Genomic DNA, 57,671 nt, shown 5'->3' on the forward strand with positions numbered 1-57,671 from the left:
GCTATAGCATCAAGGGCACCCTACCTTGGATCAGCCACATCGCACCAGATCAATACTGCGGCGCGGTGGCACAGATTGAAGGCACAGACGATGAAGTGTTCTTTTTCTTACAATTTGACAAAGAACGCGCGGGCAAGTGGGAGCTACACGCATGCCCAACTTTCTCAGGCATGGAAGGCTCTAGCACTTGGCGCATTGAATTACAAAACTACCCAATCAGCACAGATGACATCATCGCCCTGCCTTGTAAGGACTTCATCAAGCGCATTCGCGGTGCATTCGTCCTGATGCAGATGGGCATTGGCGCTGGCATCATCATGGGCGCGATTGACGACGTCAAAGAAGGTACTGCGGTGAGTAACGCTTTCTTGGAAGACCAAGCAGGCACCCTGCAAGACGAACTGGATCGTCTGGTTGCACGTACCGCCGAGCTTGCCAAGACGCCATTTGAGACGCATACGGAGTTTTTCTTGGATGTGCTGGATGTGCGCACCCAAGGCGGTATGCTTAGCCTAAAAGCCACCCAAGCCGCCATGCTCCATCAAGGTGCCAAGGGCTATCTCATGAGCGCAGCGCCGCAGCGTCGTCTGCGTGAAGCGCAGTTCGTCGCCATCGTTACGCCTGCCATCAAGCATTTGCGCTATCTGTCGCATCAGCTGATGAGTGAGCCGAACGTGCGCCGTGAGATTGAGTTTCACATCTGATTATATTTCAAATTAAACATTCAAATAACAATCAAATAACAATCAAAACGACTGGTCGATGATCACATCAAAATCGACCAGTCGCCCAAAATTCAAACAATCAAAAAGGGCAACCCATGACTACACCCACTGACGGACGCGGCGCTTGGCGTAAATTCATCTGCCTAGCATGTGGCTATATTTATGACGAAGAATTTGGCGATCCAGAAGATGGCTTGCCCGCTGGCACACGCTTTGAGGACATTCCTGACGATTGGCAATGCCCATTATGTGGTGTCAAAAAAAGCGATTTTGAACCCTATGACGACACCGAAGGGGCTCTAAACATCACCACGCCGATTTTTAATAGCCATAAAAAAGGCATCGTCATCATCGGTGCTGGTTTGGCTGGCTGGAGTGTGGTTGACGCTGTTCGCGCCTTGGATAAAGACATTCCTGTCACGCTTATCTGTGGCGACTCAGGTGATCGCTACCATAAGCCCATGCTATCAGTGGCCATCTCACAAGGCAAGACGCCTGCTGATCTGGTGCGCACCAGCGCCGTGCAATCTGCCACAGACAACCACATTCGTCTTCTGGCGAACACTTTCGTCACTCACATTGACACCGAGACACAAACCCTGCACACCACGCGCGGCGATGTCGGCTATGATGATTTGGTGCTTGCGATCGGAGCGGCGCCTGCTTATCCGCCAACCATCGCCAAAGACGTCGCTCATCATGTCAATAACCTTCATCGCTTTGACGCACTACAAAAAGCCTTAGCGCGCGACAATAAGCCCAAAAACATCGCCATCATCGGGGCGGGCATGGTTGGCACTGAATTGGCCGAGGATCTGGTCAACGCCGGACATCAGGTTAGCTTAATTGATGTCAGCCCACGTCCATTATCAGCATTTTTACCAAAAGTAGCAGGTGAGCGCATCCTAAACGCCATCATCGCCAAAGGCATCACCTGGCTGGGCTTTAGCATGGTCAATGATGTGGCAGTCACGCCATCAGGCTATGAGATCGCACTGCTAGACTGCAACGATAATAGCACTCGCACATTATCATTTGATGAGGTGATTGTCGCGACAGGCTTGGCGGTGGATGAACGTCTGCCAACACGTGCAGGTGTTGACTTCAACAAGCGCACAGGCATTGCCGTGCATCAGCACACCCTACAGACCAGCGTGCCGCACATTTATGCTCTAGGCGACTGCATTAGCATCGATGGCGTGCCTTGTCGTTATGTTGCGCCGCATCGCGCCCAAGCAACTGCCATCGCTCACGAAATCCTAGGCGTGGCACATTCAGGCTACGAACACAAAGCGCCAATGATTCGCCTAAAAAACAAAAACATCAACGTCACCGCCAATGGCAATCCTAGAGCTGATGGCGACTGGCGCATCATCAAGGATGATCCTGCCGAGCTGTCGCTTGAGATGGTGGACGATGCTGGTGAAGTGATTGCAAAAGCTCTACTAAAATCACCTCAAAGCTAAATCATCATAACCATATGACAATTTGGCATATATTGTCAGCCGTTATTCTTTATTATAATAGCGGCTGATTTTATTTTCCGATTTTAGAATATTATTAAAGTTAACATGAGCAATATCTTTCGTCCTTATGATCCTAATTCGCATCTTGGCTGCACATGCGGGCAGCACAGCACCCAAGCTGACTGCGACCGTGCCAGTGCGTTTGGACAATTAAACCGAAACGTACAACCAAACTCCCAAACCGAGCAAGCTGCTGCCGATTTTGTTGAAGCTGCCGCCATGCGAGCACTACTCCCTCATGAGCCGACTCGCCGAGCCTTCCTAAAGACAGTGGGCGCTGGCACTGCAATGGCAGCCATGGGTAGCCTTCTGCCATTATCTGCCTTACAGGAAGCTGCCGCAGCCAATCGACTGAATCCCGAGAAGAAAGACTTAACCATCGGCTTTATCCCGATCATCTGCTCAACGCCGCTCATCATGGCAGACCCGCTGGGCTACTATGCCGAGCAAGGCATCAATGCCAAGCTGGTCAAGCGTGCTGGCTGGGCGCTCGTGCGCGATCAGATGATGAATCGCGAGCTGGACGCTACGCATTTTCTGGCGCCGATGCCGCTTGCCATCACGCTGGGTTTAGGCTCTGCCAAGCAAGACATGAAAGTCGCCTGTATCCAAAACGTGAACGGTCAAGCCCTCGTGATGTCTCTAAAACACAAAGACAATCGCGACCCACGAAACTGGAAAGGCATGACCTTCGCCATTCCATTTGAGCACTCAATTCACAACTATCTGCTGCGTTATTTTCTGGCGGAGCACGGACTTGACCCAGATAAGGACGTGAAACTGCGCTTAACCACACCGCCCGACATGATCGCCAACCTAAAAGCCGGCAACATTGATGGCTTCTTTGGGCCTGAGCCTTTCAACCAACGCGCCGTCTGGGATAAGGCAGGCTACATTCACACATTGAGCCGTGATATTTGGAACGGTCATCCTTGTTGCAGTTTTGGCACATCCCAAAGCTTTATCGATGACAATCCGCAATCATTCCTAGCGATGTATCGCGCGATTCTAAAAGCCAACGTCATGGCGAATAAGCCTGAAATGAAAAAAGAGCTGTCCAAGATCTTATCGCCTGCCAACTATCTAAACCAGCCAGAGCTTGTGATTCGCCAAAGCTTAACAGGTCGCTTCGCTGACGGCATTGGCAAAGTCCAAGACGTGCCAGATCGCACAGGCTTTGACGCCATGCCTTGGGAGTCTTTGGCGGTATGGATGCTCACGCAAATGAAGCGCTGGGGCTATCTAAAAGGCGATGTCGATTACCAAAAACTCGCCCAAGAAGTATTCTTATTAACCGATGCCAAAAAACAAATGCAAGCAATGGGCTATGAATTTAGCGACGAAAAATCCATCACCGTCATGGGCAAGCCTTTTGACCCAAGTCGCCCTAATGAATACATCTCAAGCTTTCCCATTCGCGCACAATAACATAATAAGTAAAAACAATGAGTTTATTTAATAAATTAACCACCCAAACCAAGGCGTATCTCATCACCGCCTTTATCGTGCTCGCCATGCTTGGTATCTGGCAGGCGGCGACTCTGCCCACACAAGTCACCGCACCCACCGACCCGATCGCCTTAGAATACGAAGTGCTGATGGGCAACATTCCTGAGCACACACCCGCAGGTGCCGTCGTCGCCAGTACCGAGAGCGAATTTCCCAGCCCAAAACGCTTCGCTGCCACTGCAATTGAGCATCTGTCTGATCCATTTTATGACAAAGGCTTGAACGACAAAGGCATCGGCATTCAGCTTGGTTATTCAATTGGCAGGGTACTGCTGGGGTTCTTATTGGCCGCATTGGTTGCCATTCCACTGGGTTATGTGCTTGGCATGAGTAAGGTTCTAGATAAAGCCATCTCGCCTTTTGTGCAGCTGTTAAAGCCCATCTCGCCCCTAGCGTGGATGCCGATCGCCCTTTATACGATCAAAGACTCAAATCTATCAAGCATTTTTGTGATTTTTATTTGTTCGGTATGGCCGATGCTGACCAATACCGCCTTTGGCGTGGCAAGTGTTCGCCGAGAATGGCTGAACGTCGCCAAGACGCTTGAAGTTGATCCACTCACCACCGCCAAAAAAATCGTCCTACCTGCTGCTGCACCCACCATCGTCACCGGCATGCGCATCTCTATGGGCATTGCATGGCTTGTGATTGTTGCTGCTGAAATGCTCGTAGGCGGTACAGGCATTGGTTATTTTGTATGGAACCAATGGAACAACTTATCCATCGTGAATGTCATCTTTGCCGTGCTGCTCATTGGCGTGGTCGGCATGGTGCTCGATTGGTTATTTGCATTATTACAAAAAAAGGTAAGCTATGTCGAATGATGTTAACAACACGACTGACAACGTGTTAATCAGTGTACAAAATCTTTCTAAACGCTACGCTAAAGATGCGCCGAATGTCTTTGAAAAGGTCAATTTCGACATCAAGAAGAACGAATTCATCTGTCTCATCGGACACTCTGGCTGCGGTAAATCCACCATCTTAAATGCCTTAGCAGGACTTGAACATCAAACAGGCGGTCAAATCCTAATGGAGGGTGTCGAGGTGGTCGGACCCAGCCTTGAGCGCGGCGTAGTGTTTCAGTCGCACGCTCTACTGCCGTGGCTGACAGTTGCCGATAATATTGGCTTTGCCATTGATGCGCGCTACAAAGGCATCTCAAAGAGCGAAAAAGAACAAAAAATCCGCCACTACTTGTCTTTGGTGGGACTAGAAAACGCCATGCACAAGATGCCATCAGAGCTGTCAGGCGGCATGAAGCAACGCGTCGGTATCGCGCGCGCCTTCGCCACCGAGCCTAAGATGCTGCTGATGGATGAGCCATTTGGGGCGCTTGATGCCCTAACGCGCGGCAATATCCAAGATGAACTGGTGAGCATCATCGAGAAAACCCAGCAGACGGTATTCATGATCACCCATGACATCGATGAGGCGATTTTGCTTGCCGACCGCATTTTCTTAATGAGTAACGGCCCACAAGCAAAACTGGCAGAAATCGTGGTCAATACCCTGCCGCATCCGCGCACTCGTGAACACATCCACCACGACCAAGGCTATTATCGCATCCGCAATCACTTGCTTGATTTTTTGGTGAATCGCAGCAAGAAGCTCCAAGCCCAACAAGAAGAATTCACCGCCCCAAAAGTGGTGTATCCTGCCAGAGACAACTGGGATTTATTATAATTTTAATTGTCTTAAAACACCGTCAATTGGCGGTGTTTTATTTTTGTAATATTTGATGGCAATCATTTCCACCCCATCCCAAAATCCACTATAATATTAGCGCCAATAAAAAGCATCCGTGATATTGGTTTTGTTAGGGTAATTTTGCCATTTTTATAGATTTTTTGATACTAAGGAACAATATATGTGCGGTATCGTTGGGGCTATTCGTAGCCAAGCTAATGTGGTGGATTTTTTGACCGACGGTCTAAAACGCCTAGAATATCGTGGCTATGACTCGTCTGGCATCGCTGTATTTAGCGAAGAAGAGAATAAAATCAAACGCGTGCGCCGCGTGGGTCGTGTGGCACTCATGGAGGAGGCTGCCAAAGCCAAAAGATTATTCGGTCATATCGGCATCGGTCACACGCGCTGGGCCACGCATGGTGGCGTAACTGAGCCTAATGCGCATCCGCACATCTCAGGCGGCACGATTGCTGTGGTACATAATGGCATCATTGAGAACTTTGAAGCGGAGCGCGTGCGCCTAGAGGCTTTGGGCTTTGAATTTGAATCACAGACTGACACCGAGGTCATCGCTCACAGCATTCATCACGAATACACCCAAAATGATGGCAATCTCTACCGCGCTGTACAGACCGCTTGCTCGCGTTTTCACGGGGCGTACGCCATCGCCGTCATCACTCCAGACGATCCCACTAAGATGGTTGTGGCACGCATGGGCTGTCCTCTGTTGATTGGCTTTGGTGAAGGCGAAGTGTTCATTGCATCTGATGTATCAGCGGTAGTGTCATTTACTCGTCAAGTCACCTACCTAGAAGATGGCGACATTGCAATCTTAACCGCAGATGGCGTTGACACCCTACTAGATAAAAATGGCAACACGCCTGAACGCCAAGTTAAGACCTCTCAGCTATCTTTAGCAAGCCTTGAGCTTGGTCCATACAGTCACTTCATGCAAAAAGAAATCAACGAGCAACCAAAAGCTGTCGCTGACACCGCAGAGATCTTCTTAGATGGCGGCTTTATTCCTGAGAACTTCGGCGAGAATGCACCTGCCATCTTCAACGAAATCAACAGCATTAAGATTCTGGCGTGTGGCACATCTTACTATGCCGCTCTGACAGGTAAATACTGGTTAGAATCGATCGCCAAGATCCGCTGTGATGTTGAGATCGCCAGTGAATATCGCTATCGTGACGTCATCGCCGACCCCAAGGAGCTGATCATTACCATCAGTCAATCAGGCGAGACACTCGATACGATGGAGGCGTTGAAATACGCTCAAGCTCAAGGTCATGTACACAGTCTATCCATCTGCAACGTCCTAGAATCTGCCTTACCACGTAACAGCTCTCTTGCCATCTATACTCGTGCTGGTGCGGAGATTGGCGTGGCAAGCACCAAGGCATTCACCACGCAGCTTGTGATATTATTCGGCCTGGCTGTGACATTGGGCAAGCTTCGCGGTCACATTAGCGAAGCTGACGTTATGAAATTCTCTGAAGAGCTACGCCTGCTGCCAGGCAGTATTCAGCATGCCATTAACCTAGAACCTCAGTTATCAGCATGGGCACAAAAATTCGCCACCAAGCCATCTGCTCTGTTCTTAGGTCGCGGCGTTCATTATCCGATTGCCCTAGAAGGTGCTCTCAAGCTAAAAGAGCTAACCTACATTCATGCCGAGGCTTATCCTGCGGGCGAGCTTAAGCATGGACCATTGGCGCTGGTTGATGAAAATATGCCTGTGGTGGTCATCGCCCCCAATGACAAGCTGCTTGACAAGGTCAAAGCCAATATGCAAGAAGTCGGCGCACGTGGTGGCGAATTGTTCGTCTTGACTGACCTTGACAGCGACTTCACCGAGACTGATGATGTACGCGTCATTCGCACCCCGCGCCATGTGGGCGTGCTATCTCCGATCGTGCACACCATCGCAGTTCAACTACTATCCTATCATGTCGCACTGGTGCGCGGCACAGACGTGGATAAGCCAAGAAACCTTGCAAAATCGGTCACAGTCGAATAAACCACAAAAACCGCTCAAATTTTTGAGCGGTTTTTAATTTAAAGAGACAGTACTGCACTGATTGGCAAATGGTCGGACAGATTCGACCACGGTATGCCTGCATGAACAGTTGCGCGGTGGATTTGTAAATTACGCACATAGATTCTGTCTAGGCTCAGTACTGGTAGCTTGGCAGGATAAGTGGCAGGATACATCCCGTGCAAATGATGAAAAACCTCAGTCATGCCAAGCGATTCCAACACTTGAGTGGATTTTTTACTCCAATCGTTAAAATCACCAGCCAAGATTAACGGCACATCCTTACCAATCACGCCATCGATATAATCAATGATCGCCTGATATTGCTTGATGCGATCACGGTGCAATAGATTTAGATGCGCGCACAACACCACCACAGGTCTCTCCCAGCCCTCAGGATGGATCTCACAGTGCAGTACGCCACGCTTCTCAAGACGGCTAACTGTGATATTTACATTATGCTTAGGGTCGAGTGGGTGACGAGACAGCACTGCATTGCCATGATGCCCATGCTCATATTCCACATTCTTGCCATAGCTGTCTTTTAGAGCTAAATATTCACCAAACCATTCGTGCTGAGACTGCTTGGGGTATTCATTAAATGACATAGCGCGTTTTAAGTTCTGTCCTTGGACTTCTTGCAAGCACAGTACATCAGGGTCAATGGAGGCGAGCGCGTTCGCCATGCCATTTAGCTTGACCAGACGATTCATCGGCGACATGCCTTTGTGGATATTATAACTAATAACGGTAATCAGATTCATATAATTAAAAATGACGCAATCAATATTGCGTCATTTTAGCATGGTTTGTGAGTTTGGCAATTTTTATCTGGGCTTGTTAAACCTTAGTCATTGCCAGCTCTTTGGTTTAGTAACGCGTCACCAGTGCGATGTCAGTATCTGCGATGATCTCTTTTGGTAAGAACACCACTTCACCGCCATGTGCGCTGACCAGCTCAATGATCTCGCCCACCACATCATCGGTGACACCGTCAGCAGCTGCATCATCACTTAGCGTGATGCTCTGGTTCGCCTCATCAACCACCGCAGGCTGAATGTAGCCGATACGTACATATAGACGCTCGCCGATGCCCTGGAAAGCCGCTTGGTAGATCGCTTGCAAATCGGTGCGTAGCAGATTGTTGCCGCGGGCAGCTTCCATCTCGCCTAGGCTAGATTCATGGCGAGAAGCGCGATAAGATTCGACTGATTCGTTCAGGCTGTCAATAATGTGCTGAGCCGAGCCATCTTCTAGGTCAGTGACGTTATCCGCTGAACCTGCGATGATGTCAGGGCGGTCGCATACGTCTTTATAGAAGCTGATATTACGCGCATCGCCAACAACGAATAGCGATACATTGTCCTGAGACTTACCAATCAATTCTTGGACGCTTTTATCAACACGATTTAGGAATTCTTTTAGATAATTATCCTCATTCGATGCTGCGGAGCGATCCGCACCACTGGTGGTGTAGAGCGAAGTATTATCGATTGGGAACGTCAGATTCTGCATGTCGGTTTGCTCTGGTGTTGTATCATCAAACTCACGCACGACACGGTTATTCACTGCCTCAATCAGTCTGGCATGTGTGCGAGTCACTACGAGCGCATAGTAATGCACTGAGTGCGCCAAGTCACGCACAAAGTCGCGTGTGGCGAATTTCTTATCAACAACCACGCGAGGTGTGGCATCAACTGGCAAGCGCAGTACCTTAGCCTCATCCGCCGTCGCAAAAATCGCTAAGCTGTCTAGATTATAATTATGGTCGTAATCTGTTAGCGCCTCTTCCACTTTACCCAAAACCGCATCGCTGGTGCGCTTATCATACTCGTTGGTTAGACGCTCTGCCGCCTCAGACAGTCCATTTTTTAGGGCGATAGGGTCTTGTTCGTTCTCAGGGTGGGTGCGATGTGTCTTTACAATGACAGAAAGCGCAGGATCTGCGGTCACGCCACGAAGCTGTTTTAGGGTAGATTTCATTGATAAGGACATGATAGGTTTCCTTCTTATAGTGCATTATTTATCAGGCTTCTCGCCTGCCAAAGTAGTCAAATTCCCCACTACTTAAAACTCAATATAACAGCTATTCCCATAATGTTATAGTGGTTCTATGCAAAGATTTATGACAGATTTTTTACAATAGTTATCTTTTGTGAACAAATTTTAGCCATCTTAAATTTTGTAATCAGCCTTGCTTTTTGGCATGCTAACATTGCAAAAGCCCTTGTCCGCCCTTATAATTTTGACAACAGCAAAAAAAAGCGAGAACACCCATGAGCATTAATTTTAATAGCGCAGATTTTGACGAGCGCTTACATTTGGTGGATTTTAATAAAACCACCCCACAAGCCCTCACCCAAGCAACCCACGACGCCTTAGACGCTGCCCATGCTTTTTTGGATGACTTAGAAGCCGGCAAGATGGACATGGATGGCGAACCGCTTGCCATCATTGATCAATTTGACACCCTAAGCCATGCCATTCATCGGCCTTTTGGGGTGCTATCTCACCTAAATAGCGTGATGAATAACGAAGAGATTCGCCATGCACATCATGAAATTCTGCCAAGATTGAGTGAATTTGGCGTAAGAGTTGGTCAATCAAAAGCCCTATATTATCTGTACAAGACCCTACAAAACGACCTAAAAGACAGCGATGACTTTGCCCGTGTGCGCGCAACTTTCTTAGCACTACAGAGTTTTGATCTGTCTGGAGTTAGCCTGCCTGATGATAAAAAAGACCAATTCGCCAAAATTCAAAGCGAGCTGTCGCTGCTGTCCGCTCAGTTCTCGGATAATGTCTTGGATGCCACAGGCGCGTTTGCCTTGCCTTTAACCCAAGAGCAGTTAGACGGCATCACCCCAAGCGGTCTTGCCCTACTAAAGGCGGCAGGCGACAACCATAAAGCCAAGCACCCCAATGCAACCCTGCCCACCGACTATGTCGCGACCCTAGACATCCCCATGTATCTGGCTGTCATGCAGTACGCCACCGATCGCAACCTGCGCGAGACTCTATATCACGCCTACAACACCCGCGCATCCGCAGAATCGACATTCGAAGGTCAAAAAGACGACAAACCTAGCAAATTTGACAACAGCGACATCATGACGCGCATTTTGGCATTACGCACACAAAAAGCCAATTTGCTAGGCTTTAAAGATTACACCCAGCTATCCCTTGCCACCAAGATGGCAGACAGCCATGATGAGATCGAACGCTTTTTGTTGGATTTGGCTAATAAGGCGCGACCATTTGCCCAAAAAGACTTGGCACAAGTGCAAGAGTGCGCCAAGACACTCGGCATCGAAGACGTGCAGCCTTGGGACGTGCCGTTCATCAGCGAGAAACTCCAAAACGCCAAATACAGCCTAGACAGCGAAGCGATTCGCCCTTATTTCCCTGTGCCTGTGGTGCTAGATGGCATGTTTGACATAATTCATGAGCTGTTTGGTGTGCGCTTTATTGCCAAAGATGCGCCTGTCTGGCATAAGGATGCGCAGTTCTATGAAGTGCATGGCAAAGACGGCTTGATCGGTGGCGCGTACATTGATCTATACGCACGCGCGGGCAAATCTGGCGGTGCATGGCTGTCAGACTTTCAGGTCAAACACGAAAGACTAGACGGCAGCCAGACTCTGCCTGTGTGCTTTGTGGTGGGAAATTTCTCGCCTGCGGTGGATGGTAAGTCAAGCCTACTGACCCATGATGAAGTGCTGACTTTATTCCATGAATTTGGCCATGCACTGCATCATCTACTGACTCGTGTCAACATCGCCGATGTGTCGGGCATCAGCGGTGTAGAGTGGGATGCCGTCGAACTACCCAGTCAATTCATGGAGAACTTCGCTTGGGATAAGGCAGGCATCGCCAAAATCAGCTGCCATGTTGAGACAGGCGATCCACTGCCTGATGACAAGCTAAATGCAATGCTTGCCGCCAAAAATTTCCAATCTGGATTACAAACACTGCGCCAAATTGAATTTGGCCTGTTCGATTTGCGCATGCATGCGGGTAATTTGACAGACTATGCAGCGATCGTGACCACATTGAATCAGGTTCGCGATGAAGTGGCTGTCATCATGCCGCCAAGCAATAACCGCTTTGCAAACAGCTTTAGCCATATCTTTGCTGGCGGCTATGCAGCAGGCTACTATTCTTATAAATGGGCGGAACTGCTGTCGGCAGATGCCTTTGGTGTGTTTGAAGATCATGCCGGCGATACAGGCGTTATCAACCCTGTGATTGGCAAGGCATTTTATGATAGCATTCTGGCGATGGGTGGCTCACGCACCGCCAAAGAGAACTTCACCGCCTTTGCAGGGCGTGAGGCGAAGATCGATGCGCTGCTACGCCATAGCGGCTTTGAGGTGGCGTGATGCGTTACCAATCAACCCGCCCAAAACGCCAATTCCTCGCAGGTGTGGCTTGCCCAAAATGCCGCACCATGGATGCCATCGTTCAGATACAGGTGTTCGAGCCTGAGTTTGACGAATGGATCGAGTGCACCGCCTGCGACCACAGCGAACGTCGCCCCACCATTGATGAAACAGCCGCCATGCGTGAACAAGATGGTCACGATGGCGTAGGCGTGGTTAAATTTAAATAAGGATTATCATGAATCTGCACGACATCAGAGAAGACTACAGCAAGCAAGAACTGAGCGAATCGCACTGCCATGCCGACCCATTGATGCAGTTTCAGGCGTGGCTGAACGATGCCATCACCGCCCAAGTGAACGAACCGACCGCCATGAACATCGCCACCGTCGATGAAAATGGTCGCCCCAGTAGTCGCATGGTACTACTAAAAGAAGTCAACGATGATGGCTTTGTGTTTTTTAGTAATTATCACAGCCGCAAAGGCAAGGCGCTGTCCACCAACCCATTCATCAGCATCACCTTTTTTTGGCCTGAGCTTGAACGTCAGGTGCGCATCGAGGGCATGGTGGAATACCTAAATGAGACAGCCTCTGACGAATATTTTGACAGCCGCCCTTACACCAGTCGTATTGGCGCATGGGCAAGCGAGCAAAGCCAAGTCATCTTAGATAAGTCAGTCATCGTCAAACGCGCGGCTTTATTTGGGGTCAAACATCCCCTACACGTGCCACGTCCACCACATTGGGGTGGGTATTTGGTGCGTGCTGATGCGATTGAATTTTGGCAAGGTCGCCCATCACGCCTACACGATCGCATTCGCTATCGCTTAGATGACGATGCTTGGGTAAAAGAACGCCTTGCCCCCTAGTTAGTCCATCCATCAAAAAAGAGCAGACCAAAAAGCCTGCTCTTTTTTGTTTTTATGACATCATCCATCATCAAGGACGTACAGACAATGCCTTCGCTTTTATCGCTTGGATTTACCGAAGATGCGCTTATTATTCATCTCATTAATGGCGGTCTCAATCTCAGCATTGTCAAGGCTTGCAGTATGACGTAGCAGCTGCATCATGTCAGGATTGAGCACGAATTTGGCATTTTGGGCGATTTTATCGATACGCTCATCAAAAATCAGCACGCCGGATTCGTCCGTTTTGACATAATCTAAGCGCTTTAATGTGTCGATAAAGCTTGTAAATAACGCCTTATCAAACATGTCAGGCAAGTCATCGGCATACAGCACCGAGATGCGCTGACCAAGCACGTGGCACAGATTAACCACTTGCTCTGTGGTTAGGCGACCGCTGCCCTGCTCGGACAATAACGCCAATGCCATGAAATAACGCTCAAGACTCTGTTGGGCAGGACTTGCCAACACCAACAGCTGTTGATAACTTGGCGAATTAGTCTCTGGTACGCCAAGCACGCCATCACCTAGATCTACGATCAAGCCCTCAGCGATGAGTACACTTAACGTCTCATCGGTTAGATTCTCAATGCGTTTTAATGCAGTTTTTAAGAATAATTCCGCCTGCAAAAACGGATACATCAATGTGGTGATGGCATCAAGCTTCTCACGATAAATGCGTCCATTGCGCTGCACCAGAGCCGCCAAGAAACTCGCCATGATGAACACGTGCAAGATGTTATTTCTAAAATAGCTTAACAGCGGTGCTTGCTTGTCCGCCACACGAATCATGTCGCCAAGCACATGCGGCGTACGCTCGATGAGTTTTAGCTTCTCGCCATAAGCCAGAATCTCACTCGGCGGCAGATCGGTGATGTGCGTGTCTTCATCGTACGGCAGCGCACGAGCGATGCGCTGATACAGGGCGATCTGCTCGATGCACTGATCTTCATCAAGCGCCGACTTAGGTGTAGATAGCAGCGCCAATGCAATGAGCGATACAGGATTTACGACCGCAGATTTATTGATGTTTTGCAGGACTTTGACGCCTAAGTTCTGCACCATTGCGTGCGTGTTCTTGGTGTTCTCTTCGCTGTTGTCTTTGGCAGATACCAAGAATTTCTCCATAAAATCATTCAAATGCAAAGGCTCGCCAAATGACAAATGCACCGTGCCAAAGATACGCTCGATCTTACGTGCGGTTTTTAGTAGCCCTAGCCAGTTCTCAGATTCTTTTGGCTTGCCTTTAAGCTCACCGACATAAGTCGCCCCCTCCATGATGCGCTCATAACTGATGTAGGTTGGAATAAAGACGACAGGCTTGGCAGGTTCACGCAGGTGACTGCCCACCGTCATGGCAAGCATGCCAAGCTTCGGCGGTAATAGACGACCCGAACGCGAACGACCACCCTCAATGAAATATTCCATCGGAGCCGCACGCTGCATCAGACTGTGCACATATTCTTTAAATACCGTACTGTACAGCGCATTACCCTTAAAGCTACGACGCATGAAGAATGCCCCGCCGTTACGCAGCAGCTCGCCCAATACAGGAATATTCAAGTTCTCGCCAGCTGCAATGTGCGGAATGCGAAGACCTCGCTTATAGATCACATAGGACAGCAGCAGATAATCCATGTGGCTACGATGACAAGGCACATAGACGATCTGATGATCAGGGGCAAGCTGTCGCACACGCTCAAAATTACGCACTTCAACCCCGTCATACAGTCGTGTCCACAGCCACGTCAAGAAATGATCAAAGAACCTAAGCACCGAATGCGAATAATCACTGACGATCTCGCTTAGGTATCCCGATGCTTCTTTTTTGACCGCATTGATGGATTTGCCTGATTCGGCAGCTTCTTTTTCGATGACGGCTTGCACCACTGGCGATGACAGGATCTCACCTGCCACATTGCGCCTATCTGATAAGTCAGGCCCGACGATGCTAGTGCGCTGCTTATCCAAGAATCCTTTTAGTCTTAGATTAATCGTGCGTGACAAGTCATCGCCAACGCCTGCTTTGGCATCCGTGATGAGTTTTTGTAAGGATTTGGCTTCAGAGAATCGAACAAAGGTATCACGCCCCATCACGCCAATGTTAAATAGCTGCTTAGGGATGCTCGGTGAGCTCCATTCATCCGCCATCAACAGGCGAAACATCGATTCTTCTTTGTCAGGAGCGCGCCCCCATAGAATCGTTACAGGCACCAGATTCACATCCAGCTCAGGATTATCAAGGCACGCCTTGACCAGCCGCTCAAGACGTGGCGACACGCTCTCGCGTTCTTTATTGCGCCCATGCAAGAACACCATCGCAGATGACTCATCAAGTCCGCGCGAATGAATCTCGGCCAGCGCTGACGGCAAATCCAGTTCATCTGTCATCATGCCCACAAGCAAACTGTTCGAACGTGAATAATCTCGAATCACATAGAAAGTTGGATTCTCGTTATCGATGATGGGTGCTTCGCCGATGACAGTAGGCTTTACTGCCAGTGACAAGCCCTTGGCAGACACACGGCGATAAGGATTGGGCGATGCGATCGGATGGCGCGGTTTTGCTTTCACCTCTTGATCATCATGGTTGCCCCGATCATGCGATTCGTGCGTGATGAGCACGTTCTTTTTTAACTTGTCGCCTTTACCGAACAACTGGCTTAACTTATTAGGGAGTTTTAACATAAAATAATGATAATAGTTTGTCGTATATGGCAGTCATTTTACCATTTTTTTGTGATTAGGGAATGATTTGGGCGAAAAAAGTTCTCGCACCAGTCATCAAGCCTGACGATGGCCGCGATGATTAAATACATAAAATTCATACCAATGCGTCACAAGCGCCATGCATAATCACTGTGACAAATATTGACAATCGACTGATGCAGATAGATAATAAACCTTTTGATGAATATCAATTCAATTTATAGATATATAATTTTAATCACGAAATAGCCGCACGCCATGACTCATATTTTTGCAAAAAGTGATGACCCAAAAGACTTGGTCGCTGATTTATTAAAAACCATCGCCCTAAAACAAACCGCGCCTGACGTATTCGTTGCGCCCAGCTTTGATTATGTTGGTCCTAGGATTTTTGGAGGGCAAGTATTGGCGCAGGCGCTCATGGCGGGGGCATTGACCTTAGAGTACGACAAGCCTTGTCATTCTTTGCATGGGTATTTTTTGCGCGGTGGTGATGTTCGTTTGCCGGTGACTTATCAAGTGCGCCGCCTGCGTGATGGTAGAAGCCTGTCGGCACGTGAAGTCATCGCGGTTCAGTATGTGCCAAATGATGCCGGCGAGCTGAATGAACAGGTAATCTTCTCGATGATAGCATCATTCTCGCCCATGGAAGGCGGGCTTGAATACCAAGAACCGATGCCTGAATATCCAGAGCCCGACTCGCTATTAAATGAACAAGAGCTAAAATCATCCTATGTCGGCAACGTCCCAGAAGCCCTAAAAGCACGATTCATGCGAAAACGCCATGTTGAGATCAAGCCCATTGATCCTCGCGACCCCATCGCACCTAAGCCCACGCGCCCACGTCAAGCCAACTGGCTACGCATCAGCGAGTTGGGTGAGCAGCCTGTAGCGGTGCATCAAGCGCTACTTGCTTTCGCGTCGGATTTTTATTTGGTGGGCACAGGTCTGATGAGTCATGGGCTTAGCTACCTTAGTCGCGGTCTGCAGGTCGCCAGCATCGACCATTCCATGCATTTTCATCGCCCATTTGACATCAACGAATGGATCTTATATGACATGTGGAGCGATACGACGAGCCACGCCAAGGGTCTTAACCATGGTCAATTTTGGCAAGATGGTAAACTCGTCGCCACCACCCAACAAGAAGGTCTGATGCGCCTGCATCTAGATACAAAGGCATAGTCATGTCAAAGCGCGCTCTTGTTGTGATTGGCGCTGCATTGCTGTGCGCCTGTGATACTGCTGACACCACGCAGACCAAGTCACTCACCGATAAGCAAATCACCAAACTCATCCCTAAGCGCGTCGATGGACGAGCCTCGTGGGCGGCCGACATTGCTAAGATCTTCGATGAACTAAAGATCCCCAAGAACACTCAGAACATCTGCACTGCGATTGCCGTCATCGACCAAGAATCTAATTTTGATGCTGATCCGCGCGTACCAAACCTAGGCAACGCCTCACTAAAGGCGATCGATGAGAAACTAGAAGCCAAATTCGGCAAGACACTTGCCAAGACCTTTCTTACGATGCTTGAAACCAAGCCGACCAAAGATGACAGCTTTATCAAGCAAATTAAGCAAGTAAAAACCGAGCGCGAACTGGACGAACTGTATCAAAAAATCTTTGATTACTTTGCCAACACTTATAAAGTCTCAGGGCTTGCCCACATCACCAAGTTGACTGGCGAAGGCATCGATGAGCGCATCAACCCCATCACCACACTGGGGTCGATGCAGGTTCACATCGACTACGCGCGTGCGCATCGCCGCAGCAACATGAGCGATCGCACCCTACGTGCTGATCTGTATGGCCAGTACGGCGGTCTGTACTATGGCATTCATCGCCTCATGGTGTATAAGGCCGATTATGATAAGCCACTGTATCGATTCGCCGATTACAATTCTGGCATGTATTCAAGTCGTAATGCCGCCTTTCAGCAGCGCATCAGCAGCCTAAGTAAACAAAAAATCGACATCGATGGCGATCTTTTGCTCTATGATGGCAGTAGCCCACTGAGCAAAAAAAGCCAAACCGAAACCGTACTCATCAAGCTTTTGGCAGCAGCACCGACACCCATTAGTGAACGCCAAATCCGCAGCGACCTAAAAAAAGAAAAAACCAAAAGCTTTGAAGACACTCAAAGCTACCGCGCGATCAGTGAGATGTTCAAGAAAAAATACGGGCGCGACCCAAGCTACGCCATCATGCCACAAGTCGTCATCTCAGGACCGAAGCTAAGCCGAGATTATAATACCAACTGGTTCGCCACCCGAGTCGATAAGCGCTATCAGACGTGCATGGCGACCGCCAAACAGCATAAGATCAAGATCTAACCATGACCGTCGTCGCACGCACACCAACCACGATCATCACAGGCTTTCTGGGCGCGGGCAAGACCACGTTTATTAATGTCTTGCTGGCTCACAAAAACGCCTTGAACATGGCGGACAAATGGGCGATCTTGGTGAATGAGTTTGGTAAGATTGGCATTGATGGCAAGCTTTTTACCGATAATGATGTTGCGATCAAAGAAGTGAGCGGCGGATGCATCTGCTGTACCAGTCAGCTACCGCTACAGATCGCCTTGGTTCGCTTGCTCTTTGATCATAAGCCCAGTCATCTGATCATCGAGCCTACGGGTCTTGCCCATCCTGATGAGCTATTAAGTCAGCTGAGCGCACCGCATTGGCAGACCAGTCTTGACTTACGCGCCACCATTTGCGTCCTAAACGCCGCCCAATGGCAAGAAGAGCATTATCGCAATCACGATGGCTATCAAGTGCACGTCAAATTCTCAGACATCGTCGTCATCAACCGCACCGAGACGCTTAGCACTGATCAATATCAGGCGCTGAATGATTGGATCGGTAGCATTCACCCTGATGTGCAGATCATTGACATGAACACCACTTCTGCCGATGAGCTTATGGCATTACTTGGCAAAATGCCAACGCCCAAACTGCAGCCTATCAAAGTTGCATTAAACCCTTTGGCTGTCAAGCCCGCAACCACAAACACGAACACAACCAACGACACAGACAGCACCGAGCTGCCCTATCGCTATCATGATAAGATGGCAAGCTTTTACGTGGGCGGATGGCGACTACCAAAAGAATGGCGATTCAATGGTCATGAACTACAAAAATGGCTACTAAACCTCCCTCATTATGCTCGTATCAAAGGCATCATTCACACCCAAGATGGTTGGATTAGCCTAAACATCACCCAAGAGAGCATCAGCATCCAAGACAGCGACGCACAGGAAGACAGCCGTCTAGAGTTTATCCTACACCAAAAGATGGATTGGAATGGACTAGATGGTGAGCTTATGGGATTTTTGATAGGTGAGTGATATTAGATCACTCGAACACCTTAATCAATTTTTGCTGCGTATCCACCATCACGTTTGAGCCAATGCCCACCGTAAATAACGGCTGCGTGTGGGCAAAATCCATGTCATACATCACGGGCACACGCCCCAAAATGGGGTGCTTATCAAAAATCGCTCGCAACAGCCCATCAGTCATACCCACATCTGTCGGTACACGCCCAAACAGTACCGCCTTGGGGTCTGGGTAGGTTTGCAAAACGGCAGTCAGTTGCCGTGCAAAATCCATGATATCATAGCCCTCCGCCATTTCTAACATAATGACATAATCGCCAAGCGTATCCACCTTTGGGGCGTAAGGCGTGCCGTTTAGCAGACAAAACGTGGATAAATTACCGCCAATCAGCCGACCGCTCGCCTGCCCTTCTGTATAAACTTGCCAACGGGTGTCAAAAAATTGACGGGTGCAGTCAGGCAAAAACCACAAATCAGACGACCATTTATCACTAGGGATGAGCTCGTATTGGCTTTGGGTCAAGGCTTGTGTCCACATGGCGGACTGATAGTCTTGCAACTCATCCATCTTAAAGGACGAATAGCTTGCTCCCATATAGGTTATCATGCCTGTCTTGGCAAAAATGGCGGTCAAAACGGCAGTTGTGTCAGAATAGCCACAGATGATTTTTGGATTGGCTTTGATAAACTCATAATCCAAATAAGGCAACAATTCATTGCTATTAAATCCGCCAATGGTCGCCAAAATCGCCTTGACACTTGGGTCGGCAAATGCCTTGTGCAAATCGTCCACACGCTCGGCAATGCTTGCTGAGCCAAATTCATCATTGGCAAGATAATTATCCGAAAATGACACGGTGTAGCCCATGCGCTCAAGGCGGACTTTGGCGGATAAATTGGCATGAAATCCGCCAATACGTGCCACAGAGCTTGACGGGCTGATGATGCGAATGTGATCGCCTTGGCGTAATTTTGGCGGGGCAAAAATGTTCATAATTGTCCTTAATATTGAGATAGGATTTTGGGATTATAGCATTATTGTGCCTATGGTCAAGCTGTTCATTTGCCCCATAAAAAAGGGCGAATTATTCCGCCCTAATATTTTTTAAACATCTTTAAAATACATTATTACCCTACATCCAGTCTCTATCCGCCACTTCTTCGGTATTACTTGGCAGACGAGTCACGAGTACTTGGTCAATCTTATAATGATCAATGTCCACCACTTCAAATTTAAGATTTTCATGCACGACGAAGTCAGCAGGGCGCGGAATCTTACGCAAGCGATACATGATAAAGCCCGCCAGCGTCTCATAATGATCCCAATCTTTAAATTCCCCCACATCGAGGGCATGCTTGACATCATCAATGGGCGTACTACCATCGATGAGCCAAGAATTCTCATCACGGCGGATGATCTGCTGTTCTTCTTCGATGGGCGACCCCCAGTCCCCCATGACCGTCATCATGATGTCGGACAATGTGATGACCCCGACCACCCACGCATACTCGTTGATGACGACCGCGAATTTTTCTTTACTGGCACGAAATTTATCCAAAAGCTCAGAAAGGGTCAGCGTATCAGGGATAATCAGCACGTTACGAATGGTAGATTCATTTAACTGAACAAAAGACTGATTATTCAAAAATCTCACCAAAATATCCTTGGTATCAACATAACCAATCACTTGATCGATGGTCTCGCTACACACCAAGAACTTCGAATAAGGATACTCGGCGATTTTTTGGCGGATGGAATCTTCAGATTCCCCCAAGGTAAAATACACCACGTCTTCACGCACGGTCATCGATGACGGCACGGTACGCTCTTCTAGCTCAAACACATTTTCAATAAAATGCTGCTCTTGTTGTAGTACCACGCCCGCTTCTGCGCCTGCGTCCATGATGGCAGAGACGTCATCAAAGGTAATACTCTCTTCTCGCACAGTGTTAATCTTGAATAGGCGAAAGGTCACATTGGCAATGCCGTTAATGATCCAAACCAAGGGTTTGACCACCTTAATCACCACCAGCATCGGATTAATGACCGCTAGGGCGACCTTTTCAGGGTTAATCATCGCGATGCGCTTGGGGATTAAGTCAGCATATAGAATAAAGACCAGTGTCACTACTGTAAAACTGGTAAAAAAAGCGATGCTCTCCGTCCATTGACCTTGATAAAAATGTCCAATCAGCTCGGCAAAATAAGGACGAAGCGCCCCTTCACCCACCGAACCGCCAAGGATGGCGACCGCATTTAGTCCGATTTGGCTTGTGGCAAAAAAGTCGGCAGAGTTTTCTTGTAGATGCATGATCTTATCAGCGCGATTATCGCCACTTTCGGAGATGAGCTTTAATTTGATTTTTCTTGCCCCTGCCAAGGCAATCTCAGAAATTGAGAAAAAGCTTGATACCAAAATCAAGACCAAAATCATCAAAAGATGTTGTAATAACTCCACGGCAATTCCAATCATTGAAATTTAAAAATATGTGATAAATTTTATCGGGTGTGCGTACAAAATTCAAGTACAGCCCTGTTTTCATTCGGCCTTAGCCAAAAGCACTAAAAAGACGGCATTCACGCCGCCTTTGGGTTTATTTGAGCTGACAGTGTACCACTTGCCCTTTGATGCCACTTGCCTCATCTGTCATCAGATAGACATAGGCCGGCATGATGTCTTCAGGTGTCTTTAGCGTATATGGATCTTCGCCTGGGAATGCGTGGGCGCGCATGTTGGTGCGGGTCGCGCCAGGGTTGATGCAGTTGAAGCGTAGTGCAGTCAGACGCTGTGTCTCTTGGGTGAAAATCTCGCTCATGCCTTCGATGGCTTGTTTTGATAACGCGTACGCCCCCCAAAATGCTCGCACTTGTGCCACGCCTGAACTTGTGAATACCACCGAGCCGCTTTGAGCGGTTTTTAATAACGGTAGCAAGGCTTGAGTCAGCATGAATACAGCTGTGGTGTTAATGTGCATCACCTGCTCAAAGGTGATCGGGTCATACATCTCCAAAGGCGTCAGCGCCCCAAGAATTGCCGCGTTATGCAGCACCCCATCCAAGCGACCAAATTCCTTCTCAATAAGCGTGGCAAGCTCATTCATCTGGGCAAAAGTTGCTTTCTCCAGATCCATCGGCAAGATGGCAGGGGTTGGCAAGCCTAGGCCCTCGATCTCATCGTACACCGCCTCAAGCTTAGCTTGGGTCTTACCTAATAATAATACCGTCGCCCCGCATTTGGCATAAGTTAAGGCGGCGACCTTGCCAATGCCGTCGCCTGCGCCGGTTACTAGGATGATTTTATCTTGCAGGCTGTCCGCTTTTGGCGTGAAATTTAAAATCTCTTCATGGTTAATTTGTGCACTTTGCATGTGTATTCCGTGTTGTTTTATCTTGATTTATTAGTAATAAATTTGGGCGACGACTCATTAGGTGTTTTTATACAATCTCCAAATGCCCACCCCGTTAGCAATGACAAGCTTAATTTATGATGCAATCCTAGCCGTCACACCAGTCTATTCAGTAGCACCGCCAAATCATCGGGTGTCGCCACCACAAAATCCGCATCCCATTCGCTGGGATCTTCCTTAGGGACGATATAGCCAAATGCCGCCGCCACCGTCTGCATACCCGACGCGCGCCCTGCCTGTATGTCTCGGAGGTGATCGCCCACATAAATGGCGTCTTTTGGGGTGATGCCAAGCTGATCACATGCCAGATACATCGGCTCAGGGTCAGGCTTGGTGTTTGTCACATCATCAGGGCATACTAATACCGAACAGCGATCAGCAAGGTCTAATTTATCCAGCAGTTGCTCTGCCAAATAACGCGGCTTATTGGTAACAATACCCCAACAAATCCCCGCATCTTCAAAAGATTTTAACATCTCGTCAAACCCATCGAACAGTCGGCTATCAACACAGATGTCCTGCTCGTATAGATCCAAGAATTCTTGACGGTAACCAAGCAGCTTAGGATCGGTATCTGCCACCTTGCCCAACTCATCGCCAAACATCAGTCGCACCATCGCACGTGCACCTGCCGATACCTGCTCACGGATGGCCATGTCGCCTGGACAAGGGTGGTTGTGCTTGGCGCACATGTCCTTGATGATGCGAATAAAATCAGGCGCGGTATCAATGAGCGTGCCATCTAGATCAAACAAAACCGCCTTTAATGCGCTCATTGTGCCACCTTGTCAGCTGCTGCCTTAGTGAACGACATCATGTAATTGACATCAACATTGCGATTCGACAACCAAAAATGCTTGGTAATCGGATTATAATGCAAGCCTGTCATGTCTTGACGCTCAAAGCCTGCACGAATTGCCATCTGATCAAGCTCGGCAGGTGTGATGAACTTGTTATAATCATGCGTGCCTTTATCTACCAGGCGCAGTACATACTCTGCGCCCACGATGGCAAATAGGTATGACTTAGGATTACGGTTGATGGTCGAGGTTACAAACACTCCGCCTGGCTTTAATAATTTGAAACACGCTTCAATAATCGCCGATGGATCAGGAACGTGCTCTAGCATCTCCATGCACGTGACGACATCATAGGTCTCTGACTGCTCTTTTGCCAATTCTTCGATCGCCACACAGCGAAATGACAAGGTCTCACTCATGCCCGTCTTATCAGCGTGGATGCTCGCCGCCTGTAGATTCTCATTGCCCAGATCCACGCCAAGCACATTCGCGCCACGCACCGCCATCGAATGCGATAAAATACCACCGCCACAGCCAACATCTAGGATGCTCTTACCCATCAAAGGCGAACCATAGCACTCATGCACGCGGTCTTCGATCCAATTTAGGCGTAACGGATTAATGTCATGCAGTGATTTAAATGCGCCATTTCTGTCCCACCACTCATTCGCCAAGGTGGTAAATTTACCAATTTCATCGTAATCGACGTTCGCATTTTGGGTGGTTGTTTGCATAATTTTTCGCTTATTTTGTCATCAAAAATTACTTGCTATCTTATCACTTTCACGCCAAATTTGCTATACAACCACGAACATAAGCAGCTGATTTTGATACAATGAACACCTTGTATCGCTAAGTTTTACGCAATTTTTAAGGTTATGGATCGATTTACAAAGGTTTGTGCAAAATCAAAACACTTTGCAAGGCAAGCTTAATAAATCTGTTACCATTTCTGCCAAAAAATAGGCTAAACTATGGCATATTTTTATTTAAACGTTTAAATCATGGCTCGTTTTTGGTAGAATTAGCCAAATTTAGCATTCATTTTAATCAATAGTACGAAAAAGCAAGCACGACTCGCTGCTTGTTGATGTGTTTTATAAGGATTTCGTCATGAAATACACCCTAACATTCACCGCCATGGCAGCTGCCATCGGTCTTGCCAGCAGCGCTTTTGCCGCTGATTTCGTAGAAGGTCGCGATTACCAAAAAGTTGCAAACCCAGAAAATATCGCAGGCGATGTGATTGTGGTGCGTGAATTCTTCTGGTATGGCTGCCCACATTGCTACAACCTAGAGCCACACATGCAAAAATGGGCAAAAACTCGCGCCGAAGACGTGGCGTTTTTCCGCACGCCTGCGGCCATGAACCCTGTATGGGAAGTGCCTGCACGTGGCTTCTATGCTGCACAGCAGATGGGTCTTGAGAACAAAACCCACCAAGCTCTTTTTGATGCTGTTCACAAAGATGGCAAGCGTAACATCATCGCCAATCAAAACAACTTGGCTGATTGGTACGCATCTCAAGGCGCTGACAAAGCCAAATTCAACAGCTTCTATAACTCATTCTCAGTCAGCACCAAGATCGAACGCGCCAAGCAAGGTGCGGCTCGTTATCAGTTGACAGGCGTTCCTGCCATCGTGGTTCACGGCACTTATGTGGTGTCAGGCGATGGTGAGAGAGCCACGCAAGTTGTTGACTTCCTAGTTAATAAAGTCCGCGACGAAAAGAAATAAGCAAAGATAAGATTATTATCTTAAAAATCCGCACCACAGTGTGCGGATTTTTTTATCAAAGCGCAAGCAGCCCATGTAAGAGATTGCTTACAAACATTGACGATATTGGCTAATTGCTGCGGTAGGGCTGATTTGGCATAATACACCCAAGCAGCAAGGATACTGCAAATGGAATTGCCAACATGGATGAATGCTGTCACTATGGATGAAACGCATGGATTAAGTGCTCGCACTTAAAGCAAGGAACACCAAAAAAGCCACATGAGCAATCATGTGGCTTTTGCTTTTTGGAATTTATCCGATTAATCATCAGGTGGATAAGATCGCTACTTCTCTAACATAGCTTTCAAAGTCCGCCAAGCTCTCCTCCAGCAGCTCATCATCCTGTAGATGCTCAGCATAGGCAATCCACAGCAGCAGCTGATACACACTGTTAAATTCACTGGCATTGAACTGCTTCACGAATTGCTTGATCGTGCTTTCATCATGCAACTGCAAGCGGCTTAGCCATGTTTCGATTTTGGTTATCTGCTCTTTGGTGAACTTAATCTCAAACAGCGCGCGCGTCAGACTCTGACGATCTTCTTCGATGATAAGCTTGCCCACACGCTTGATCTGGCGGTTCTTCGCCGCCGCGCTGGTGATGTCTGATAAATGTTTTAATTCATCTAAGAAATAATCACTGACTGGCAAAGTAGCAAGTTGTTTTTTTGATAAATTTGCCAGTGGCGTAGCCAGCGCCTGTAAGCGCTCGTGTGATTTTTTGATTTCGGTGCGAGAGACTCGCATGTCTTGTTTTGACCAGTCAATATTCATAACATACTCTTTTTATTAATGGGTTACCAGTGGCGTTTTTCACGGTGCTTGATGCGCACCTTTAGATGCTCAGGCAGTCCGAGAGCCAAGGCATTTTCTATTTTTTCGCTGACGTAGACTGAGCGGTGTTTGCCGCCGGTGCAGCCGATGGCAACCGTCATGCTATGGCGATTATTGTCTGCAAATTTGGGCAGCCATTTTAGAAGATAGGCTGTGATGTCCTCTGCCATCTCATCAACCTCGAAAGATTGAGCGAAGAAGGCTTTTACTGCGTCGTCCTGCCCTGTCAATGCTCTTAATTCCTCGTGCCAATGCGGGTTTGGTAATATTCTCATGTCAAATACTAGATCAGCATCTAATGGCACGCCATACTTAAAACCAAAGGACAGTAGATTAACATTAATCTTATTTTCAAACCCAAGATAATCACGAACCTTTTGTTTTAATTCGTGAACATTTAGCAAACTTGTATCGATCTTAATGTCCGCCAGACTTGCGATGGGTTCAAGCAGTGCGATCTCGCTATGGATGGCGTTCGGTAGGTTGCCTTTGGTTGCCATCAAAGGATGCACACGTCTCGTCGAACCAAATCGCGCCACCAGCACACGCTCTTCGGCGGTGGCATACAGTACCGTCACTGCCTGCTGGCCATATTCCTTGATGAGCGCTTGATGTAGCACTGGGAAATTTGATAAATCTGCAAGCGGCAGACGGCTGTCAATCCCAAGCGCGATCTTATGAATGCTATCATCCAGCGTTAGCCGCCTAATAGCGCTATCCGCCAACGACAATGGCAAATTATCAATCACATAATACCCAAAATCCTCTAGGATATTTAATACCGATGTCTTGCCCGAGCCTGAACGCCCCGAGACGATAACGATAGAGATTGAATCGCTCATGATCATCCTTTAGGTTAGGTGAATTTCGATATTATCCAACAGTCTTGCTTTGCCAAGGTTGCTTGCGGTTAGAATCACCAAATTTTTATCTTGATTGCTAGGCGGTTTCAGTCTATCGGTCAGCACCTCTAGATAATCCACCGTAAATCCTGAAGCATTGATCCGATCGCGATATTTTTGGGTAAGCTCGTTTAACCGCAGAATATTAAAATCAGCTCTTAACTCATCAGCAAAGTCACATAGCGCCTGATGCAGCCTTGGAGCGACGGCCAATTCATCAGCGGTCAGGTAGCCATTTCTAGAAGATAATGCCAAACCGCTATCCGCACGCACGATCTCACCGCCAATGATCTTGATGCCAAAGTTTAGCTCATCGTTCAGCTTACGAATGATGGCAAGCTGTTGATAGTCTTTTTTGCCAAAGATCGCCACATCAGGACGCACAATATTAAACAGCTTACTGACGACCAATCCCACACCGTCAAAGTGCGTCAGGCGAGTTTTACCACATAGAATCTTGGTAATCTCGCCAGAGAGCACCTGAATCTGCGGCGGATAAGTAGGATACATCTCATCCGCGCTCGGCGCAAAGACCATGTCGCACGCCACACTCCGAAGCTTAGCACAATCTTCATCCAACGTGCGCGGATAACTGTCAAAATCCTCACCCACCCCGAACTGCGTGGGATTCACAAAGATACTCGCCACAACGATGTCAGCATGCTCCTTGGCGATATTTACAAGTGACAGATGCCCATCATGCAGATTACCCATGGTCGGCACTAAGGCGATGGTTTTGCCATCTTTGCGGCATGTCTGCAGAGCTGATTGTAATTCTTTGATATTGTGGAAAATGTGCATGTCGTTCTCTCAATACTAGCTAATTGAAACTGTGCTCAGCAGCTGGAAAAGACCCCTCTTTGACCTGCTTATGATACAACTCAAGCGCGCCAAGTACGCCATTGTCGTTCGCATCATCACCCAAGAAGTCTTTGACAAACTTGGCAGGCTTACGCGTGTAAACGCCCAACATGTCATGCATGACCAATACCTGACCATCCGTATCAGCACCCGCACCAATGCCAATGACAGGGACATTCACACTTTGGGTAACCATCTTAGCAAGAGCGGCGGGCACACATTCTAATAACAGCATGCTTGCGCCTGCTTCAACGAGTTTTTGGCAGTCATCTAAGAGTTTTTTGGCCTGTTCATCCGTTCTGCCTTGTACTTTATAGCCGCCAAATACATTCACCGCCTGCGGTGTCAGTCCCAGATGTGCGCACACCGGTACGCCATTTTTGGCAAGTACGGAGATGGTCTGGCACAAGCCATCATCCCCTTCTATCTTAACCACATTCGCCCCCGCTTGCATCACCGCACGGCTGCTATTGATGGCGTCTTCTAAAGTAGCATAACTCATGAATGGCAAATCAGCCATAATCAGGGCGTGGCTGTTACCTCGGGCGATGTTGGCAGTGTGATACACCATGTCGCCAAGCGTGACGGGGAGTGTGGATGACTGCCCCTGCACGACCATGCCAAGGCTGTCACCCACCAAAATGACCTCAATGCCCGCTGTCTGCATGAGATTGGCAAAGCTGGCATCATAACAAGTCAAGCAGCTAAACTTCTCGCCAGAGGCTTTGTATTTATTTAAGGTTGATAACGTGATGGGTGCTGTTTGGGTCAGATAACTCATAAACATCCTTTTATTTTAATCGTCTGTACTTAGACACGCGCTTATAAATGAGACAAAGATCAGTTTGTGATTTTTGTCAATTCGGACATATCATGCGCCAATGCCAGATCATTGATTTTTTGACCACTGATAACAAGGTCTTGGCTAAGCTCTAGCAGCGGCACCAAAACGAAACTTCTTTCAAAGATGCCTGCATGCGGTACGGTCAGTCTGTCATTTTTGATAATTTGATCATCATAAAGCAGCACATCCACATCAAGCGAGCGCTCACCCCAACGTCTAAGGCGCACTCGTCCTGCGCTGCTTTCAAGACTTTGGCAAAAATCAAGTAGCCTCATGGGGTCTAAATTCGTCTTGGCAGACAATACCGCATTCACAAAATCAGGCTGATCAATCACGCCAAATGGCTTTGATGAATACAGCGATGACAATCTCACCTCTATAAAGCGATCATCACTCTGTAGGCATTCGAGCACCGATAAAATATGACTCGTAGGATCACCAAGCTCATTGGCGATATTGCCACCAAGTCCTAAGTATATCTGTACAAATTTACTCATCTGGTCAGCCTTATGACTCGCACGCCCACCTATTCGCCCGCTCGCGGCTTGGCGTTTGATTTTTTACGCCGTCTGTGCTTGGGAGCATCCGCATGGCTTGATTGAGCTTTGGCGGTTTTTGGTTTTGATTTGGGTTTTGGTGTGCGTTTCTTGATAGCTGCCTGATGAGCATTCTCTTCAGTCATGCCTTGCTCACGCTCTTTGATTGACAGCGTTGATGATGGGCGACGCTTACGATAGCGAGTCGCAGGAATGTACGGCTCGTCGTTATTGAGTAGCTTTAAGAACTCTGCCTCACCATAATTTACCTGCTCAAACACGGGAACGACCACATCACGGCGGCGCGGAATGGGTCTATTGGCTGGTTGTTCAGGTTTATTTGGCAAAAATTCATCGGCATTATCAACGACGAATAACGGCTTTGGCGTCTTAGAGCTGGGCTCTTCATCGCGGCTTGATAACTGCTGAAGCTGCAGTAGCTCATCGCTGGTATTGCCGCCACGATTACGTCTGCGTGATGACAATCCTGTCGCACTGCCACCACTGGCAAAGCTCTCTACCATCTGAGCGCGAGTGCCTGCATCGGCATCCTGATAGCGTGTCCACCACACGCCCATGTTATTGGTCGATTCGGACAGCTCGTACCTATCATGCGCCTCACGCAGCACAAGAAAATCAAAAGCGGCACGGAATTTCGGGTGGCGCTCTAGATTGACGATGTCACGGACGCGTGGGTTGGCAAGCTTAGGCTGCATGAGCCAAATGCTGGTGATGAATTCTTCGGCGAACTTAGGGATGGCGGTTCTTAGGCGCTGCACATCGACCACTTTTGCGGCGGCTTTGCTCTGCGCCTCATGGAATGGCAAGCCTTTTTTCTTAAACTTGGCCAGCTGATACAGGTAATTTTCCCACAACAATACCGCATAAAAGAACGCAGGATTAGCTCCCTTACCCATACCGACGCGCTTATCCGTATTGATGGCGGTGGCAAGCATTAGCGGCGTTGGCTCATTTGGCGCATACGCCATCAGATGATCCATCGCCCCATGCTCGAACAGAATCGGCAGCAGCGGGGTCAGATAACCTCCTGAGAACATCTTCTGGGATTCGTCATACAGACGATGCGCCGATACCTGCTCAAGCAGCACCCAATTATCCTCGTGGAACTGCGCACCCAAAGCACGATCAAAATCAAAGCCCAACTTCGCCTTAAAACGCAGCGCACGCAGCAGACGCACGGGATCCTCTTCGATGCGAGTCTTAGCATCGCCTAACAGGCGCAGCGTGCGATTTTGGACATCGTCAATCGCGCCACAAAAGTCAAGTATTTCGCCCTTAATTGGCTGATAATACAAGGCATTGATCGAAAAATCACGACGGGCAAAATCTTGATTAATATCACCCCACACATTATCACGGGTAATCATACCCTCTTCGGTGGTGTGGGTGTCATCTTTGGGCGGGGCACGAAAGGTCGCCACCTCAATCATCTCACGCCCAGAATAGACGTGCGCAAGCTGAAAGCGTCGCCCAATAATACGGCAACGACCACCAAAAATCGCCTTAATCTCATGCGGTCGAGCGCTTGTCACTGCATCAAAATCCTTAGGTGCAAGCCCCAAAATACTGTCGCGCACACCGCCCCCCACGATGTACGCCTCAAAACCCGCCTTATTTAAAGTGCTCACCACCTCAATGATACTGTGCGGCAAGGCAGATTTATTCACCCCAAGCGCCTTATCACGATGCGTAACAAAGCTTTGGCTCTTTTTGGGCTTTTTATTTCTTATGGATTTGCTGGATTTCCCAGAGTTCGCTGGCTGATGCGCCATGCTGAATTCTCCCTGTGGGCTGTAAATTTATTTTCTATGTTTAAACCATCTATTTTAACCGTTATTGGCAAAAAAAGCGAACATAACACACATTTTGTGATAATTTAGTCCGAAACGCTTAGCCTATGGCGATTTTTGTCAAGCGTCGCCTGCCCGATGCCTTTGACTTGCATCAGCTCATCCACGTGACGGAATCGTCCTATTTGGGTGCGATGCTTGATGATGCGCTCTGCCGTATTCACCCCAATCCCCTGCAATGTCAAAAAATCACTCGCGGTCGCCGTATTGATATTAATGCGTTCGCCAAGTCTCTTGGTATTTCTTTGCTCATTTTTCATCGCCTGATAAGCACTAACAGCATCAGCGTAGCAGCGATTGCCCACAGAATGCACTTGAGCGAAGCTCGGTAACGTCACCACCATCAATAGCAATATGACACAGCTACTTATTTTCTGCATCTTTTGCCATATCCCAATAGTTATCCATCTCTGCCAAATCGCTCTGTTCAAAGGTTTTGCCCTGCTCCATCAGCGACTTTTCCACAAAAGCAAATCGGCGTTTAAATTTGGCATTGGTATTTTGCAAAGCCATCTCGGCATCAATGTCTAAATGACGAGCAAGGTTGGTCAAGACAAACAGCACATCGCCAAGCTCGCCTGCGATTTTGTCTTTTTGAGTTTTATCCAATTTATCTGTTTTATACTTAAAATCAAGCGTGGGTAATTCTGCTTTTAATTCGCTAAGCTCCTCTTGGAGCTTCTCCAACACACCGCCCAGATTATCCCAATCAAAACCAACCTTACCCGCCTGTTTTTGTAAGTTTTGGGCGGTCATTAACGCCGTGCCTGCCTTGACATCGGATAATAGGCGTTTTGGGCGGTCTTGGTTTTCTATTTGCTTAATCTCATCCCAACGGCGTTTGACGTCTTCGTCCGTTTTTAGATTTTCTTTGTCAAAGACATGGGGGTGTCTGCGAATGAGTTTTTCTTGTAAGGTATAAATCACGTCCGCCATGTCAAACCGCCCTTGCTCGGCATACAGATGCGCATGAAAGATGATTTGCAAAAGCACATCGCCAAGCTCGCCTTTAATGTCATCGGTGGCAAGGGGGCTTTTGTCATCGCTTGCAATGGCTTCAATGAGTTCAAAAACTTCTTCGATGGCGTATTTTTGTAGGCTGTCGTTAGTTTGTTTGGCGTCCCACGGGCAGTCGGTGCGAAGGCGCGCCATGAGTGCTAACAGGTCAGAGAATTGATTGGTCGGATTCATGATTATTATCCAAAAAAATAAACCCCATTATACTAGATAATGGGGTTTTGCACATCGATTTTAGGCGGGTTACTGAGCCAAATCTTCGAACAAGGCTGTAGATAAATAACGTTCGCCCGATGACGGAATCACCACCACGATGAGCTTGCCGGCATTTTCAGGACGGCTTGCCACTTGCAGGGCTGACCATACCGCCGCCCCTGCACTGATGCCCACGAGCAGACCTTCTTTTTCTGCCATTTGACGAGCCGTGGCAAAGGCGGAATCGGTGGTAACCGTGATGACTTCGTTATAAATGCCCGTGTTTAAAATGCTCGGCACAAAACCAGGGGCAAGCCCTTGCAATTTATGAGCTCCTTTTTCGCCACCGCTAAACACAGGCGAATCAGACGGCTCTACCGCCACGATTTGTACGCTGTCCTTTTTGGCTTTTAGCACCTCGCCCACGCCTGTAACCGTACCGCCCGTACCAATCCCTGCCACCACGATGTCCACTTGCCCGTCTGTGTCTCTCCAGATTTCTAGGGCGGTGGTTTCACGGTGGATTTTTGGGTTGGCTAGGTTGTCAAATTGGCGTGGCATAAAATAGCCGTCTTGACTGGCAAGCTCGTTCGCCTTGGCAATCGCCCCGCCCATACCCTCTGATGCAGGGGTTAATACAAGCTCTGCCCCATAGGCACGCAGCAGGGCACGGCGCTCTAAGCTCATGCTCTCAGGCATGGTGATGACAAGTTTATAACCCTTGGACGCACACACCATGGCAAGCCCAATGCCTGTATTACCCGATGTCGCTTCCACAATGGTGGTGTCGTTATTGATAAGCCCGTCTTTTTCGGCTTCGTTTATCATGGATAGGGCAATGCGGTCTTTGACCGAGCTTGCGGGGTTAAAATACTCTAACTTTGCCACGACACGAGCGGGCAAACCTTCACTTAGGCGGTTTAATTCCACTAGGGGTGTGTTGCCGATAAGGTCGGTGATGTTTTTGGCAATGTTCATAAAATTTCCCTTGTTAAAGGTTGTCGGTTTAAAATGATACACGGTTAGCATACCAAATTTTTATGAAAATTTATAGGTAAAAAATGTTAAGCCTTATTCTATTTTGGCATTTAAATAATTTCACAATATCCACGGCTAAATCATGATAAAATTAAGCTGTTTCATATTCATATTTGGGATAATTTATGACCGCTTTTAGCCCCATCACCATCTCCTGCTTTAAAGCCTATGACGTGCGTGGCGAACTTGATGTCAATCTCGACAACGCCATCGCCTACCGTATCGGACGAGCGTTCGCCCAATATCTTAATGACGGCAAAGAAAATCCCGTCATCGTGGTCGGCTCGGACATCCGTCCGTCTAGTGAGAGCCTAAAACAATCCGCCATTCACGGCATCACGGACGCTGGTGTGGACGTGATTGATTTGGGTATGGTTGGCACCGAAGAAGTCTATTTTGCCACAAGCCATTATGGGGCAATTGGTGGTATTGAAGTAACCGCAAGCCACAACCCCATAAATTACAATGGCTTAAAAATGGTGCGCAAAAACTCTCGCCCCATCAGTGCCGATACGGGTTTGGCGGACATTCGCACGATTGCTGAACGTGGCGAATTTGTGGTGGCAGACAAAGGCAGGGTTACCCTAAACACTGACAAAACCGCCTATATTGATAAGCTCATGAGCTTTACCGATACCGCCAAATTTACCCCCAAAAAAATCGTGGTAAACAGTGGCAACGGCTCGGCAGGGCCTGTGGTTGATGAACTACAAAAACGTCTTGGCGATAACATTGAGCTTATCAAAGTTTATCACACCCCAGACGGCTCATTCCCAAACGGCATTCCCAACCCCATGATTATCGCCAATCAAAAAGCGACATCGGACGCGGTCATCGTTCATGGGGCGGATTTTGGTGTGGCTTTTGATGGCGATTTTGACAGATGTTTTTTGTTTGATGAACATGGGCGGTTTATCGAAGGCTCATACATCGTGGGCATGCTTGCCGAAGTGTTTTTGAAAAAACATCAAGGCGAGAGCATCGTCTATGACCCCCGAGTGATTTATAACACCGAGAACGTCATCGCCCAAAATGGCGGTACGCCTGCCATCAGCAAATCGGGGCATTCGTTCATCAAGCAAGTCATGCGTGAGACGGGAGCGATTTATGGCGGGGAGATGTCAGCTCATCATTATTTTCGTGATTTCGCCTATTGTGATAGCGGTATGATTGTGTGGCTACTGGTGATTGAGCTGTTATCAGTAACAGGTAAAACCCTATCCGAGCTTGTAAACGGCCATATCAGTGATTTTCCAAGTTCAGGTGAGCTAAATTTTCGCTTGGGACAAAAAACCGCGAGCGAGATTGGCGAGCTTTTGGAACAAAAATACCACGCATTAAATCCTACCAAAAATACCCTAGACGGATTAAGCCTAGATTTTGGCAACTGGCGGTTTAATCTACGTTCATCCAACACCGAGCCACTCATTCGCCTAAACATTGAAACCAAAGGCGACAAAGAGCTATTAAAAGAGCGAACCGATGAAATTTTAACAATACTAGATGAATGCGGTGCGGTGAGCGCCAATCACTAAGCCATGAAAAGACCCATAATATTGGGTCTTTTTTTTATAAATAGGATTTAACCCATTTGACAAAACTATCCACCATGGGTGAGATGTCTTGATTGGCGTGCACGATGTAATAAGCTCGATGGCTGACTAAAGTTTTGTCGGATATAATGAGGAGCTGCCCTGATTGCAGCTCCTGCTCGATGAGCATCCTAGGGATGAGCGCCATGCCCATTCCTTGTGCTGCTGCCACTGCCAACATCGAGAACAGCTCATAGCGTTGTCCACTAAAAGGACTGTAATGATCGATATGATTTGCCAAGAACCATTCCTGCCAGATGGTCGGTCTGGTCGTCTGCTGCAATAGAGGCATTTTGGACAATTCATCATCCGCCAAGTCGCACTCGCCATTCGCCGCTATCACCGACTCTCCAAAACGCTCGATCAGCAGTTTAGGCGATGCCACCAGCACAAGTGACTCATCCATCAGATGATGTGCCTGCACCCCTGGCCATTGGCGAATCTGCTGCGGCGTGCCTGCAAAAATTGCCGCATCGAATATGTTCTCACTAAACAAAAAAGGCTTCGTGCTCGTCTCTAGATGCAGATTAATCTTAGGATGTCGTTCATTGAAGTCTTGTAATTTTGGCAAAAGCCAGCGGGTCGCGAACGTCGGCACCACGCCCAATTTTAGAACACCGCCAAGACCTTTATGATTCATCAAATCAACCGTTGATCGCTCAAGTCCGAGCAGATGCGAAGTGACACTCTTTAGGTACATTTTGCCCGCTGTCGTGAGCTCCACACCATGCTTGGTTCTGACAAACAGCGCCACACCCAAGAATTCTCCTAGTTGCTTGACCTGTCTGGACACCGCACTTTGGGTCATAAATAGTGCCTGCGCCGCGTGCGTGTGGCTGCCATGTTTGGCAACTGCCTCAAAGCATAATAAGCTTTGCAAAGAAGGAATCGATCGCTTCATAAATTCTTCCGCTGTAAATTCGTCCGCTGAATGATATGCCAAAAACACATACAAGAATATATTTAATGTCTCAAGACCTAGTATTTATTTGTATTTTAGTCAAAATAATGGGTAAATACTAGGTTTTACCGTTTAAGATATGTATAAAAATCATACCTTGATGAAAATTACTCGTTTGAAATTTTTCGGTTCTCTCAATATTATAAAACTTCCAATCCCACACTCATTAATGCATCGGAGGCACACATGGCTAGCACAAAAGTCACATTCAACTGGGAAGATCCTTTCTTATTAGAAGCGCAACTCACCGAAGAAGAGCGAATGATTCAAAAGGTCGCGCATGATTATTGTCAATCAAAATTACAGCCCAGAGTTCTAGAGCAATTTCGCCACGAAAAAACCGATGAAAGCATATTTCGTGAGATGGGCGAGCTTGGACTATTGGGCCCTACCATTGGCGAACAATATGGCGGCGCGGGGCTAAACTATGTCAGCTACGGTCTGATCGCTCGTGAAATTGAACGCGTAGATTCTGGCTATCGCTCGATGGCAAGCGTGCAAAGCTCTCTGGTCATGGTGCCTATTAATGAATTTGGCACCGAGGCACAAAAACAAAAATACCTACCCAAACTTGCCACAGGCGAATATATTGGCTGCTTTGGTCTGACCGAACCAGATCACGGCTCAGACCCTGGCAGCATGATTACACGCGCCAAAAAAGTCGATGGCGGCTACCGCCTAACAGGCTCAAAGATGTGGATCACCAACAGCCCGATCGCTGATGTGTTCGTCGTCTGGGCAAAGGAAGTTTCTGAGTCGGGCGCACCAGGCGACATTCGCGGCTTTATCCTAGAAAAAGGATGGGAGGGTCTGTCTGCACCTGCCATTCATGGCAAGGTTGGACTACGCGCCTCGATCACAGGCGAGATTGTGATGGACAATGTGTTTGTACCCAAAGAGAATACTTTTCCTGACATTCGCGGCCTAAAAGGTCCTTTCACCTGCCTTAACAGTGCTCGCTATGGCATTGCTTGGGGTGCGATGGGTGCGGCAGAATTCTGTTGGCACACCGCACGTCAATACACACTAGATCGCAAACAATTCGGTCGTCCTCTGGCTGCTAACCAGCTTATCCAAAAGAAACTGGCCGACATGCAAACCGAGATTGCCTTAGGACTACAGGTTGCGCTGCGCTTCGGGAGGATGAAAGATGAAGGCATCGCTGCGGTCGAAGGAACATCGCTTATCAAGCGCAATAACTGCGGTAAGGCATTAGACATCGCCCGAACAGCACGCGACATGATGGGTGGCAACGGCATCAGCGATGAATTTGGTGTGGCGCGCCACTTAGTGAACCTTGAGGTGGTGAATACCTACGAAGGCACGCATGACATCCACGCGCTCATTCTAGGGCGGGCACAGACGGGCATCGCTGCGTTCTGTAATTAGTCAGCAAGGAGCTTGCCATGCACGCATTACAAGGGATTAAAGTACTCGACCTAAGTCGGGTACTGGCAGGGCCGTGGTGTAGTCAGATTTTGGCAGATCTTGGTGCTGATGTCATTAAAGTGGAACGACCTCGTTATGGCGATGACACTCGCACATGGGGACCGCCTTGGATGCCTGACAACCAAGGCAATCAGACCCGTGAATCAGGCTATTTTCAATGCGCCAATCGAAATAAGCGCTCTATCGCCATTGACATCACCCATCCTCAAGGTCAGGCATTGATACATGAAATCGCCAAAGACGTGGATGTGGTCGTCGAAAACTACAAAGTCGGCTCTCTCAAAAAATACGGCCTAGACTACGACTCATTGCGTCAGATTAATCCGCGGCTTGTTTATTGCTCAATCACAGGCTTTGGGCAGGACGGTCCTAGAGCCGATGAGCCGGGTTATGATTTTATCATTCAGGGCATGTCGGGACTTATGAGTGTAACCGGCGAGGCAGACGATGTGGTAGGCGGCGGTCCGCAGAAAGTTGGTGTGGCACTCGTGGACATCCAAACTGGCCTGTATGCCACGATTGCCATTCAGGCAGCACTGCTGGCACGGTCTTACACGCAGCAGGGTCAGCATATTGATATTTCTCTTCTGGATGTGCAAGTTGCCACCTTGGCCAATCAGGGCATGAATTACCTAAGCTCTGGCAATGTGCCAAAACGCATGGGCAATAAGCACCCCAACATCGTGCCCTATCAGACATTCAAGGCGAAAGACAAATCATTCATAATCGCCTGTGGTAACGATAAGCAGTTCGTCGATCTGTGTTTGGCGGTTGGATTGCCCAAGCTTGTTAGTACTGATAAATACCTTAAAAACCAAGATCGGGTTAAGCATCGAGATGAGCTGATTGAACAACTCTCGGCGCATTTTTTGACCCAAAATGCCAAACATTGGGTTGATCGCATTCATGCCGCCAAAGTCCCCGTCGGGCTGATTAATAACATCAAAGAGGCGCTTAATGAGCCGCAGATTCATCATCGGGGCATGGTGGTCAATATACCGCATAACCTCAATAAGGACTTTAAAACCATTGGATCGCCCATTCGCCTGTCTGATACGCCCGTGACTTATCACCTTGCTCCTCCGCAGTTGGGCGAGCATACTTTTGAGGTGTTAGCTTCGTTTTGCAATCAGGATCAATTACATTCATTACAGGAGCAAGGCATCATCGAGAATTTACGCAAGGATTAATGACAACGTACTTTAAATGCTACAATGAAATCGTTTTATGAATTTTACAAGGAGTTAACCATGAAACTAATGACCAAACTTATCACCATCGCAGTATTTGCCGGCTGCCTTGCTGCCTGCCAGGGCGAAAAAAGTGAATCCAGCGTACAAGCCACCCAAAGCCAAACCGCCGGTCAATTACAAACCAAGTTTTTAACCATTGGCACAGGTGGTGCCTCTGGCCCATTCAACATCATCGGGACTTCACTCTCAGAATTATACGCCCAAAAGTTTGGCGTCAATTCAAAGACCCAAACCACAGGCGCATCTGTCGAGAATCTTAATTTGATCAACCAAAAGAAACTTGAAATGGCGTTCGTGATGAACGACTCACTCAATGATGCCATGATGGGCGTGGGCAGCTTCCAAAAGAAAGTGGAAAATGTACGCTCAGTCGCAGCACTATACCCTAACTATGTGCAGATCGTCGCATCCAGCAAAAGCAACATCAGCTCCATCGAAGATCTTCGTGGCAAGCGCATTGCCGTCGGGGCACACGGCTCAGGTGTAGAGCTGTCCACACGAACCTTGCTTGAGGGCTTTGGAATTACTTATAAAGACATCAGACCTGATTATCTGGGCTTTGCTGAAGCGGCTGATGGTTTAAAATCAGGCAAATTGGATGCGGCATTTTTTACCAGTGGCATGCCCAATTCATCCTTGATGGAATTGCAGCAAGGCTTTGATCTAAAGCTCATCGCCATCCCTACCGACAAGCTGATCGAGGTAGCCAAAACCAAGACTTTTTTTGTGACTGAGACAATCCCCAAAGGCATGTACGGTAATGGCAAGGACATACCAACCGCCGCCATCTTAAACACACTCGTGGTGCGCAGCGACCTAAGTGACGATGACGTCTATACATTAACCAAGGCTTTATTTGAAAACCTAAACAAACTTCAAAACGCCCATCAGGCCGCCAACGACATTCAGGTTGAAAACGCACAGCAAAACCTCATCGCACCGCTACATCCTGGCGCACAGCGATACTATGATGAAGTGACTGCAAACAAATAGCCCTAATTAATCAAGAATTAAAAATGACCACAAGGACTACCCTGTGGTCATTTTGTTTAGCTGCGATAAAATTAAAATCCAAAATCAGATAACTTTTGGCATTAGGATTTAAGTTTATCGCCCACCAAACCCTTAACAGTGTTTAGAATGTCGGCAGGCAGTACAACGGTTTTAGCATTGTCCGATTGTGCCATCTCGTTCATTGCCTTAATGTACTGCTCACCCAATAGATAGACCACAGGCATCTCTTTGCCATCCATCGCAGATGAGATCAGACGAATTGACTCTTCTGAACCACGCGCCAAGACTACTTGTGCCTCAGCATCGCGGCGTGAAGCCTCAAGACGACCATCCGCCTCTAGGATTGCCGCTTGTTTTTGACCGTCGGCGCGCGTTACCATCGCACGGCGCTGACGCTCTGCTGCTGCCTGCTCTTCCATCGCCATTTGCATGGTGGGTGATGGTTTGATGTCTTGGATTTCTACGGTTTTTAGGGTGATGCCCCAGTCACTGATGTCGTCAGAGATGGCGTGTTTGAGCTGTGCTTTGATCTGATCTCGGCTTGATAAAGCGTTGTCCAGATCCATCTCGCCGATGATCGAACGCAGGGAAGTCTGCACCAGATTGCGAATACCATGCTCATAATCCTCGATACCGTACACCGCATGCGCAGGCTGAACGATATTGATGTACGCCACCGCATTGGCGATAATGACGACGTTATCGCGGGTGATGACTTCTTGGCTTGGCACGTCCAGCACGATGTCTTTGGTGGTGACTTTATAGGCGACACTATCAACATAAGGAATGATAAAATTAAGCCCCGGTTCTAGCGTCTGATGGTATTTACCCAGTCGCTGTACGATCCATTTTTCGCCTTGTGATACCATACGCACCCCTTTAAAGATGGTAAATACCACAAAAATAATCAATACAATCAACACACTACCGAATTCAAACATCTCTGTATCCTATCTTTTTACTGTCATAATTAGTGTTCCACGTGGAACTATTGCTTAGCGCTTACCGACAAACAGCTCATTGCCGACAATGCGCTTCACCACGGCACGCTCACCCACCGCGATAACTTCATCGTCATGAGTGCGACACATCCACTCGCTTGAGCCAAGCTGTGGTATGTTGAAGCGAATCCTGCCACGAGTGCCGTCTGTAGGCTCAATGATGATGCCAATCTCACCAATGATGGTTGCGCCGCCAAGCCCTGCCTTGGTGCGATTCTTGATGCGTGGCTGAATAAATTTAAACCACAGGGCACAAAATAGCACCGACAACACCAACCACAGCAACACCGATACCGTTACAGACAGACCTAATAGCCAAGACAGCAGCGCCACAATAATCGCCGCCGCCCCAAACCACAACATAAAGAAAGTCGGCACAAACATCTCAGCGATCGCCAAGATCACGCCAAATACCAACCAATACCAAGGTTCTATCGTCATCATAAATCCCTAAAATTCATTATATTGCGGTGGCTGATGCTCAATTACAACACGCCCAATACCCAAACAGGGAGCGTCACCACATCAAGCACAAAAGGCAATAGTACCAATTTCTCAGCGCCTGTACAACCACCATTCGTGGTTATTTGGGTATTCGTATAAATCGACACGCTATAAGGACGAGTCAGCGGACGCAACTGCGAGCGCACCAGATCGAAGTTGCTGACCTGCGGATATACCGCGCCTTTTAATGGTACATCAAAGCAAAAACGCTGTGCGTTCATGCGAGTATCGCTCTCGCTTTTGCATTCTTTTGCACCATTTTGGATGAAGAACTGCATGTCGCTGCGCTTAAACTCGTCTTGTAGGCGCGCATAGGATAACTTCATCGTGCCCGCGGATTTACCGTTTTTATTACCAGAATAAAATTCCAATGCATTATCAACGGTGATGTTCTTAGGCTCTAGCTTGGTAAGCAGATTGACAAGCTTCGTGCCGCCTTCAGTTAGGACGTAGCTTTATTTTTCACCAGCGATAACCACCTGCTCGATGCTACGCCTGACTTAGCTGCAGGGCTACCGAACGCCACAACGCGATCATCGATCAGTGTCGTTGTTTTGTTTTGGGCCTAGGTGGTGCGTGTATCATTAAGCAAAGATGACGTCGCACAACCAGACAACAAAACTGCTCGAAGCGCACAAGTTAAGGCAACACGTTTCAAAACACCCCTAAAATGGATATAAAATACCATAATGGATTTGCCAGTTCTTAGCAAGACACTTGATTGTATTTTAAATTTGGGTTTACGAGTGTATTATTATTGTAAAGGTACGTTGAAATGATGCGGGTGTTTTGGGGTGATGTCTTGAAAGTAGGCATAAATTTTCGGCAAGTCTTGCTCAATATCGCCCGTCGGGTAGAACGGCGGCAAAAATTGCAGCGTCTTCATGCGATAATCAAGCGCCGCAGGAATGATTGGCACGCCTGCGCCCACCGCCAGATAATAAAATCCCGTTTTCCATTTATCCGTGCGCGTTCGGGTTCCTTCTGGTGCCAGCCCTAGAAATAGCGGCTCTTTGGTGGCGAAGCGTTCAATATTCGCTTGAAGCACCGAACCTTTCTTGCCTCTATCGATGGGCATGACCCCTACCCACGTCAGGAACTGCGATAGGATTGGCACGCCGAACAGCTCTTTTTTTGCCAATATCTTAATATCCACACCAAGTTCGACCAGTAGCGGCAGCGCGTACACGCCATCTAAGTTGGAGGTGTGCGGCGCACCGATTACCACAGCCTGATCGATGTTCGGTATCTGCCCCACGGTTCGCCAACCCGTGAGCCGATTAAATAAGCGTGCTATCTTTAGGGTAATTCTACCACACCTTTTGGGTACACGATCGCCAAGATCGACATGAGATAACGGCTGCATCTTACACCGCCAAATTCGCCAAATCACCCTTACTTTCTAGCCACGCCTTGCGGTCGGACGCTCGTTTCTTTGCCAAAAGCATGTCCATAACGCTACTTGTCGAAGTAAAATCATCAATGTCAAGCTGTACCAAACGTCGAGTATCAGGGTTCATGGTCGTCTCACGCAAATGGTCGGGGTTCATCTCGCCCAAGCCCTTAAAGCGGGTGATTTGCGGTTTGCCTTTGGATTTGGTTTTTTTCAAGATGGCGTTTAATTCATCATCGTCCAAGGCATAATGCACGTCCTTGCCAATGTCAATGCGATACAGTGGGGGCATGGCGACAAACAAATGCCCTGCTTCCACAAGCGAACGAAAATGCTTGACAAACAACGCACAAATTAGCGTGGCAATGTGCAAACCGTCCGAGTCTGCGTCCGCTAGGATACAGATTTTGTCATAGCGTAATTCGGATAAGTCATCAGACGCTGGGTCTACCCCTATGGCAATGGCAATGTCGTGTATCTCTTGGCTGGATAATACGGTGTCGTGTGAAACCTCCCATGTGTTTAGGATTTTGCCACGCAGGGGCAGTATCGCCTGAAAATGGCGGTCTCGGGCTTGTTTGGCAGACCCGCCTGCACTGTCGCCCTCCACCAAAAACAGCTCCGCTCCGTCCTTAAATTCGCCCTTACAATCGGCTAGTTTCCCCGGTAAGGCAGGGCCTTGGGTGATTTTTTTGCGGGCGACTTTTTGGGCGGATTTGAGCCGTTTACCAGCTTTACTAATGGCAAGCTCGGCAATGGCTTTGGCGGTGTCGGGGTGGGCGTTTAGCCACAGACTAAATGCGTCTTTGGCAAGGGTCTGCACGAGTGGGGACGCTTCACGACTTGATAGGCGTTCTTTGGTTTGACCGCTAAACTGCGGCTCGGCAAATTTTAAGGACAAAATATAATTGACCCCGTCCCACACGTCATCGGCAGTTAGGCGGACGTTTCTGGGCAAAAGACTATGAATTTCACAAAACTCACGCAAGGCGTCCGTAATGCCTGTGCGTAGCCCATTGACGTGCGTACCGCCTTGTGCGGTAGGGATAAGGTTTACATAGCTTTCCGTGATGGGCGTGCCTGATTCGGGTAGCCACGCTATGGCAAAAGTCGCCCCACCACGTTCGCCCCCTGTTGGTTCTTGGCTAAAATAAAATGGCTTATCAGGGATAATGGCAAGCTCGCCAAGCTGCTCGGTCAAATACTGCACCACGCCGTCTGTGTATTGCCAGCTTTCGCTGTCGGACGGTTCGGGCTCACTCACGAAGTCAATTTTTAACCCTGCTGATAGCACGGCCTTGGCTTTTAGGTTGTGTTTTAAAGATTTAATTGAGAATTTGGGATTGTCAAAATACTGCTCATCTACCCAAAATCGCACCTGTGTGCCACGTTTTTTCTTACTAGGGGACGGCTCATGGATTAGGGGTGTTGTCGGTACGCCATTCTCAAAACTCATCTGATACTGCGTGCCGTCTCGCCAAACGATGACTTCCACACGCTTGGATAAAGCATTAACCACGCTGATACCCACACCATGCAGACCGCCACTAATGGCATAATTGTCCGTGCTAAACTTGCCCCCTGCGTGCAGGCGTGTCAAGATGAGCTCCACGCCCGACTGATTAAATTCAGGGTGAATGTCGGTAGGCATACCCCGTCCGTCATCAAGTACCGACAGCGAGCCGTCAGCGTGCAGGGTAACAGTGATGTGCTTGGCGTGTCCTGCCAACGCTTCGTCCACCGAGTTGTCAATGACTTCTGCCGCAAGGTGGTTGGGGCGTGTGGTGTCAGTGTACATACCAGGGCGACGGCGGACGGGTTCTAGCCCTTCTAGGACTTCTAGGTTTTGGGTGGTGTATTTGGTCATTGTGCTTTTATGAATCGATAAAATTAAAGTATTGTAACCGATTTTGGCGGTGTTGGGAATGTTGGACTTCTACACAAAGTAACAAAACTTACCCATCAAAACTCGATGTTATTATTCTTTTTGAAAAGGGGCAAATTTATTATAATGGCTTTTTTATCAATCATCTAGTCCCATGCCTCACCGCCTGCGCAAAAACGCCCCTGTCCAAGCCTTGCCCGTCAAGGTGCAAGCCTTTAGTTTTATGCTGATCCGTGCTTTTGTTGTGGCTGATTTTGATTGTCTTTACGCTGTTTATGGGGGCGACAAGCATTTGGCTGCTTCTTACCCTGTAGGCGCAAGCCCTTTGGCGATGTGGGGACAAAGGCATTTATGGTGTTTTGGGCGTGTTTGGCGATGAGTCTGATGGGATTTTTTATCACACGGGCGGTGTTTAGACGGCGGACTGATTTGGCGGTGTATTTGAGGTGTTTTGGGCTGGGGCTTATTTGTTTTTTGCGATGCCTGCCAAAAACGACCGCATTTGGCACGATGAAGTCGTCAAAATTATCCAGTTTGAACGACAAGGCGATGTCATTACTTTGCACAATGTACGCAATTTTCACTGGTACGACACCGACAAATACGACATTCATTGGGAAACTTGTGAATATCACCCAAGCGAGCTTGACAGTTTTGATGTCATCATCTCTGAGTGTGGACTTAAAAAAGTCGTGCATACAATGGCAAGTTTTGGCTTTAAAGATGGGAGCAAACTTAGCTTTTCCATTGAAATTCGCAAAGAGTCGCACGAGAGTTTTTCGTCAATTTGAGCTGGGGCTAGTGGCGGGCGATGAAAAGGATTTGATTTATACCCGTATCAATGTGCGGGGCGAAGATGTTTATATTTATCCTGTTAATTTATCAAAACAAAGCATTCAAAAGCTGTTTTTATTATACCTAGAAAAAGGCAAAGAATTAAACCATGGAGCAAAATGGTACAATACCTTAACCAGCAATTGCACCACGCTCATTTTTTGATATGATGGCACAGATTGAACCAATTCCCATTGATTATCGGGCGTTATTAGCAGGCTTGTTGCCCGAATATTTGCTTGATGAACAGGTAATTGGCACTCGTTATACGGCTGATGAATGGCAGGCGATGGCACACGCCAGTCCTTATGTGGCGTATTTGACCAAAACCGACATGGATAGCGATGAGTTTTCAAGATTGATAAGACAGGGATTGCCCACGCAACCTAAATGACAAAAACCGCCATATATGAGATGTGGCGGTTTTTTTGGTGGAATTACAAATCCCCCACCCGACTCGGCTGATTTTCAAGCACATTAGTCTTGAGTTTTTGCATGAGCGGGCTTTGGTGGAAGTCATGAACTGCTTGCTTGTTGGCGTCGCTCAGCGTCTCAAAAATATGGGGCAATCGCACACCAATCCAAATGAGTGCTGACATCAGCACCCTGTCTCCCCAAGCGGTGCTGTCAGCCGACAAGGTAGGCAGGTTTGGCAAAGTGGTCTGTAACAGCGGTGGATCGTGCCACAAAGGGGTGCAACTTTTGTCCTTTTGGGGTAAATCTTTCGGTAGAAAACGCACGCACGCCCTGTGCCAAAATCTCAAAGGCCTTGGCGATGTTTGGCAAATCGGTGGTGGTGTTGGCATAGACCTGTGGGGCGATGGCTTGAATGATGAGCGGTGTCTCGGTGATGACTTCGCCCGTATCAAGCAGGAGGGCTGGCACTTGACTGAACGAATTAACGGCGGTCAGCTCGGCAGAATTTTCCTAAGGTAGGATAAATTTTAATGACAAATCCACTTGCTCAAGCTTAGCAATCATGAGCAAAATGCGGGTATAAGGCGAAGTGGTGCTGAGATATAAGTGTGCATAACATACTCCTAGTATTGGCAAAAACCCAACTTCACGCTGGGTTTTTGGTGTGCGATGTTTGATTGTGGCACTTGTTTGGGTCATTACCAATCAAAACTTCATCTCCACCGCCACCTTGTAGTTGCGACCTGTCGCCCCATAGCGAGCGCGGCTTGTGCCTGTATCTTGGTTGACGGCATTGATGGATGACTGACGAACGCTCTCCCACGTGCTGTATTTATAATCCATGATATTATAAACCCCTGCTCGTACGGTGATGTTTTTGTGGGGCATAAAATACCCTGTCAAATCATGTGTGTACCAGTTTTTGGAGCTTTTAGAATCTATTGCCACTGCAATGTCTTTGCCATAATATGTGCTACCTGTCAGCTCATCGGGATTTTTGGCTTTGGAATAAGTCAAACTGTGGTTAAAGCCCCACTTGCCACTGGGAGCATCATAACCAATCCCTGCCACCACACGAGCAGGCTGAATGGCATCTAAAATGGGGTCGGTGGTTAGCGTAAAGCCGTCATAGACGTGGCGGTCTTTGACTTTGACTTCGTTATAAGCGATGTTTGAATACAGACCGTCTGGCAGTTTGTTATAAACCCCATACCAGTCGATTTTGCCAAGTACGTTCACGCCATTTAGGGTGATGTCTTGCATGTTATAAAAATCGCTGTGCGTATGGATGCCTTTGACATCGGCTTTGGCAATCAAATCCTTATAACGGTTTTGAAAGTAACTGACTTCAAGCACGCCAAACTGACCTTGCACGCCCACCCCAAATTCTTGGTTGGTGGATTTTTCGGGGCGTGGGGCGGTGCGATTGGCAAAAGTGTCATTAGACAATGCACCGCTTGACCCTGTACGTACGCCATACATTTCATAAAACGCTGGTACTCTAAAACCGTTTGAGTAGCGATAAGACAACGCCAAATAGTCAGTCGGACGTACAGTGAGACCTGCGTTATATGACCAGTTTTTATAATCATCCACCGCCGTCCAGTCGTCATCGGTGTCAAAGCGATGATTGTCATAACGCACACCCAAGCCCAAATCAACTTTATCGCCAAAATAAATATGGTCTTTTAGGGCGATAAAGGCGTGTTTGCCTGTGATGTTGCGTGGTTGGCAACTGTTGTTGTCGGTACGGCTGTCATCGCACGCTGTGCCGTGTTGCATGGTTACTGGCACACGCTCATAGATGTGTGGTTTATCATAAGAGCCATTATGCCCTTGTGTATAAACGTGGTTGTAACCTCCTGAGGCATACGAAAATGCCAATGCCCCTCGTTCGAGGTTGGATTTGACGTTACCAAATCCAACGAGTGTATTAAGACGGTGCTGGGCTTTGGCGGTGCTGATGACTTTATCAAAGCTAAGCTGTCCAAGCGTCAAACGCTCTTTATAGTGGTTGTTTTCCGTACCTGACCACGACCATGGTTTATCGATACTGGCTTGGCAACGACCCATGTTGGGATAATCTTGGCAACGCATGCGGTGCATTTGGCTATCCAAACCAAGCGATTGGTGGTCTAGGCTGACTTTGGCTTTATCAATCCAACCATTGCGATTGAGGTTTTTATATTGATAAAACAAGCCCACTCGGTCTTTTTTGTGTAATTCATCAAAAAAGCGGATATTGCTATATCTTGCTCCCCAGTTACCATTCAAGCCACCATTAAACACCAGACCACTCAAAGGGCTGCCCATCACATCAGCAATGCCTGCGTTGCCTACCGCAAGCCCTGTTTCGGCATTGATACTGCCTTGGGTGAGAGATTGTTTGCCAATACTGTCTTTGGTGTAGTAAGCAGGCAGGGTCATGTCTTGGATGTTGTACCGCTGTTTGGTGTGTTCAAGCACCGCCCCAATGCGATGACGGTCGCTTAGGTCATAGCCTGCTTTATAAAAGATGGATTGGCTTTTATAATCCATTGGGTTGGCGTGGATACGGTCAACCCCTGTATAATCTTTGGTGCTAATGGTGTGGGTTTGGTATGCCATTGCTTGTGTTTGAGCTTTTTCGTCAGCGGTTAGGGCGGGTGAGGTACGTGTGATAATCCGCTCACGATTGATGTTGGCTCGTGGCAAAGCGGGACAATCTAGGGTGGGGCAGTCATCTTTGATGAGATAGTAGGTATAGCCACGCTCATCGGGCTGACCTGTGAGTGCATAACGGTCAAAATATCCTGTGAGTGGCTGATAACTGTACTGATAACTCTCGAGGGCTTTGTGGCCTTTAGTTTCTTGTCCTTCTTTGTGGGTGTAGATGAGTAGGTTGTCAAAACTACCTGTCTTAAATGCCCCTGCTAAGGACTGCATCCATTGGTTGTTTTTGCTACTGTATGCTGTTTTGCTGTCAAAGCCCCACTGCTTTCCATCTTTGATGATGTCGCTACTGTCCTTACTGACAAAACCGACCGCACCACCCAACGCTCCAGAGCCGTACTCTGCCGAACTTGCTCCTTTGCTAAGCTCAATGCTTTTGATGTTTTCGTATTCGATTTCGTTGATGGCACCACCGTTTGCCTCAGTTTTTAGGGCGAGGTAGGATTGGGCTTGGTTTAAGCCATCCACCATGATGGCAACACGGTTTTTGTCCACGCCACGCATGGCGTAGCCTGAGGTTGCTCCTCGTCCTTGTTCTACCACGCTGATACCGGGGTCGTAGCGTGTCAAATCACGAATGTCCAGCACCAACTCCTTATCGATGTCATTGGGGCGTTTAACGACTTTACCCAGCCCTGTAATTTCGTTGCTTTTGCGGGTGGCTTGGGGCTTGATGGTGATTGTCATGCCTTCAAGTTCTACCTGTGGCTCAGTGGTGTTGGCAAAGGTCGGCATGCCAAACAACACCATGCCGATGGCAACACACAACAAAGTGGGTTTATTGTGTTGAGTGAATGAGTTTTTGACTAAACGGCTCATGCGATGTCCCTGTGATGTTTTGACAAAAATCAAGAATGCTCAAAAGAACATTCTTGGTTGATAAATTAAAAAAGCAAATAAAATCAGACAAACCGACAAAGGTTGATGATTAAGGCGTGTTGGTTTGGCGTTTGCCACCAAAGACCACCCCGATTTTGTCCTCACCTACCTTGTCATGATGAATGACACCACCAAGCTCTGAGGCGTTTACTCCATAAAAACCACCATGAAAATCAGCATTGATGTGGGCGATGGCACTGGCACCTGTGCTGTTTGGGTCAAGATTAAAACCATTTACTCCCGTTTTGGCGGTACCACTAAAACCATTGCCTGTGATTGTGCCATTGAGGGTTAGCACAGGATTATCCTCCAAGCCGTTATCGGCGATGAGTTTGCCAATCAGGCTTTTTAAACCAAAATCCACATCAAAGCGACTTCTTGTACCTGTGGTGAGGTCGCTTGCGGAGCTTGTCCAGCGTCTACCATCTTTACTGTCGATATAGCCTTCCCACGTGCCACGATAGTGAGCGGTGCCTGAGGTGGGAATAGCGGATGTGTCTGTTCTTTCGCCCACCAAAAACAATTTGCCATCACTTAATACGGGCGTATCTGCTGTACCACCCACCGTGCCATAACCGCCAAATTTGACATAGTCTAAGTTGTTGCAACAGACAGTAACAGATAACTTTTTATCGCCGTGTGCCACTTGATGAGTGTCAATGAACTTCATGTCAGCAAAGCTACTTACACCCTCTGGTAAAAGCGACACACGTTTACCATCAATCACCAGATGGCTGGCTTGTCCAAAGGTGTCCATGTTGGTTTTGGTGAGTGTTTTGCTGTCGATGGCGGTGGCATCAAATTGAGTTTGTACTTTATCAACCACACCACGTTTGCCTGCAAACACTCCAAACAGCGAGCCGTCTTCGGCTAGGAATTTACCGCCCAGCTCCTCAGCATTGCTACCAAAAAATCCGCCTTCTAGCGCCCCGTTTTGACCAAAAATAGCATGTTCCTTATTCATGGCATTAGCAGTCCCAACAAAACGGTTACCCTTTAAGGTCGCCTCAACACTGTAGCGGTCAGTGATGGTCTGTTCGGCATTTTCGTTGGTAGCACCGTGATTTTGAGTAAACTTACCTGTCATTTTCTTGTCGGCAAAATTCACCTCAAAGGTGCTTTTTAACCCCGTAGGCTTATCATTGTCATGCCCACGATTCACATCAGCATCTAAACTAGTCGCCCCAACGGTATTGCCTTTGGCACCATAGTTCATCAAATCATTGGTAAAGCCTTCGGGTAAATCTCGTCTGGTGCTGATGGCATTACTCACAAAATCCCAAGTACCTTGATAGGTTGCATTTGTGGTGGGTAATGCGGTGGCAGGATTGACCCCTTGATAAAAGACATGACCGTATTGTCCTGCGGGGTTTTGGCGAAATGCGCCACCCGTTCTGTCAAATTCGATGCCTTTTTCAGCGATGACATAGCCCGACCGCACAAACTGCAAATCTCGGATGGCGTCTTTGGATTTGACATCGTGCGAGTAGCTTAAGCTGTCCTCAACATACTTAGGATGTTCTACCAGTGTCTCACTGAACACTTTGGGTAAATCCTCAAGTTTGTGATTGGTGGGCTTGACCTTGTCGGGCGTGATATTAACGGTTAGCTCCTCAGGTGGTGTGTCTCTCATGGCAAATACACGGCGAGGAACTTCCACCGCATAGCCTAAAGCAGGCTCTTGAGTGTCCACATCAAGCGTGCGTCTGGTGTTTTGTTCATCTTGGTAGGTGGGTGTTTTTGGCGTGGTGGTGGGGGTGAGGGCAGAGTTTTGGCTTGCTCCTTGCGTGTTTAAGCTATTAACATTATCAAGCTCAAACCCGCCCTTGCCACTGGCACAAGCATTGAGTAAAATCGCGCCTACTAAAACGCTAAGTGTTGTTTTAAGATGTACTCTCATCATTATCACCATTTTCGTTTACAATATTAAATAAAAATTAATGCTATTTGCAAATTATTGTTATTGTAAACAATTTTAACGCTTATGTCAATATTTGTAACAAGGTGGTGAAAAGTTTGGGAAAGTCTGAGCAGGATTGAGGGGTGTATTATACCAACCGAACTTCAAAATTTTTATGGTTTCCGTTCGTGGTGAGCTTGTCGAACCCTAACGGAAACTCACCCTTAGATAAGCTTAGGGCGAACGGTTTTTGTATCAGAAGTATGGTTCGGTTAGTATAAATACAAAATCCCCCAACCATACAATCAGGAGATTTTGCAAACAGGGTTTAATTAGGATAGGGCTTGCACCCAAGCTACCACCTGCCCGACTTGGTCATCATAGTCGCTGATGCGGTGGTCGCCCCCGTCTTGGGCAAGGACATCTGCCCCTGCCTGTTCATAAAAGGCACGGCTGGCGTGAGCGTCTAACAGCTCATCGCCCATTTTTAATAGCACTTTGATTTTATCAGCGTTTTTGACGGTCAAACGGTGCTTTTCAAACCACGCCAAATTCCCATAGCAAATTTGCCAGCCGCCTGTCGTGGTGTAGATGACGGCATCATCTACGAGCGTTTGTCCGTCAAAATTATCACTTAAAAAGCGTCTGAACGACACATCGGGGCGAATGCTTGGGTTTAACAGCACACAAGGCGTGCCTGTCATGTCGGACAACAGCGTGGCAAAATAACCGCCCAGCGATGAGCCAACCAGCACGGTATTGGGGTTTTCTTTGATTAAATTTAAGAGCTTAGCCACTACTTCATCAGGCGGACAGTTCAAATCAGGGCGCAGCGTGTCTATCCCGAGCGCTTTGGCATGATTGGCGGTGATGACGGCTTTGTTGGCGTTAGGGTCAGCATCTAGTCCGTGCAGGTAAATGATGGTCATGGAATTTCCTATATTTGTACAGACAAAGTATTGATTAATCAACAAAAAATCGTTATAGTAATATTTTTGTCACGGTTTTTTATGTCGCAATTTGAATTGTTCGACATCGACAGCCCATGCATTGGTGTCTGCCAGATGAACAAGAAGGGCTACTGCATCGGCTGTCTGCGCAATCGCACAGAGCGACAGACGTGGCACACCCTTGGGGACGATGACAAGCACCGAATCCTAAACCGAATCATCAGACGACAACGCAAGCTCATGGATGCGCGCCGCCAAAGACAGCAAGCAGAGCTGGACTTTTTTGGCGTGCGAGAACAGCTTAGCCTAGACGGCTCTTAATCGCGCGTCTTCACATCGATAAGCTCAATCTCAAAGGTTAGATCCGAATTCGGTGGAATCTTCCCCACCGAACGCTCGCCATAGCCAAGGTGCGCGGGTACGACAAGCTGTCTTTTACCACCGACTTTCATTGTATCGAATGCTGGCAGCTCAAGCTCAATACCCCACTTTTGGACAAGCTTTACCCCGATCTCACTGCCCAATACGCCCAGATCCCACCCCTTAATCACGCGCCCCGTACCGATGACGCACTCAAATGGCTGTCCTCGACTGTGCGATGAATCAAACACCGTGCCATCCGCCAGATAGCCCGTATAGTGAGCGGTGATTAATGCGCCACGTTCAGCGGCTTTGCCCGTTCCTACAATGAGGTCTTGTGTTTTAAAATCAGTCATGTTGTCCTTGGTGCTATTGCATCTTTTGTTGTAAGTTATGTTTAACGTTTGGCCATTCATCCGCCATGATGCTGCACATCACCGTATCGCAAATGATGCCGTCTTGGGTAGTGCGTTTATTGCGGATGACGCCATCTTTTTTGGCATCCAGTCGCTCAATCGCCGCCTGTGAACGTGTGTTTAAACTACTGGTTCTAAGCGCAACCGTCTGATAGGGCAACACCTCAAAGGCATACCTCATCAGCAGAAATTTACAGGCATTGTTCACGTGCGTGCGCCAATAACTCTTGGCATACCAAGTATAGCCAATATCAAGGCGCAAACAATGCGACAAGATATCATGATAACTCGTACTGCCAACGCACGCCCTGTGGTCTCATCGATGACCGCAAAGGCAACCCTATCCGTCATCGCATGAGCCGTAGCGATGTATTCATGAACTTTATCAGGGCTTGGTGTGATGGTGTAGAGCAGCTCCCACAGATTGCCATCTTGGCACGCCTGCACCAAATCAGCCTAATGACGAAGGTCCAATAACTCTAGTCGCACGCCATCATGCGATAGCATCGTCAGACGGTAACTGCAAAATTTCAAGAGACGATGTCCTTGATAAGCTCAAATCGTGGCACATCTTGACCATCGACATTCACCATCTCGTGGAACATGTCGGCAGGTCGCACCCACACGCCATAATCGCCATACAAGGCGCGATAAACCACAAGGCACTCTTCGGTCTCGCTATGCTTTGCGGTGTGTAGAACTTGGTACAGATTGCCCTTATAATGACGATAGATGCCTGGCTGAACCTTATTCATCACGCACCCGCACCTTCGCCACTGACTGCACGCCTTGGGCATCTGTTAGTAGATAGACTTCACAGTTTTTTGGGCGGATAGCAAGCTCATACGCACGAAAAGCAGGCATGTCCATCATGCGCGCACCATCGCCATGAATGATCTGCCACATCAACATGTCAATCCACATGCCATGGGTAAATACAACGTAGTTACCATCTGGCAGCTCATCGAACATCTGGCGTACCGTACGCACTCGCTCCACGAACCGCTCATAGGTATCTTCTGCCGTGCCGTCCTGATAAGTGGTATCGCCCTGCTGCCAAAAATTATCCGCCGTAGCGATCAAGTCCTCAAATGATAGATCCTTAATACGATTAAAGTCCAGATAATCAAACTCATGCAGCGCCTCGATTACCTTTGCTGTACTGCCAAGCTGTGCCAAAAACGGCGCGGCAGTCTGTGCCGTACGCACATAGTGGGACGTGAACACGCCATCGATCGGCTGCTGGATGTTAATGCTTAGCCATTCGGAGAGCTCTTTGGCCTCCATCCGACCGACATCGGTCAGATTAATCACAGGGTTTGGGCGAATGGCAAGGCGGGCGTTGGATTCACTCTGAGCGTGGCGGATAAGGTAAAATTTTTTCATGATTATTGGTATTCTTTGGTGATTGGGTTAAATAGCAGCTCTTGGCTAAAGTCGACATAATTGACCTGCTCGACGCTCTAAATGACGGCTTTTCAATTGCAACCAGATAACGCTTTTGCCCATCTTGATTTTTATATTCGATGACAGGGTGCATCAGTGCAACGACACTCTTGCCAATTTTTAGAAGTTTCATCCAGCGCAACATTTGGAAATTGGCTTAACTCATCATCAGCAATGTGCGCGTTGCCCAGCATTTTTCCTGCGTATAGCGCACGCATGATGCTTTTAAAGCTCAAATCTCGCACTTTGGTTTGTTGCATTTGGCTTGATGAGAAACTTTGAGTATGTGCATCATTCACCGCCATACCCATTGTAGACGTGATCGCCAGAGTCATCGCCAACAGTATTTTTTTGCATGACCTAATTCTCTATTCAATAAAAAACAACCAAGATGACAGAGTCACCTTGGCTAGGTTCATTATGCAACGCTTACTCTGGCATACGCCTTTTTCCCTGCCTGTATCACAACCGTCTGCCCTGCACCAAGGGCAAAACTTGCGTCCACGACTTGCCCGTCCACTTTGACCGCCCCACGAGACAGCATATCTTTGGCTTGGGCGGAATTTTTGGCAAGGCTGGCTTGATTTAGCACTTGGGTGATAAACAGCTTGTCCGCACCATCAAGAGACAGCGACACTTCGGGCAAATCAATGGGCAACTCCCCTTCCGCCAAGCGGTTGCCTGCCGAGCGGTGCGCGTTGTCGGCAGACTCTTTGTCATGAAAACGCTCAATCAGCTCATGCGCTAGGATTTTCTTTAATTCTTGGGGGTTGCGACCATTTGCCATTTCATCAAGCAAAGCATTCACTTCACTCATCGGCTTAAAGCTCAAAAGCTCAAAATAGCGAGCGATGAGCGTGTCGGGCATGGATAGGATTTTTTGGTACATCACGCCCGCAGGTTCGTCAATGCCAATGTAATTGCCAAGCGATTTACTCATTTTTTGTACACCGTCCAAGCCCTCCAAAAGGGGCATGGTGATACAAACTTGGGGTTCTTTGCCGTAGCGACCTTGTAGGGTACGCCCCATAAGCACGTTAAAGGTCTGGTCAGTACCGCCAATCTCCACATCAGCTTCCATAGCAATGCTGTCATAGCCTTGCACGAGTGGGTACAAAAATTCGTGAATGGCGATTGGGGTTTGGCTGTTGTAGCGTTTTGAAAAATCATCACGTTCAAGCATACGAGACACGGTAAGCTGGCTGGCTAGGGCAATCATGTCCCCTGCACTCATCTTGGAGAACCAATCAGAGTTAAACATAATGGTCGTTTTGTCTTTATCTAGGATTTTAAAGACTTGCTTGGCGTAAGTTTCGGCATTTGCCTTGACCTGCTCTTCTGATAGCGGTGGGCGAGTGGCGTTTTTGCCTGTTGGGTCGCCAATGCGGGCGGTATAATCGCCGATGAGGAACAACACTTCATGCCCCAATTCTTGAAAGGCACGCAGTTTGTTAAGAACAACCGTATGCCCAAAATGCAAATCAGGGGCGGTGGGGTCCATGCCAAGTTTGATACGCAAAGGGCGACCTTTGGCGAGCTTTTTTAACAAATCTTCTTCGGAATAAATCTCAACCACGCCACGTTTTAGCAGTTCAAGTTGTTCGGCAGGAGGCAAAAAATTTGACATGGGACACCTTAAAAAATTTCAAAATACACAAAATTGACCTAGTATAGCAGAATTTTTGGGATGAAAAAACGCCAAGCATTGGATTTTCTTTGCCATTATTCGCCCATAGGCTTATAATAGGCAAAACACCGCCAGACAAGTTATGGTATGGTTGGCTATGCAAAATTAGCACATTAAAATACATCGATACGCCTTATAATAAGCAAAAATTAGGCAAGTACGGGGATTAATTATGAAAACACAGCAATTTCGCCTGCCTGAATGGTTCGGCTCCGAGTTGGTTGCAGGCATGAAGCGCGGCATTGAAAAAGAAGGCTTGCGCATGCGCGCTGATGGCTATGCCGCCAAGACGCCGCACCCTGCCGATCTGGGTTCGAAGCTAACCCATCCCTACATCACAACTGACTATTCTGAGAATTTACTTGAGCTCATCACCGAGCCTTTTTCATCAATCAAAGAAGCCTTGGACATGCTAAGAGAGCTACATGTGCTCGTGCACCGCTCACTAGGCGATGAATTGATGTGGCCGCTGTCCATGCCTTGCATGACCGCCGACAATGATGAAGACATTCCACTGGCCGATTACGGCACATCCAATATCGGCAAACTAAAAACTCTGTACCGCTCTGGGCTTGGGGTGCGTTATGGTCGCAAGATGCAAACCATCGCAGGGCTACACTACAACCTATCCATCGGCGATGACTTGTTTGACAGATGGTTCAAGCATTCAGGTGGAGACGACTTTACCGCCTTTAAAAACGACAAATATCTTGCCTTAATCCGTAACTTCAAGCGCCTAACCCCGCTTGTGCTGTATCTGCTGGGGGCAAGTCCTGCGGTGTGTGCGTCATTCATTAAGGGACGCGAGCACCACCTTGTGCCGCTGTCAGATGACAGCTACACCTACTATCAGCCACACGGGACAAGCCTTCGCATGGGTAAGCTTGGCTATACTAACAGCGTCCAAGAAGACCTAAACATCGAATACAACGATCTAAACGAGTACATCAAAGGTCTGCGTGCGGCGATCGGTACACCATTTAAAGACTTTAGCGACATCGGCGTGGATGACAAGGACGGCAATCCCATCCAGATTAACGACCACATCCTCCAAATCGAGAACGAATTCTACAGTCCGATTCGCCCAAAACAAATCACCAAATCAGGCGAAACACCAACCGCTGCCTTGGCTGATCGCGGTATCGCTTATGTTGAATTCCGTGCCATCGACTTAGACCCTTATAGTGACATCGGCATTCGCGTACAGACAGCGTGTTTCCTAGAAGTATTGGCGGTGTACTGCCTACTGCTTAACTCGCCTGCCCTATATAAAGATGAAGAAAAACGCCTACAAGCCAACATCGACACTGTGGTAAACCATGGTCGCAATACAGATCTTGTCATTAACACCGAGATCGGCGACATGTATCTGCACGACTGGATCGTCAAGCACCTAACCAACATGCAGATCATCGCTGATGCCTTCGATGACCATCACGGTGGTAATGCCTATCGCGAAGCCTTGGCGATGATGCAAGGCAAGGCGACCAACCCAGAGTTTACACTCTCCGCCCAAATCGAGACCGACAGTCGTAGACTTGGTAGCACATGGGCATTGGGCAAGCTACTTGCTAAGAAACACCAAAACGACCTTCTTAATCATGCGCTAAGCCAAGAGAACGAAGCGCATTTTGCCAAAGTCGCCAAAGACTCCATCCAAGAGCAAGCCGACATTGAACAGGCGGATACGCTGTCATTCTATGACTATATCCAAAGCTATCGCCAGTAATTCATCATTTTTGAGGGTTTTATGACTTATCGTCAAATCAACGCCTTCTTGGTATTCATCTGTGTGGTAGGCAGTGTATTTGCCATCGGCTACCTTCAAAACACTCTTGGGCTTGACCCGTGCCCTTTGTGTATTTTTCAGCGGATTGGGCTGTGGGTGATGGGCTTATTTGCATTCTTGGGGCTGATTTTTAACCCCAAAGGCAAAGGATCTCGCCTAACATTATGGCTAGGCTCACTGCTGGGTACGCTGTGGGGCGCAGGTGTCGCTGCTCGTCATGTGTGGCTGCAGCATCTGCCTGCCGATGAAGTGCCTGCCTGCGGACCGGGACTGAACTACTGGGTGGAGACGCTGCCTGTAA

The 57,671-nt window shown here is 48.0% G+C and carries 59 protein-coding genes (2 of these 59 only partly in view); 22 read left to right on the forward strand and 37 right to left on the reverse strand.

Annotated features, from left to right (window positions below; all coding sequences use genetic code 11):
• The 6 genes from AAX10_RS09350 to glmS form a co-directional block, all read left to right on the forward strand.
• A protein-coding gene (locus AAX10_RS09350; protein ID WP_046700451.1) for an acyl-CoA dehydrogenase family protein crosses the window boundary here: on the forward strand, positions 1-704 show its 3' portion. 421 nt of this gene lie to the left of the window's left edge; the window shows 704 of its 1,125 coding nt (coding positions 422-1,125); the start codon falls outside the window, past its left edge; it ends in the stop codon at positions 702-704.
• 116 nt (positions 705-820) lie between these two features.
• Positions 821-2,191, forward strand: a complete 1,371-nt coding sequence (locus AAX10_RS09355) for an FAD-dependent oxidoreductase (RefSeq protein WP_046700452.1) — start codon at positions 821-823, stop codon at positions 2,189-2,191.
• Between the two features lie 105 nt (positions 2,192-2,296).
• Entirely contained in the window at positions 2,297-3,679 is a 1,383-nt protein-coding gene (locus tag AAX10_RS09360; protein WP_046700453.1) for an ABC transporter substrate-binding protein, read from the forward strand.
• Positions 3,680-3,696: 17 nt separating this feature from the next.
• Positions 3,697-4,584 (forward strand): nitrate ABC transporter permease, encoded by an 888-nt coding sequence (gene ntrB, locus AAX10_RS09365; RefSeq protein ID WP_046700454.1) that lies wholly within the window; start codon positions 3,697-3,699, stop codon positions 4,582-4,584.
• Positions 4,574-5,446: an ABC transporter ATP-binding protein gene (locus AAX10_RS09370; RefSeq protein WP_036366997.1), complete on the forward strand. Its 873-nt coding sequence runs from the start codon at positions 4,574-4,576 to the stop codon at positions 5,444-5,446. The genes ntrB and AAX10_RS09370 overlap by 11 nt, the downstream gene beginning before the upstream one ends.
• Positions 5,447-5,630: 184 nt before the next feature.
• Entirely contained in the window at positions 5,631-7,475 is a 1,845-nt protein-coding gene (gene glmS, locus AAX10_RS09375) for a glutamine--fructose-6-phosphate transaminase (isomerizing) (RefSeq protein WP_046700455.1), read from the forward strand.
• Between the two features lie 38 nt (positions 7,476-7,513).
• Here glmS and AAX10_RS09380 read toward each other — a convergent pair whose 3' ends face one another.
• Together AAX10_RS09380 and AAX10_RS09385 are read right to left on the reverse strand one after the other, a co-directional pair.
• Positions 7,514-8,257, reverse strand: coding sequence for an endonuclease/exonuclease/phosphatase family protein (locus AAX10_RS09380; protein ID WP_046698761.1), 744 nt, complete (start codon positions 8,255-8,257; stop codon positions 7,514-7,516).
• A 106-nt stretch (positions 8,258-8,363) separates the two neighbouring features.
• A complete protein-coding gene (locus AAX10_RS09385; RefSeq protein ID WP_226997772.1) occupies positions 8,364-9,488 on the reverse strand; it encodes an AOC03_06830 family ribosome hibernation factor in 1,125 nt (374 codons plus the stop codon).
• A 281-nt stretch (positions 9,489-9,769) separates the two neighbouring features.
• Here AAX10_RS09385 and AAX10_RS09390 point away from each other — a divergent pair, with 281 nt between their 5' ends.
• The 3 genes from AAX10_RS09390 to pdxH are packed head-to-tail and all read left to right on the forward strand — an operon-like array spanning position 9,770 to position 12,746.
• Positions 9,770-11,875: a M3 family metallopeptidase gene (locus AAX10_RS09390; protein ID WP_046700457.1), complete on the forward strand. Its 2,106-nt coding sequence runs from the start codon at positions 9,770-9,772 to the stop codon at positions 11,873-11,875.
• Positions 11,875-12,105: a YheV family putative metal-binding protein gene (locus tag AAX10_RS09395; protein ID WP_046697275.1), complete on the forward strand. Its 231-nt coding sequence runs from the start codon at positions 11,875-11,877 to the stop codon at positions 12,103-12,105. Before AAX10_RS09390 ends, AAX10_RS09395 begins: the two co-directional genes overlap by 1 nt.
• A gap of 8 nt (positions 12,106-12,113) precedes the next feature.
• Complete coding sequence (gene pdxH / locus AAX10_RS09400) at positions 12,114-12,746, forward strand: pyridoxamine 5'-phosphate oxidase (RefSeq protein ID WP_036366982.1); 633 nt, start codon at positions 12,114-12,116, stop codon at positions 12,744-12,746.
• A 99-nt stretch (positions 12,747-12,845) separates the two neighbouring features.
• On the opposite strand, the gene plsB is transcribed toward pdxH, so the two are convergent.
• Positions 12,846-15,473, reverse strand: a complete 2,628-nt coding sequence (gene plsB, locus AAX10_RS09405) for a glycerol-3-phosphate 1-O-acyltransferase PlsB (RefSeq protein ID WP_080947161.1) — start codon at positions 15,471-15,473, stop codon at positions 12,846-12,848.
• A 279-nt stretch (positions 15,474-15,752) separates the two neighbouring features.
• Here plsB and AAX10_RS09410 point away from each other — a divergent pair, with 279 nt between their 5' ends.
• The 3 genes from AAX10_RS09410 to AAX10_RS09420 are packed head-to-tail and all read left to right on the forward strand — an operon-like array spanning position 15,753 to position 18,852.
• A complete protein-coding gene (locus tag AAX10_RS09410; RefSeq protein WP_046700458.1) occupies positions 15,753-16,679 on the forward strand; it encodes an acyl-CoA thioesterase in 927 nt (308 codons plus the stop codon).
• Between the two features lie 2 nt (positions 16,680-16,681).
• A complete protein-coding gene (locus AAX10_RS09415) occupies positions 16,682-17,833 on the forward strand; it encodes a DUF1615 family protein (RefSeq protein WP_046700459.1) in 1,152 nt (383 codons plus the stop codon).
• A gap of 2 nt (positions 17,834-17,835) precedes the next feature.
• Positions 17,836-18,852 carry a CobW family GTP-binding protein gene (locus AAX10_RS09420; RefSeq protein ID WP_046700460.1) on the forward strand — a complete coding sequence of 339 codons (1,017 nt, stop codon included), beginning with the start codon at positions 17,836-17,838 and terminating at the stop codon, positions 18,850-18,852.
• A gap of 7 nt (positions 18,853-18,859) precedes the next feature.
• On the opposite strand, the gene AAX10_RS09425 is transcribed toward AAX10_RS09420, so the two are convergent.
• From AAX10_RS09425 to ubiG, 5 genes are all read right to left on the reverse strand, one after another.
• Positions 18,860-19,837, reverse strand: coding sequence for a S66 family peptidase (locus tag AAX10_RS09425; RefSeq protein ID WP_046700461.1), 978 nt, complete (start codon positions 19,835-19,837; stop codon positions 18,860-18,862).
• A gap of 139 nt (positions 19,838-19,976) precedes the next feature.
• Positions 19,977-21,302, reverse strand: a complete 1,326-nt coding sequence (gene paeA / locus AAX10_RS09430; RefSeq protein ID WP_046700462.1) for a polyamine export protein PaeA — start codon at positions 21,300-21,302, stop codon at positions 19,977-19,979.
• A gap of 136 nt (positions 21,303-21,438) precedes the next feature.
• A complete protein-coding gene (locus AAX10_RS09435) occupies positions 21,439-22,212 on the reverse strand; it encodes a YciK family oxidoreductase (protein WP_046700463.1) in 774 nt (257 codons plus the stop codon).
• Between the two features lie 134 nt (positions 22,213-22,346).
• Complete coding sequence (locus AAX10_RS09440) at positions 22,347-23,027, reverse strand: HAD family hydrolase (RefSeq protein WP_046700464.1); 681 nt, start codon at positions 23,025-23,027, stop codon at positions 22,347-22,349.
• Complete coding sequence (gene ubiG / locus AAX10_RS09445) at positions 23,024-23,785, reverse strand: bifunctional 2-polyprenyl-6-hydroxyphenol methylase/3-demethylubiquinol 3-O-methyltransferase UbiG (protein WP_046700465.1); 762 nt, start codon at positions 23,783-23,785, stop codon at positions 23,024-23,026. The genes AAX10_RS09440 and ubiG overlap by 4 nt, the downstream gene beginning before the upstream one ends.
• Before the next feature lie 406 nt (positions 23,786-24,191).
• Here ubiG and AAX10_RS09450 point away from each other — a divergent pair, with 406 nt between their 5' ends.
• A complete protein-coding gene (locus AAX10_RS09450; RefSeq protein WP_420812473.1) occupies positions 24,192-24,788 on the forward strand; it encodes a thiol:disulfide interchange protein DsbA/DsbL in 597 nt (198 codons plus the stop codon).
• Positions 24,789-25,097: 309 nt separating this feature from the next.
• On the opposite strand, the gene yjgA is transcribed toward AAX10_RS09450, so the two are convergent.
• The 9 genes from yjgA to cysK all read right to left on the reverse strand — a co-directional run bounded on the left by yjgA (position 25,098) and on the right by cysK (position 32,868).
• The gene (yjgA, locus tag AAX10_RS09455) at positions 25,098-25,604 is read right to left on the reverse strand and encodes a ribosome biogenesis factor YjgA (RefSeq protein WP_046700467.1); all 507 of its coding nucleotides are present in this window, start codon (positions 25,602-25,604) and stop codon (positions 25,098-25,100) included.
• A 23-nt stretch (positions 25,605-25,627) separates the two neighbouring features.
• Positions 25,628-26,506, reverse strand: coding sequence for an RNase adapter RapZ (gene rapZ / locus AAX10_RS09460; RefSeq protein WP_036366959.1), 879 nt, complete (start codon positions 26,504-26,506; stop codon positions 25,628-25,630).
• Between the two features lie 9 nt (positions 26,507-26,515).
• Positions 26,516-27,367, reverse strand: a complete 852-nt coding sequence (panC, locus tag AAX10_RS09465; RefSeq protein WP_046700468.1) for a pantoate--beta-alanine ligase — start codon at positions 27,365-27,367, stop codon at positions 26,516-26,518.
• 19 nt (positions 27,368-27,386) lie between these two features.
• Complete coding sequence (gene panB, locus AAX10_RS09470; protein WP_046700469.1) at positions 27,387-28,208, reverse strand: 3-methyl-2-oxobutanoate hydroxymethyltransferase; 822 nt, start codon at positions 28,206-28,208, stop codon at positions 27,387-27,389.
• A 59-nt stretch (positions 28,209-28,267) separates the two neighbouring features.
• On the reverse strand, positions 28,268-28,768 hold the full coding sequence (gene folK, locus AAX10_RS09475; protein ID WP_046700470.1) for a 2-amino-4-hydroxy-6-hydroxymethyldihydropteridine diphosphokinase: 501 nt from the start codon (positions 28,766-28,768) through the stop codon (positions 28,268-28,270).
• Between the two features lie 29 nt (positions 28,769-28,797).
• Positions 28,798-30,600: a polynucleotide adenylyltransferase PcnB gene (pcnB, locus tag AAX10_RS09480; RefSeq protein WP_046700471.1), complete on the reverse strand. Its 1,803-nt coding sequence runs from the start codon at positions 30,598-30,600 to the stop codon at positions 28,798-28,800.
• Between the two features lie 104 nt (positions 30,601-30,704).
• Positions 30,705-31,058 (reverse strand): ComEA family DNA-binding protein, encoded by a 354-nt coding sequence (locus tag AAX10_RS09485; RefSeq protein WP_052585420.1) that lies wholly within the window; start codon positions 31,056-31,058, stop codon positions 30,705-30,707.
• The gene (gene mazG, locus AAX10_RS09490; RefSeq protein ID WP_046700472.1) at positions 31,042-31,869 is read right to left on the reverse strand and encodes a nucleoside triphosphate pyrophosphohydrolase; all 828 of its coding nucleotides are present in this window, start codon (positions 31,867-31,869) and stop codon (positions 31,042-31,044) included. The genes AAX10_RS09485 and mazG overlap by 17 nt, the downstream gene beginning before the upstream one ends.
• A 69-nt stretch (positions 31,870-31,938) precedes the next feature.
• The gene (gene cysK / locus AAX10_RS09495; protein ID WP_046700473.1) at positions 31,939-32,868 is read right to left on the reverse strand and encodes a cysteine synthase A; all 930 of its coding nucleotides are present in this window, start codon (positions 32,866-32,868) and stop codon (positions 31,939-31,941) included.
• Positions 32,869-33,053: 185 nt separating this feature from the next.
• Here cysK and AAX10_RS09500 point away from each other — a divergent pair, with 185 nt between their 5' ends.
• Positions 33,054-34,463 (forward strand): phosphohexomutase domain-containing protein, encoded by a 1,410-nt coding sequence (locus AAX10_RS09500; RefSeq protein WP_046700474.1) that lies wholly within the window; start codon positions 33,054-33,056, stop codon positions 34,461-34,463.
• 34 nt (positions 34,464-34,497) lie between these two features.
• On the opposite strand, the gene AAX10_RS09505 is transcribed toward AAX10_RS09500, so the two are convergent.
• Entirely contained in the window at positions 34,498-35,421 is a 924-nt protein-coding gene (locus AAX10_RS09505; RefSeq protein ID WP_046700719.1) for a LysR substrate-binding domain-containing protein, read from the reverse strand.
• 246 nt (positions 35,422-35,667) lie between these two features.
• Here AAX10_RS09505 and AAX10_RS09510 point away from each other — a divergent pair, with 246 nt between their 5' ends.
• From AAX10_RS09510 to AAX10_RS09520, 3 genes are read left to right on the forward strand one after another with little or no spacing between them, the layout of a single operon-like run.
• On the forward strand, positions 35,668-36,870 hold the full coding sequence (locus AAX10_RS09510) for an acyl-CoA dehydrogenase (RefSeq protein ID WP_046700475.1): 1,203 nt from the start codon (positions 35,668-35,670) through the stop codon (positions 36,868-36,870).
• A 17-nt stretch (positions 36,871-36,887) separates the two neighbouring features.
• The gene (locus AAX10_RS09515) at positions 36,888-38,120 is read left to right on the forward strand and encodes a CaiB/BaiF CoA transferase family protein (RefSeq protein ID WP_046700476.1); all 1,233 of its coding nucleotides are present in this window, start codon (positions 36,888-36,890) and stop codon (positions 38,118-38,120) included.
• 60 nt (positions 38,121-38,180) lie between these two features.
• Positions 38,181-39,176, forward strand: a complete 996-nt coding sequence (locus tag AAX10_RS09520; protein WP_046700477.1) for a TAXI family TRAP transporter solute-binding subunit — start codon at positions 38,181-38,183, stop codon at positions 39,174-39,176.
• Positions 39,177-39,277: 101 nt separating this feature from the next.
• On the opposite strand, the gene AAX10_RS09525 is transcribed toward AAX10_RS09520, so the two are convergent.
• The 6 genes from AAX10_RS09525 to AAX10_RS09550 all read right to left on the reverse strand — a co-directional run bounded on the left by AAX10_RS09525 (position 39,278) and on the right by AAX10_RS09550 (position 44,678).
• Positions 39,278-40,138: an SPFH domain-containing protein gene (locus AAX10_RS09525; RefSeq protein WP_036366933.1), complete on the reverse strand. Its 861-nt coding sequence runs from the start codon at positions 40,136-40,138 to the stop codon at positions 39,278-39,280.
• A gap of 54 nt (positions 40,139-40,192) precedes the next feature.
• Positions 40,193-40,639, reverse strand: a complete 447-nt coding sequence (locus AAX10_RS09530; protein ID WP_036366930.1) for an NfeD family protein — start codon at positions 40,637-40,639, stop codon at positions 40,193-40,195.
• A 44-nt stretch (positions 40,640-40,683) separates the two neighbouring features.
• The gene (locus tag AAX10_RS09535) at positions 40,684-41,028 is read right to left on the reverse strand and encodes a hypothetical protein (protein ID WP_149038889.1); all 345 of its coding nucleotides are present in this window, start codon (positions 41,026-41,028) and stop codon (positions 40,684-40,686) included.
• A gap of 428 nt (positions 41,029-41,456) precedes the next feature.
• Positions 41,457-42,068 carry a lysophospholipid acyltransferase family protein gene (locus AAX10_RS09540; protein WP_046700478.1) on the reverse strand — a complete coding sequence of 204 codons (612 nt, stop codon included), beginning with the start codon at positions 42,066-42,068 and terminating at the stop codon, positions 41,457-41,459.
• Position 42,069: 1 nt separating this feature from the next.
• Positions 42,070-43,962: a DNA topoisomerase IV subunit B gene (gene parE, locus AAX10_RS09545; protein ID WP_046700479.1), complete on the reverse strand. Its 1,893-nt coding sequence runs from the start codon at positions 43,960-43,962 to the stop codon at positions 42,070-42,072.
• Between the two features lie 239 nt (positions 43,963-44,201).
• Complete coding sequence (locus tag AAX10_RS09550) at positions 44,202-44,678, reverse strand: hypothetical protein (RefSeq protein ID WP_226997858.1); 477 nt, start codon at positions 44,676-44,678, stop codon at positions 44,202-44,204.
• 13 nt (positions 44,679-44,691) lie between these two features.
• Here AAX10_RS09550 and AAX10_RS09560 point away from each other — a divergent pair, with 13 nt between their 5' ends.
• Positions 44,692-44,979 (forward strand): lipoprotein N-acyltransferase Lnb domain-containing protein, encoded by a 288-nt coding sequence (locus AAX10_RS09560; RefSeq protein WP_149038892.1) that lies wholly within the window; start codon positions 44,692-44,694, stop codon positions 44,977-44,979.
• A gap of 4 nt (positions 44,980-44,983) precedes the next feature.
• A complete protein-coding gene (locus tag AAX10_RS09565) occupies positions 44,984-45,208 on the forward strand; it encodes a hypothetical protein (RefSeq protein WP_149038893.1) in 225 nt (74 codons plus the stop codon).
• 43 nt (positions 45,209-45,251) lie between these two features.
• On the opposite strand, the gene AAX10_RS09570 is transcribed toward AAX10_RS09565, so the two are convergent.
• The 6 genes from AAX10_RS09570 to AAX10_RS09595 form a co-directional block, all read right to left on the reverse strand.
• On the reverse strand, positions 45,252-45,470 hold the full coding sequence (locus AAX10_RS09570) for a hypothetical protein (RefSeq protein ID WP_149038894.1): 219 nt from the start codon (positions 45,468-45,470) through the stop codon (positions 45,252-45,254).
• Entirely contained in the window at positions 45,442-45,699 is a 258-nt protein-coding gene (locus tag AAX10_RS09575; RefSeq protein WP_046700480.1) for a thioredoxin domain-containing protein, read from the reverse strand. The genes AAX10_RS09570 and AAX10_RS09575 overlap by 29 nt, the downstream gene beginning before the upstream one ends.
• A 42-nt stretch (positions 45,700-45,741) precedes the next feature.
• Positions 45,742-45,930, reverse strand: coding sequence for a hypothetical protein (locus AAX10_RS09580; protein WP_046700481.1), 189 nt, complete (start codon positions 45,928-45,930; stop codon positions 45,742-45,744).
• A gap of 6 nt (positions 45,931-45,936) precedes the next feature.
• Complete coding sequence (locus AAX10_RS09585) at positions 45,937-48,762, reverse strand: lactoferrin/transferrin family TonB-dependent receptor (protein ID WP_080947165.1); 2,826 nt, start codon at positions 48,760-48,762, stop codon at positions 45,937-45,939.
• Positions 48,763-48,871: 109 nt separating this feature from the next.
• The gene (locus AAX10_RS09590; RefSeq protein WP_046700482.1) at positions 48,872-50,722 is read right to left on the reverse strand and encodes a transferrin-binding protein-like solute binding protein; all 1,851 of its coding nucleotides are present in this window, start codon (positions 50,720-50,722) and stop codon (positions 48,872-48,874) included.
• A gap of 332 nt (positions 50,723-51,054) precedes the next feature.
• Positions 51,055-51,651, reverse strand: a complete 597-nt coding sequence (locus AAX10_RS09595; RefSeq protein ID WP_046700483.1) for a YqiA/YcfP family alpha/beta fold hydrolase — start codon at positions 51,649-51,651, stop codon at positions 51,055-51,057.
• Positions 51,652-51,732: 81 nt separating this feature from the next.
• Between AAX10_RS09595 and AAX10_RS09600 the strand changes: the two genes are divergently transcribed.
• On the forward strand, positions 51,733-51,993 hold the full coding sequence (locus AAX10_RS09600) for a DUF1289 domain-containing protein (RefSeq protein ID WP_036366917.1): 261 nt from the start codon (positions 51,733-51,735) through the stop codon (positions 51,991-51,993).
• Here AAX10_RS09600 and AAX10_RS09605 read toward each other — a convergent pair.
• From AAX10_RS09605 to tyrS, 7 genes are all read right to left on the reverse strand, one after another.
• Complete coding sequence (locus AAX10_RS09605) at positions 51,990-52,388, reverse strand: FKBP-type peptidyl-prolyl cis-trans isomerase (protein ID WP_046700484.1); 399 nt, start codon at positions 52,386-52,388, stop codon at positions 51,990-51,992. The genes AAX10_RS09600 and AAX10_RS09605 overlap by 4 nt on opposite strands.
• Before the next feature lie 13 nt (positions 52,389-52,401).
• A complete protein-coding gene (locus AAX10_RS10415) occupies positions 52,402-52,722 on the reverse strand; it encodes a GNAT family N-acetyltransferase (RefSeq protein ID WP_338043277.1) in 321 nt (106 codons plus the stop codon).
• Entirely contained in the window at positions 52,653-52,895 is a 243-nt protein-coding gene (locus AAX10_RS10420) for a hypothetical protein (protein WP_226997773.1), read from the reverse strand. Before AAX10_RS10420 ends, AAX10_RS10415 begins: the two co-directional genes overlap by 70 nt.
• Positions 52,896-52,978: 83 nt before the next feature.
• Positions 52,979-53,203: a DUF1653 domain-containing protein gene (locus AAX10_RS09615; protein ID WP_046698784.1), complete on the reverse strand. Its 225-nt coding sequence runs from the start codon at positions 53,201-53,203 to the stop codon at positions 52,979-52,981.
• Positions 53,196-53,834 carry a histidine phosphatase family protein gene (locus tag AAX10_RS09620; protein ID WP_080947167.1) on the reverse strand — a complete coding sequence of 213 codons (639 nt, stop codon included), beginning with the start codon at positions 53,832-53,834 and terminating at the stop codon, positions 53,196-53,198. Before AAX10_RS09620 ends, AAX10_RS09615 begins: the two co-directional genes overlap by 8 nt.
• Before the next feature lie 131 nt (positions 53,835-53,965).
• Positions 53,966-54,229 carry a hypothetical protein gene (locus AAX10_RS09625; RefSeq protein ID WP_149038895.1) on the reverse strand — a complete coding sequence of 88 codons (264 nt, stop codon included), beginning with the start codon at positions 54,227-54,229 and terminating at the stop codon, positions 53,966-53,968.
• Between the two features lie 83 nt (positions 54,230-54,312).
• Positions 54,313-55,521, reverse strand: coding sequence for a tyrosine--tRNA ligase (tyrS, locus tag AAX10_RS09630; protein WP_046700485.1), 1,209 nt, complete (start codon positions 55,519-55,521; stop codon positions 54,313-54,315).
• A 232-nt stretch (positions 55,522-55,753) separates the two neighbouring features.
• On the opposite strand from tyrS, the gene gshA reads away from it, so the two are divergent.
• Positions 55,754-57,310: a glutamate--cysteine ligase gene (gene gshA, locus AAX10_RS09635; protein WP_046698786.1), complete on the forward strand. Its 1,557-nt coding sequence runs from the start codon at positions 55,754-55,756 to the stop codon at positions 57,308-57,310.
• Between the two features lie 21 nt (positions 57,311-57,331).
• Positions 57,332-57,671, forward strand: the 5' portion of a protein-coding gene (locus AAX10_RS09640) for a disulfide bond formation protein B (protein WP_036366902.1). The gene runs 161 nt beyond the window's last position; 340 of the gene's 501 nt are visible here — the first part of the coding sequence; its start codon is at positions 57,332-57,334; its stop codon lies off the right edge, out of view.

It is taken from the genome of Moraxella bovoculi (assembly GCF_000988745.2).
GTDB lineage: Bacteria > Pseudomonadota > Gammaproteobacteria > Pseudomonadales > Moraxellaceae > Moraxella > Moraxella bovoculi.

What these genes read in the sequence shown, in the direction of transcription:
- AAX10_RS09355 (WP_046700452.1), top strand. Translation starts at nt 821, where the DNA reads ATGACTACACCCACTGACGGACGCGGCGCTTGGCGTAAATTCATCTGC.
- AAX10_RS09360 (WP_046700453.1), top strand. Translation starts at nt 2,297, where the DNA reads ATGAGCAATATCTTTCGTCCTTATGATCCTAATTCGCATCTTGGCTGC.
- ntrB (WP_046700454.1), top strand. Translation starts at nt 3,697, where the DNA reads ATGAGTTTATTTAATAAATTAACCACCCAAACCAAGGCGTATCTCATC.
- AAX10_RS09370 (WP_036366997.1), top strand. Translation starts at nt 4,574, where the DNA reads ATGTCGAATGATGTTAACAACACGACTGACAACGTGTTAATCAGTGTA.
- glmS (WP_046700455.1), top strand. Translation starts at nt 5,631, where the DNA reads ATGTGCGGTATCGTTGGGGCTATTCGTAGCCAAGCTAATGTGGTGGAT.
- AAX10_RS09380 (WP_046698761.1), bottom strand. Translation starts at nt 8,257, where the DNA reads ATGAATCTGATTACCGTTATTAGTTATAATATCCACAAAGGCATGTCG.
- AAX10_RS09385 (WP_226997772.1), bottom strand. Translation starts at nt 9,488, where the DNA reads ATGTCCTTATCAATGAAATCTACCCTAAAACAGCTTCGTGGCGTGACC.
- AAX10_RS09390 (WP_046700457.1), top strand. Translation starts at nt 9,770, where the DNA reads ATGAGCATTAATTTTAATAGCGCAGATTTTGACGAGCGCTTACATTTG.
- AAX10_RS09395 (WP_046697275.1), top strand. Translation starts at nt 11,875, where the DNA reads ATGCGTTACCAATCAACCCGCCCAAAACGCCAATTCCTCGCAGGTGTG.
- pdxH (WP_036366982.1), top strand. Translation starts at nt 12,114, where the DNA reads ATGAATCTGCACGACATCAGAGAAGACTACAGCAAGCAAGAACTGAGC.
- plsB (WP_080947161.1), bottom strand. Translation starts at nt 15,473, where the DNA reads ATGTTAAAACTCCCTAATAAGTTAAGCCAGTTGTTCGGTAAAGGCGAC.
- AAX10_RS09410 (WP_046700458.1), top strand. Translation starts at nt 15,753, where the DNA reads ATGACTCATATTTTTGCAAAAAGTGATGACCCAAAAGACTTGGTCGCT.
- AAX10_RS09415 (WP_046700459.1), top strand. Translation starts at nt 16,682, where the DNA reads ATGTCAAAGCGCGCTCTTGTTGTGATTGGCGCTGCATTGCTGTGCGCC.
- AAX10_RS09420 (WP_046700460.1), top strand. Translation starts at nt 17,836, where the DNA reads ATGACCGTCGTCGCACGCACACCAACCACGATCATCACAGGCTTTCTG.
- AAX10_RS09425 (WP_046700461.1), bottom strand. Translation starts at nt 19,837, where the DNA reads ATGAACATTTTTGCCCCGCCAAAATTACGCCAAGGCGATCACATTCGC.
- AAX10_RS09435 (WP_046700463.1), bottom strand. Translation starts at nt 22,212, where the DNA reads ATGCAAAGTGCACAAATTAACCATGAAGAGATTTTAAATTTCACGCCA.
- AAX10_RS09440 (WP_046700464.1), bottom strand. Translation starts at nt 23,027, where the DNA reads ATGAGCGCATTAAAGGCGGTTTTGTTTGATCTAGATGGCACGCTCATT.
- ubiG (WP_046700465.1), bottom strand. Translation starts at nt 23,785, where the DNA reads ATGCAAACAACCACCCAAAATGCGAACGTCGATTACGATGAAATTGGT.
- AAX10_RS09450 (WP_420812473.1), top strand. Translation starts at nt 24,192, where the DNA reads ATGGCAGCTGCCATCGGTCTTGCCAGCAGCGCTTTTGCCGCTGATTTC.
- yjgA (WP_046700467.1), bottom strand. Translation starts at nt 25,604, where the DNA reads ATGAATATTGACTGGTCAAAACAAGACATGCGAGTCTCTCGCACCGAA.
- rapZ (WP_036366959.1), bottom strand. Translation starts at nt 26,506, where the DNA reads ATGAGCGATTCAATCTCTATCGTTATCGTCTCGGGGCGTTCAGGCTCG.
- panC (WP_046700468.1), bottom strand. Translation starts at nt 27,367, where the DNA reads ATGCACATTTTCCACAATATCAAAGAATTACAATCAGCTCTGCAGACA.
- panB (WP_046700469.1), bottom strand. Translation starts at nt 28,208, where the DNA reads ATGAGTTATCTGACCCAAACAGCACCCATCACGTTATCAACCTTAAAT.
- folK (WP_046700470.1), bottom strand. Translation starts at nt 28,768, where the DNA reads ATGAGTAAATTTGTACAGATATACTTAGGACTTGGTGGCAATATCGCC.
- pcnB (WP_046700471.1), bottom strand. Translation starts at nt 30,600, where the DNA reads ATGGCGCATCAGCCAGCGAACTCTGGGAAATCCAGCAAATCCATAAGA.
- AAX10_RS09485 (WP_052585420.1), bottom strand. Translation starts at nt 31,058, where the DNA reads ATGCAGAAAATAAGTAGCTGTGTCATATTGCTATTGATGGTGGTGACG.
- mazG (WP_046700472.1), bottom strand. Translation starts at nt 31,869, where the DNA reads ATGAATCCGACCAATCAATTCTCTGACCTGTTAGCACTCATGGCGCGC.
- cysK (WP_046700473.1), bottom strand. Translation starts at nt 32,868, where the DNA reads ATGAACATTGCCAAAAACATCACCGACCTTATCGGCAACACACCCCTA.
- AAX10_RS09500 (WP_046700474.1), top strand. Translation starts at nt 33,054, where the DNA reads ATGACCGCTTTTAGCCCCATCACCATCTCCTGCTTTAAAGCCTATGAC.
- AAX10_RS09505 (WP_046700719.1), bottom strand. Translation starts at nt 35,421, where the DNA reads ATGAAGCGATCGATTCCTTCTTTGCAAAGCTTATTATGCTTTGAGGCA.
- AAX10_RS09510 (WP_046700475.1), top strand. Translation starts at nt 35,668, where the DNA reads ATGGCTAGCACAAAAGTCACATTCAACTGGGAAGATCCTTTCTTATTA.
- AAX10_RS09515 (WP_046700476.1), top strand. Translation starts at nt 36,888, where the DNA reads ATGCACGCATTACAAGGGATTAAAGTACTCGACCTAAGTCGGGTACTG.
- AAX10_RS09520 (WP_046700477.1), top strand. Translation starts at nt 38,181, where the DNA reads ATGAAACTAATGACCAAACTTATCACCATCGCAGTATTTGCCGGCTGC.
- AAX10_RS09525 (WP_036366933.1), bottom strand. Translation starts at nt 40,138, where the DNA reads ATGTTTGAATTCGGTAGTGTGTTGATTGTATTGATTATTTTTGTGGTA.
- AAX10_RS09530 (WP_036366930.1), bottom strand. Translation starts at nt 40,639, where the DNA reads ATGACGATAGAACCTTGGTATTGGTTGGTATTTGGCGTGATCTTGGCG.
- AAX10_RS09535 (WP_149038889.1), bottom strand. Translation starts at nt 41,028, where the DNA reads ATGAAGTTATCCTATGCGCGCCTACAAGACGAGTTTAAGCGCAGCGAC.
- AAX10_RS09540 (WP_046700478.1), bottom strand. Translation starts at nt 42,068, where the DNA reads ATGCAGCCGTTATCTCATGTCGATCTTGGCGATCGTGTACCCAAAAGG.
- parE (WP_046700479.1), bottom strand. Translation starts at nt 43,962, where the DNA reads ATGACCAAATACACCACCCAAAACCTAGAAGTCCTAGAAGGGCTAGAA.
- AAX10_RS09550 (WP_226997858.1), bottom strand. Translation starts at nt 44,678, where the DNA reads ATGCACGACTTTTTTAAGTCCACACTCAGAGATGATGACATCAAAACT.
- AAX10_RS09565 (WP_149038893.1), top strand. Translation starts at nt 44,984, where the DNA reads ATGGCACAGATTGAACCAATTCCCATTGATTATCGGGCGTTATTAGCA.
- AAX10_RS09580 (WP_046700481.1), bottom strand. Translation starts at nt 45,930, where the DNA reads ATGACCCAAACAAGTGCCACAATCAAACATCGCACACCAAAAACCCAG.
- AAX10_RS09585 (WP_080947165.1), bottom strand. Translation starts at nt 48,762, where the DNA reads ATGAGCCGTTTAGTCAAAAACTCATTCACTCAACACAATAAACCCACT.
- AAX10_RS09590 (WP_046700482.1), bottom strand. Translation starts at nt 50,722, where the DNA reads ATGAGAGTACATCTTAAAACAACACTTAGCGTTTTAGTAGGCGCGATT.
- AAX10_RS09595 (WP_046700483.1), bottom strand. Translation starts at nt 51,651, where the DNA reads ATGACCATCATTTACCTGCACGGACTAGATGCTGACCCTAACGCCAAC.
- AAX10_RS09600 (WP_036366917.1), top strand. Translation starts at nt 51,733, where the DNA reads ATGTCGCAATTTGAATTGTTCGACATCGACAGCCCATGCATTGGTGTC.
- AAX10_RS09605 (WP_046700484.1), bottom strand. Translation starts at nt 52,388, where the DNA reads ATGACTGATTTTAAAACACAAGACCTCATTGTAGGAACGGGCAAAGCC.
- AAX10_RS09615 (WP_046698784.1), bottom strand. Translation starts at nt 53,203, where the DNA reads ATGAATAAGGTTCAGCCAGGCATCTATCGTCATTATAAGGGCAATCTG.
- AAX10_RS09620 (WP_080947167.1), bottom strand. Translation starts at nt 53,834, where the DNA reads ATGAAAAAATTTTACCTTATCCGCCACGCTCAGAGTGAATCCAACGCC.
- AAX10_RS09625 (WP_149038895.1), bottom strand. Translation starts at nt 54,229, where the DNA reads ATGACTCTGGCGATCACGTCTACAATGGGTATGGCGGTGAATGATGCA.
- tyrS (WP_046700485.1), bottom strand. Translation starts at nt 55,521, where the DNA reads ATGTCAAATTTTTTGCCTCCTGCCGAACAACTTGAACTGCTAAAACGT.
- gshA (WP_046698786.1), top strand. Translation starts at nt 55,754, where the DNA reads ATGAAAACACAGCAATTTCGCCTGCCTGAATGGTTCGGCTCCGAGTTG.